Source organism: Clostridioides sp. ES-S-0006-03, from assembly GCF_020662275.1.
GTDB lineage: Bacteria > Bacillota > Clostridia > Peptostreptococcales > Peptostreptococcaceae > Clostridioides.
Map to the genome: position 1 here is coordinate 288,356 of NZ_JADGMM010000004.1, position 57,671 is coordinate 346,026.

Annotated in this window: 50 protein-coding genes and 1 riboswitch (2 of these 51 running past the window's edge); of the genes, 46 read left to right on the forward strand and 4 right to left on the reverse strand. The window is 27.8% G+C overall.

Annotation, left to right across the window (positions count from 1 at the left end; all coding sequences use genetic code 11):
• The 11 genes from IR151_RS07495 to IR151_RS07545 all read left to right on the forward strand — a co-directional run.
• Nucleotides 1-1,120 carry the 3' portion of an FtsX-like permease family protein gene (locus tag IR151_RS07495; RefSeq protein ID WP_227433898.1) on the forward strand. The gene continues 251 nt to the left of window position 1, outside the view, so only the last 1,120 of its 1,371 coding nucleotides appear in the window; the start codon falls outside the window, past its left edge; the stop codon is at nt 1,118-1,120.
• Between the two features lie 10 nt (nt 1,121-1,130).
• The gene (locus IR151_RS07500; protein WP_227433899.1) at nt 1,131-1,817 is read left to right on the forward strand and encodes an ATP-binding cassette domain-containing protein; all 687 of its coding nucleotides are present in this window, start codon (nt 1,131-1,133) and stop codon (nt 1,815-1,817) included.
• A gap of 791 nt (nt 1,818-2,608) precedes the next feature.
• Nucleotides 2,609-3,445, forward strand: coding sequence for a PRD domain-containing protein (locus IR151_RS07505; RefSeq protein ID WP_227433900.1), 837 nt, complete (start codon nt 2,609-2,611; stop codon nt 3,443-3,445).
• Nucleotides 3,446-3,879: 434 nt separating this feature from the next.
• The gene (locus tag IR151_RS07510) at nt 3,880-5,457 is read left to right on the forward strand and encodes a PTS transporter subunit EIIC (protein WP_227433901.1); all 1,578 of its coding nucleotides are present in this window, start codon (nt 3,880-3,882) and stop codon (nt 5,455-5,457) included.
• Entirely contained in the window at nt 5,450-6,631 is a 1,182-nt protein-coding gene (locus IR151_RS07515; RefSeq protein ID WP_227433902.1) for a MalY/PatB family protein, read from the forward strand. Before IR151_RS07510 ends, IR151_RS07515 begins: the two co-directional genes overlap by 8 nt.
• A 19-nt stretch (nt 6,632-6,650) precedes the next feature.
• A complete protein-coding gene (locus IR151_RS07520; RefSeq protein WP_227433903.1) occupies nt 6,651-7,250 on the forward strand; it encodes a KpsF/GutQ family sugar-phosphate isomerase in 600 nt (199 codons plus the stop codon).
• A gap of 23 nt (nt 7,251-7,273) precedes the next feature.
• A complete protein-coding gene (locus tag IR151_RS07525; protein WP_227433904.1) occupies nt 7,274-7,744 on the forward strand; it encodes a PTS glucose transporter subunit IIA in 471 nt (156 codons plus the stop codon).
• Nucleotides 7,745-8,087: 343 nt separating this feature from the next.
• Nucleotides 8,088-8,834 carry a DUF2087 domain-containing protein gene (locus IR151_RS07530; protein ID WP_227433905.1) on the forward strand — a complete coding sequence of 249 codons (747 nt, stop codon included), beginning with the start codon at nt 8,088-8,090 and terminating at the stop codon, nt 8,832-8,834.
• Nucleotides 8,835-8,901: 67 nt separating this feature from the next.
• Nucleotides 8,902-9,579: an epoxyqueuosine reductase gene (locus IR151_RS07535; protein ID WP_227433906.1), complete on the forward strand. Its 678-nt coding sequence runs from the start codon at nt 8,902-8,904 to the stop codon at nt 9,577-9,579.
• 416 nt (nt 9,580-9,995) lie between these two features.
• Nucleotides 9,996-11,570, forward strand: coding sequence for a ClC family H(+)/Cl(-) exchange transporter (locus tag IR151_RS07540; protein ID WP_227433907.1), 1,575 nt, complete (start codon nt 9,996-9,998; stop codon nt 11,568-11,570).
• A 125-nt stretch (nt 11,571-11,695) separates the two neighbouring features.
• Complete coding sequence (locus IR151_RS07545; protein ID WP_227433908.1) at nt 11,696-12,646, forward strand: DUF1848 domain-containing protein; 951 nt, start codon at nt 11,696-11,698, stop codon at nt 12,644-12,646.
• Between the two features lie 378 nt (nt 12,647-13,024).
• Here the strand turns inward: IR151_RS07545 and IR151_RS07550 are convergent, their stop codons facing one another.
• Complete coding sequence (locus tag IR151_RS07550) at nt 13,025-13,879, reverse strand: GRP family sugar transporter (protein ID WP_227433909.1); 855 nt, start codon at nt 13,877-13,879, stop codon at nt 13,025-13,027.
• Between the two features lie 165 nt (nt 13,880-14,044).
• Between IR151_RS07550 and IR151_RS07555 the strand changes: the two genes are divergently transcribed.
• The 10 genes from IR151_RS07555 to IR151_RS07600 all read left to right on the forward strand — a co-directional run bounded on the left by IR151_RS07555 (nt 14,045) and on the right by IR151_RS07600 (nt 26,173).
• A complete protein-coding gene (locus IR151_RS07555) occupies nt 14,045-16,009 on the forward strand; it encodes a BglG family transcription antiterminator (RefSeq protein ID WP_227433994.1) in 1,965 nt (654 codons plus the stop codon).
• Nucleotides 16,009-16,467 carry a PTS sugar transporter subunit IIA gene (locus tag IR151_RS07560; RefSeq protein WP_227433910.1) on the forward strand — a complete coding sequence of 153 codons (459 nt, stop codon included), beginning with the start codon at nt 16,009-16,011 and terminating at the stop codon, nt 16,465-16,467. The genes IR151_RS07555 and IR151_RS07560 overlap by 1 nt, the downstream gene beginning before the upstream one ends.
• 2 nt (nt 16,468-16,469) lie before the next feature.
• Nucleotides 16,470-16,790, forward strand: a complete 321-nt coding sequence (locus IR151_RS07565; protein WP_227433911.1) for a PTS fructose transporter subunit IIB — start codon at nt 16,470-16,472, stop codon at nt 16,788-16,790.
• 15 nt (nt 16,791-16,805) lie between these two features.
• The gene (locus IR151_RS07570) at nt 16,806-17,906 is read left to right on the forward strand and encodes a PTS fructose transporter subunit IIC (protein ID WP_227433912.1); all 1,101 of its coding nucleotides are present in this window, start codon (nt 16,806-16,808) and stop codon (nt 17,904-17,906) included.
• A 131-nt stretch (nt 17,907-18,037) separates the two neighbouring features.
• Nucleotides 18,038-20,638 (forward strand): glycoside hydrolase family 38 C-terminal domain-containing protein, encoded by a 2,601-nt coding sequence (locus IR151_RS07575; RefSeq protein ID WP_227433913.1) that lies wholly within the window; start codon nt 18,038-18,040, stop codon nt 20,636-20,638.
• 403 nt (nt 20,639-21,041) lie between these two features.
• Nucleotides 21,042-21,374: a winged helix-turn-helix transcriptional regulator gene (locus IR151_RS07580; RefSeq protein WP_227433914.1), complete on the forward strand. Its 333-nt coding sequence runs from the start codon at nt 21,042-21,044 to the stop codon at nt 21,372-21,374.
• Nucleotides 21,375-21,498: 124 nt separating this feature from the next.
• Nucleotides 21,499-22,797 (forward strand): cytochrome c biogenesis protein/redoxin, encoded by a 1,299-nt coding sequence (locus tag IR151_RS07585; RefSeq protein WP_227433915.1) that lies wholly within the window; start codon nt 21,499-21,501, stop codon nt 22,795-22,797.
• Between the two features lie 93 nt (nt 22,798-22,890).
• Nucleotides 22,891-24,273, forward strand: a complete 1,383-nt coding sequence (locus IR151_RS07590; protein WP_227433916.1) for a dihydrolipoyl dehydrogenase family protein — start codon at nt 22,891-22,893, stop codon at nt 24,271-24,273.
• Between the two features lie 235 nt (nt 24,274-24,508).
• The gene (locus IR151_RS07595; protein WP_227433917.1) at nt 24,509-25,222 is read left to right on the forward strand and encodes a DUF434 domain-containing protein; all 714 of its coding nucleotides are present in this window, start codon (nt 24,509-24,511) and stop codon (nt 25,220-25,222) included.
• A gap of 81 nt (nt 25,223-25,303) precedes the next feature.
• A complete protein-coding gene (locus IR151_RS07600; RefSeq protein ID WP_227433918.1) occupies nt 25,304-26,173 on the forward strand; it encodes a L,D-transpeptidase family protein in 870 nt (289 codons plus the stop codon).
• Between the two features lie 148 nt (nt 26,174-26,321).
• On the opposite strand, the gene IR151_RS07605 is transcribed toward IR151_RS07600, so the two are convergent.
• Both IR151_RS07605 and IR151_RS07610 read right to left on the reverse strand, forming a co-directional pair.
• Nucleotides 26,322-27,467, reverse strand: a complete 1,146-nt coding sequence (locus IR151_RS07605) for an iron-containing alcohol dehydrogenase (protein ID WP_227433919.1) — start codon at nt 27,465-27,467, stop codon at nt 26,322-26,324.
• 263 nt (nt 27,468-27,730) lie between these two features.
• Nucleotides 27,731-28,507 carry an IclR family transcriptional regulator gene (locus IR151_RS07610; RefSeq protein ID WP_227433920.1) on the reverse strand — a complete coding sequence of 259 codons (777 nt, stop codon included), beginning with the start codon at nt 28,505-28,507 and terminating at the stop codon, nt 27,731-27,733.
• Nucleotides 28,508-29,075: 568 nt separating this feature from the next.
• On the opposite strand from IR151_RS07610, the gene IR151_RS07615 reads away from it, so the two are divergent.
• The 8 genes from IR151_RS07615 (at nt 29,076) to IR151_RS07650 (ending at nt 37,611) form a co-directional block, all read left to right on the forward strand.
• Nucleotides 29,076-30,050, forward strand: coding sequence for a 2-keto-3-deoxygluconate permease (locus IR151_RS07615; protein WP_227433921.1), 975 nt, complete (start codon nt 29,076-29,078; stop codon nt 30,048-30,050).
• A 77-nt stretch (nt 30,051-30,127) separates the two neighbouring features.
• On the forward strand, nt 30,128-30,433 hold the full coding sequence (locus tag IR151_RS07620) for a UxaA family hydrolase (RefSeq protein ID WP_227433922.1): 306 nt from the start codon (nt 30,128-30,130) through the stop codon (nt 30,431-30,433).
• 152 nt (nt 30,434-30,585) lie between these two features.
• Entirely contained in the window at nt 30,586-31,746 is a 1,161-nt protein-coding gene (locus IR151_RS07625) for a UxaA family hydrolase (RefSeq protein WP_227433923.1), read from the forward strand.
• 52 nt (nt 31,747-31,798) lie between these two features.
• Nucleotides 31,799-32,701 (forward strand): fumarylacetoacetate hydrolase family protein, encoded by a 903-nt coding sequence (locus IR151_RS07630; protein ID WP_227433924.1) that lies wholly within the window; start codon nt 31,799-31,801, stop codon nt 32,699-32,701.
• An 83-nt stretch (nt 32,702-32,784) separates the two neighbouring features.
• Nucleotides 32,785-33,678 (forward strand): dihydrodipicolinate synthase family protein, encoded by an 894-nt coding sequence (locus tag IR151_RS07635; RefSeq protein ID WP_227433925.1) that lies wholly within the window; start codon nt 32,785-32,787, stop codon nt 33,676-33,678.
• 122 nt (nt 33,679-33,800) lie between these two features.
• Nucleotides 33,801-33,981: riboswitch (cobalamin riboswitch) on the forward strand.
• 202 nt (nt 33,982-34,183) lie between these two features.
• Entirely contained in the window at nt 34,184-35,314 is a 1,131-nt protein-coding gene (locus IR151_RS07640) for an ABC transporter substrate-binding protein (RefSeq protein ID WP_227433926.1), read from the forward strand.
• A gap of 72 nt (nt 35,315-35,386) precedes the next feature.
• Nucleotides 35,387-36,412: a FecCD family ABC transporter permease gene (locus IR151_RS07645; RefSeq protein ID WP_227433927.1), complete on the forward strand. Its 1,026-nt coding sequence runs from the start codon at nt 35,387-35,389 to the stop codon at nt 36,410-36,412.
• Between the two features lie 2 nt (nt 36,413-36,414).
• Nucleotides 36,415-37,611, forward strand: a complete 1,197-nt coding sequence (locus IR151_RS07650) for an ABC transporter ATP-binding protein (RefSeq protein ID WP_227433928.1) — start codon at nt 36,415-36,417, stop codon at nt 37,609-37,611.
• Between the two features lie 174 nt (nt 37,612-37,785).
• Here the strand turns inward: IR151_RS07650 and IR151_RS07655 are convergent, their stop codons facing one another.
• Nucleotides 37,786-38,511, reverse strand: a complete 726-nt coding sequence (locus tag IR151_RS07655; RefSeq protein WP_227433929.1) for a pentapeptide repeat-containing protein — start codon at nt 38,509-38,511, stop codon at nt 37,786-37,788.
• A gap of 425 nt (nt 38,512-38,936) precedes the next feature.
• Here IR151_RS07655 and nrdE point away from each other — a divergent pair, with 425 nt between their 5' ends.
• From nrdE to cas7i, 17 genes are all read left to right on the forward strand, one after another.
• Nucleotides 38,937-41,036: a class 1b ribonucleoside-diphosphate reductase subunit alpha gene (nrdE, locus tag IR151_RS07660; RefSeq protein WP_227433930.1), complete on the forward strand. Its 2,100-nt coding sequence runs from the start codon at nt 38,937-38,939 to the stop codon at nt 41,034-41,036.
• Between the two features lie 12 nt (nt 41,037-41,048).
• Nucleotides 41,049-42,020, forward strand: a complete 972-nt coding sequence (nrdF, locus tag IR151_RS07665) for a class 1b ribonucleoside-diphosphate reductase subunit beta (RefSeq protein WP_227433931.1) — start codon at nt 41,049-41,051, stop codon at nt 42,018-42,020.
• Nucleotides 42,021-42,104: 84 nt separating this feature from the next.
• A complete protein-coding gene (locus IR151_RS07670) occupies nt 42,105-42,731 on the forward strand; it encodes a GyrI-like domain-containing protein (RefSeq protein ID WP_227433932.1) in 627 nt (208 codons plus the stop codon).
• A 63-nt stretch (nt 42,732-42,794) separates the two neighbouring features.
• Complete coding sequence (locus IR151_RS07675) at nt 42,795-43,694, forward strand: helix-turn-helix transcriptional regulator (RefSeq protein ID WP_227433933.1); 900 nt, start codon at nt 42,795-42,797, stop codon at nt 43,692-43,694.
• Between the two features lie 341 nt (nt 43,695-44,035).
• Nucleotides 44,036-44,665 carry a hypothetical protein gene (locus IR151_RS07680; RefSeq protein ID WP_227433934.1) on the forward strand — a complete coding sequence of 210 codons (630 nt, stop codon included), beginning with the start codon at nt 44,036-44,038 and terminating at the stop codon, nt 44,663-44,665.
• Complete coding sequence (locus tag IR151_RS07685; RefSeq protein ID WP_227433935.1) at nt 44,666-45,448, forward strand: ABC transporter permease; 783 nt, start codon at nt 44,666-44,668, stop codon at nt 45,446-45,448.
• Complete coding sequence (locus IR151_RS07690; protein WP_227433936.1) at nt 45,441-46,310, forward strand: ABC transporter ATP-binding protein; 870 nt, start codon at nt 45,441-45,443, stop codon at nt 46,308-46,310. The genes IR151_RS07685 and IR151_RS07690 overlap by 8 nt, the downstream gene beginning before the upstream one ends.
• Nucleotides 46,311-46,341: 31 nt before the next feature.
• Nucleotides 46,342-47,301, forward strand: a complete 960-nt coding sequence (locus tag IR151_RS07695; protein ID WP_227433937.1) for an NrtA/SsuA/CpmA family ABC transporter substrate-binding protein — start codon at nt 46,342-46,344, stop codon at nt 47,299-47,301.
• A gap of 453 nt (nt 47,302-47,754) precedes the next feature.
• Complete coding sequence (locus IR151_RS07700; RefSeq protein ID WP_227433938.1) at nt 47,755-48,447, forward strand: response regulator transcription factor; 693 nt, start codon at nt 47,755-47,757, stop codon at nt 48,445-48,447.
• Nucleotides 48,448-48,456: 9 nt separating this feature from the next.
• A complete protein-coding gene (locus IR151_RS07705; protein ID WP_227433939.1) occupies nt 48,457-49,449 on the forward strand; it encodes a sensor histidine kinase in 993 nt (330 codons plus the stop codon).
• Nucleotides 49,450-49,715: 266 nt separating this feature from the next.
• Entirely contained in the window at nt 49,716-50,567 is an 852-nt protein-coding gene (locus IR151_RS07710) for an undecaprenyl-diphosphate phosphatase (RefSeq protein WP_227433940.1), read from the forward strand.
• Nucleotides 50,568-50,670: 103 nt separating this feature from the next.
• Entirely contained in the window at nt 50,671-51,417 is a 747-nt protein-coding gene (locus IR151_RS07715; RefSeq protein ID WP_227433941.1) for an ABC transporter ATP-binding protein, read from the forward strand.
• On the forward strand, nt 51,417-53,333 hold the full coding sequence (locus tag IR151_RS07720) for an ABC transporter permease (protein ID WP_227433942.1): 1,917 nt from the start codon (nt 51,417-51,419) through the stop codon (nt 53,331-53,333). Before IR151_RS07715 ends, IR151_RS07720 begins: the two co-directional genes overlap by 1 nt.
• A gap of 235 nt (nt 53,334-53,568) precedes the next feature.
• Nucleotides 53,569-54,522 carry a WYL domain-containing protein gene (locus IR151_RS07725; RefSeq protein WP_227433943.1) on the forward strand — a complete coding sequence of 318 codons (954 nt, stop codon included), beginning with the start codon at nt 53,569-53,571 and terminating at the stop codon, nt 54,520-54,522.
• A gap of 78 nt (nt 54,523-54,600) precedes the next feature.
• A complete protein-coding gene (gene cas6, locus IR151_RS07730) occupies nt 54,601-55,338 on the forward strand; it encodes a CRISPR-associated endoribonuclease Cas6 (RefSeq protein WP_227433944.1) in 738 nt (245 codons plus the stop codon).
• A 5-nt stretch (nt 55,339-55,343) separates the two neighbouring features.
• Nucleotides 55,344-57,200 carry a type I-B CRISPR-associated protein Cas8b1/Cst1 gene (gene cas8a1, locus IR151_RS07735; RefSeq protein ID WP_227433945.1) on the forward strand — a complete coding sequence of 619 codons (1,857 nt, stop codon included), beginning with the start codon at nt 55,344-55,346 and terminating at the stop codon, nt 57,198-57,200.
• 1 nt (nt 57,201) lies between these two features.
• Nucleotides 57,202-57,671, forward strand: partial view of a type I-B CRISPR-associated protein Cas7/Cst2/DevR gene (cas7i, locus tag IR151_RS07740; protein WP_227433946.1) — the 5' portion only. 445 nt of this gene lie beyond the right edge of the window; only the first 470 of its 915 coding nucleotides appear in the window; its start codon is at nt 57,202-57,204; its stop codon lies beyond the right edge, outside the window.

Genomic DNA, 57,671 nt, shown 5'->3' on the forward strand with positions numbered 1-57,671 from the left:
TGATTATTTAAATTTTGCAAAGTCAAAATATGTAAAAAAAGTATCTTTTATTGGAAATATCACAGCACACTTTGATAATAAAAAATATAATTCTAATGATGACAGACAAATCTTATATGATGATATGAGGGCTGAGAATTGCGGGATTATGGGATATACAGAAAAGAATGAAAGTCTTAAGCACTATAATCTGGAAAAGGTAAAAGGGCGATTATTTCAAAAAGATAATGAATGTATGGTAAGCGAAGAATTTATTGATATTAATAAGTTGAAAATTGGAGATACGATATCTCTATTAAGTGATTATAGTACTAATACAAAACTGAATTTAAAAATAGTAGGAACATATAATAAAAAAGATAATAAGAATGTTAACGATATAGAAATAGCTCAAGATGAAAGTATATATGATAATATATTAACTACGTATAATACTTTAGTAGAATTTGAAAAGAAGATTGAATCAGAAAATCCAATAATTTATACAAATGCTAGGTTTTTATTGATAGACTCTAATAGTAGAAAAGATTTTGAGAAAGAGGTAAGAGATAAAGGTCTAAGTGACATTTATAAAGTTACTATAGATGAGTTTGCGTACAGTAAATTAATAACTCCAATGCAACATTTGTCTAATATAGCTTTTACAGTTACGCTTGGAATATTAATATTAGGTTCGATATTATTGATGATAAATTCTATAATATCAATAAAAAAAATAAAGTATTACATTAGTGTGTTAATATTAACTGGAATGCCTAAATTTAAGATAGTTCAGAGTTTCATATGTGAAAGTATTATGATAACTTTAGTATGCCTTATACTTGGAGGAGGAATTGTAAGTATATCAGCTTCAAAACTATCAAATTATGTTTTTGAATATCAAAATCAATATAATGTAATACATAATGTTGATTTACTGAATAATAGAGAATATAAAAATATAGATATAAATAGTGATGATATCAAACAAGAAATAAAAAGTTTAAGAGATAAATTGATTCCAAATCTGATATTTAAGATAATTATTGTAGCGATAATATTGATATTATTAACTAGCATAGTGGCCATATATAGTACAATTGTATATAAACCAATACAGATAATTTATGATAGAAATTAGGTGATGTAGATTGGTAATACTAGAACTGATAGATGTTAATTACAAGTATGAGGGAAGTAATAAATATGTATTAAAAGATGTAAGTGCCAAATTTGAAACTGGAAAAATGTATGTTGTTATAGGAAAGCCTCGGGCAGGAAAGAGTACTTTGTTATCTATAATATCAGGTCTTGATGATTATACTGATGGAAGTATTATTTACAAGGGTAAGGATTTAAGAGATATAAATAAGGATATGTATAGAAATAAAGATGTAGGAGTCATATTTAAAGATTATAACTTATTAAATAATGAAACTATTTTGGAGAATATGTTTTTACCAATGAGAATTAGTGAAAATAAGAAAAAGAATAAGAGGGAAATAGCATGTAAAATTCTACAAAAGGTAGGAATTGATAGAGAAAAAGTACTGGATAGAGTAGAAAACTTATCTTATTATGATAAACAAAAAGTGTGTATTGCTAAGTCATTATCTAATAATCCTGACTTAATAGTATGTGATGATATTATAGAAAGCACGGATGATAAAAGTGAAGAAAGTCTAATAAATGTGTTTTACAATTTGGCACATAAAGATAATAAATGTGTGATAATAGCAACAAGTTCAGAGGAAGTTGCTTTATTTGCTGATGAGATATGGGGAATAAATAATGGAAAATTAATGTTTATAAAAAGTAAAGAAAAGAATATGGATTAAACTTTAAAGAAGTTGTTTCAGTTTATATTGAAATTATATGAAAAATATTTAAATTACACGAAAATGAGCTACAGTTGGGGGGAACTGTAGCTCATTCTATTTTGGGGGAGATAGGTTGAACTTATTGGTTATCCGTATCATATTTTTAGTATAGTCACTTATTTTAGATTATATACATTTTTTTATAAATTTTACATAAAATGTTAAATGTTATAATTGCTTAGATATTATTAGAAGTGATAAAGTTATAATTAGAGAAAATTAATGAAAAAATGTATTATAAATAATTGGAAAATATTATATAAGGTATTAAAATATTAATGTATTTACAGCAATTTAGGAAAAAATACGAAATCTATTCATAAATACAAAATAAAAATATAATTTAAAAAATATTTGATAAAAATTTCATATAAAGAATATTTTATATTAATCTCATTTTAGGTATATCTATTAAAAAAAAACTTATAATACAATATAATTTAAATTTCAATAAATACTTAATAAATGCGCATTTAGATACTTGAAAATACTGGAAAATATATGGTGTAATAAAAAATCTTGAATAACTTTAAAGAATTGAATATATATAATAAATATTTAAATATATTTAAATAAAAAAATACAAAAAACGACAATTATATAGTGTGCAATTAAAATATTTTGCAATTGTAGTATTATAGGGGAAAATGCAAAATATATGCGAAAGTGAAATTTTAAATATTGACATTAAATTAAATATAATATACTATGTAAGTGTGATGAAACATTTTTTTCAGAGGGGATTTATAGTGAATATAAAAAAAGTATTTAATAACAATGTAGTAGTAAGCTCCCTAGAAGATGGCACAGAAATAATTGTAACTGGTGCTGGAGTTGGATTCAAGAAAAAAGTAGGAGATTTGATAGATGAAAGTTTGATTTCTAAGAAATATTTTGTTCAAGATAATCAAAAAGACAAATACAATCAAATACTTAATAAAACCTCAATTGAATATTTTAAAATTTCAGAAGAAATTATAGAAAGAGCTAATGAAGTTTTAAATACTCAAGTAAATGATTCAATAATATTGGCTTTAACTAGTCACATAGAATTCGCTGTCCAAAGAGAAAAACAGGGTATAAAATTACCAAACCTGATACTTAATGAAACAAAACAACTTTATAGAGAAGAATTTGAATTTGGATTATGGGCAATTGATGAAATTGAAAAAAAGATAGGTATAAAGTTGCCTGAAGATGAAGCAGGGTATATTGCTATTCATATAATCAATGGATTAGAAAATTCTCAAAAAGATGAAGGTATTAATATACTAGAGTTTTCAAAACAAGTTGTTCAGATAATAGAAGAAGTACATGGATTTAAATTAGATGTAAACTCACTGAATTACTCTAGGCTTATAACTCACTTAAAGTTTTTCGTTCAAAGAATTTTAAGAAAAGAAACTTACAAAGATAGTGATGTTGAAGATATGTATAAACTAGTAAATAAAAACTATAATAAACCTAAAGTATGTACTGAAGAAATTGCAGCATTGGTATTAGACAGATTTGAATATAAAATTAGTAAAGAAGAAGAATTATATCTAATGATTCATATAAATAAAATAACAAACAGTGGTTGTTAGGATTGTAACTGATAAAGCAGGCAAAACCTAAGTCATTGAACTTAATTTTAGTTAAGTTTTTTGATTTAGGCTTTTTTATTGAATACAGACAGTGACTTTTAGGATTGTAACTGGTTAAGCAGGCAAAACCTAAATCATTGAACTTAATTATTAGATTAAGTTTTTTGATTTAGGTTTTTTTATTAAATAAACACAATGGCTTTTAGGATTGTAACTGATTGAGCAGGCAAAACCTAAATCATTGAACTTAGTTATTAGATTAAGTTTTTTGATTTAGGCTTTTTTATTAAATACAAACAGTGACTTTTAGGGTTGTAACTGGTTGAGCAGGCAAAACCTAAATCATTGAACTTAGTTATTGGATTAAGTTTTTTGATTTAGGTTTTTCTATAAATTAGATTATGTTTTTTATATAAAAATAGGAGGGTGAAAATATGAAAAAAAATAAGTTAGGTCTATGGAATTTCTTCCAAATGTTAGGAAAAACGTTTATGTTCCCAATAGCATTACTTAGTGTTTCTGGTATGATGCTAGGTCTTGGGGCTGGTTTTACAGATCCTAAGATGATTGCAATGGTTCCATTTCTAGGAAATGAATATGTTAATATGATTTTAAATTTCATGTTAACAATAGGATTATTTGCATTTAATAACTTGGGAGCATTATTTGCAATGGCAATTCCATTAGGATTATTAAAAAAAGAAAAAGAGTTTGGTGCATTTTCAGGTTTAGTAGGATTTATAGCAATGCATATAGGTACAAATTTTTATTTAACAAGAGCTGATTTATTAGTAGCAGCAGACCAAATGTCAACTAATGGTCAAGCCATGATTATGGGTATACAAACATATAACACAAGTGTTTTAGGTGGTATTATAGCAGGTTTAATTGTTTATGCAATGTATGATAAAGTTAGTAATTTGAAAATACCAGAATCACTAGGATTCTATAGTGGACCAAGATTAGTTCCAATTGTTAGTTTAATAGTTATGAGTATTGTGGGATTATTAATACCTATTGTTTGGCCACCATTTTTCAATGCGTTCCAAAGTTTAGGAAGATGGATTTCTTCAGCAGGGCCATTAGGATATTTTTCATATGCAGTAGCTGAAAGGGTTACAATACCATTTGGATTAAACCACCTTGTAACATCTGTATTCCGTTTTACACCAATAGGTGGAACTGCTGTTATTGATGGAGAAACATACTTTGGAACATTGAATATGTTTATGGCATATGTGGAGAATAATCAGATTATACCTCTTGATTTAGCTGGTAAAATGGAGCAAGGTAAATTAATGATTCAATATGGTTTAGCTGGAGCTGCATTAGCTATATATCGTACAGCAAAACCAGAAAATAGAAAAGCACTTAAAGGACTTTTAATATCAGGAGTGTTGACAGTTATTATAGGTGGAATAAGTGAACCAATAGAGTTTTTATTCTTATTTATCTCACCAGCATTATTTGCTTTCCATACATTTATGAATGGTTTAGCAAACATGGTACTTCCATACTTAGGTGTATTGATGGGATTCACAGGAGATTTAATAGCATTTATAAGTTTTGGAGTCTTGAGAGGAACAGCTACAGGATGGCCAATAGCAGTATTAGTAGCAGCTTTATACTTTGCAATATATTACTTTGTATTTAAATGGGCAATTCTTAAATTTAATATAAAAACTCCAGGACGTGAAGATAAAGAAATAAAAGTTTCTGAAGGAAATGGTTCAGATTTTAAAAATCTATCTACATACAAAGGTCAGCAAATGATAGCAGCACTAGGAGGGAAATCTAATATACTATCATTAGACAATTGTGTAACTAGATTACGTTTAAAATTAAAAGATGTATCACTAATAAATGAAGATGCAATTAAAGAAGCTGGTGGTATAGCAGTTGTTAAATTAGATGAACACACAATTCAAGTAATTATAGGTACTCAAGTGTATTCTTTAAGAAAGCAAATGGATAAGGCGATGGAAGGTCATTTGGAGGAATGTAATGATTAACTTTGATAAAAAAGTAAACCGATTGGGTACATATTGTACCCAATGGGATTATGTAGAAGATAGATTTGGAAAAAAAGGATTACTTCCTTTTACAATATCAGATATGGATTTGGAATTTCCAAATGAGATAACAGAAGTATTGAAAGAAAGATTAAATCATAGGGTATTAGGATATAGCAGATGGAAGCACGATGATTTCAAAGATTCTATCCGAAATTGGTACTCTAAGAGATTTAATTGCAGTATTGATAGCAATTGGATATACTACAGTCCAAGTGTAATGTATTCAATTAGTAAACTCATTGAAATTTTTAGTGATGAAGGAGATGGAGTATTACTAAACACTCCTGCATACAATGCTTTTTATGAAGTAATAGGAAATAACAATCGCAATATTATAAAATCTCCTCTTACAAATAAGAATGGATTTTACTCTATTGATTTTGATGATTTTGAGAAAAAATGTAAAGATTCTAAGATATTTATTTTATGCAATCCTCATAACCCAACAGGTAGGGTGTGGAGTGAATTAGAGCTTATTAAGATGGTAAGTATTTGTAAGGAAAATAATGTAAAAATAATATCAGATGATATACATATGGATATTGTATATGATAGTAAAATGACACCTGTTTTAAATGTGGCAGACAATTATTTGGAGTCTATATTTATTTGTACATCAGCATCTAAGTCTTTTAATATACCAGCATTGACTGGGTCATATGTAATTATACCTAATGAAGAGATAAGAACTAAGTTTGAAAATATAACTAGATATCGTGATTTTGTAAATTCACCAGCTATACTAGCTATTTTGGGAACAATGACTTGTTATAATGACTGTGAATATTGGCTAGATGAGTTACTGAAATACATTAAAGAGAATCTTCAATATACAATTAACTATATAGAAGATAATTTAAAGCCATTAAAATTGGTTATGCCAGAAGGTTGTTACTTTGCTTGGATTGATTTCTCGGAGCTTAAAATAAGTAGTGAAAAATTCCAAAATCTATTAATAGATATTGGTGAAGTTGCTATTATGGGAGGCAAGGTATATGGAGAAGAAAGTGAGTTTTATTTGAGGTTAAATGTGGCATGTTCAAGAGAAAAACTTGAAGATGGTTTAAATAGAATTAAAAAAACTATAGATTATATTGCAAAAAATATTTAATATAGAAGGGGAGATGATTATGAACTATTTAAAAACAATGGTTGATGTTATGACTACTGAAATGAATGCTATAAAGTGTTTAATAGATGAAGCAGGTCTTGAATATGAAAATATAGTTAATGAAATTGCAAACTGTAAAGGTAAAGTGATTTTTATGGGTGTAGGTAAATCTGCACATATAGGTAAAAAATTGGCAGCTACATTTGCAAGTACTGGTACACCAAGTTTTTTTGTACATGCAACAGAGGCAGTACATGGAGATTTAGGAATGATTGAAAGTCGAGATATTACAATTTTAATATCAAATAGTGGTAATTCTATGGAAGTTGTAAATTGTATAAAATATGTTAAGGCAATAGGTTCTAAAACAATTGCTTTTACCTCAAATAGAAATTCAGTATTGGCAAAAGAGTGCGATTATGCTTTAATATATCCTGCAAAGGATGAAGCTGACCACTTAAATTTAGCACCAACAACATCATCTACAATTACTTTGGTTTTAGGAGATTCTATTGCATGTGCATTATCTAAAAACAGTAATTTTGACTCAGCTGATTTTTATAAATATCATCCAGGAGGAAGTCTAGGTGAAAAACTAAAGGCAGCTAATAATGGTTAAAAGTAAAAAGGAGAGTATATTTTATGTTTAAAATGTTTAAGAAAAAATCAATAAAATCACCAATATCAGGAAAGGTAATAGAGTTATCTAAAATACCAGATGCTGTATTTTCTCAAAAACTTATGGGCGAAGGTGTAGCTATAGATTCTACAGGTGATATTGTTTATGCTCCATCTAATGGTAAGGTGGCAGTTTTAGCAGAAACTAAACATGCACTTGTTATAGAACTAGAAAATGGAATGGAACTTCTTATTCATGTTGGTTTAGATACTGTAAACTTAAAAGGTGAAGGATTTGAAGCATTAGTAAGTGTAGGAGACCAAGTAAAAGAGGGGACACCAATGTTAAAAATTGACCGTTCATTAATTGAATCAAATGGTATCTCACTTATTACTCCAGTTACAATAACTAATCATTCGGAGTACAATATGAATACATATAATGTAGGTAATAATGTAGAGGGTGGAAAAGATACTGTAATTGAGTTTAAATAAAAAGTATAAAATAAAAGATTACTGTCTATAAACTTATGTTGTACAATGTAAATTTAATATAAATATGTTAGATAAAAAGGGACTTACTTGATTTTAAATTGAGTAGTTCCTTTTATTTTATGTAATTAGTTTTATACTCTTCTCTTTGTATATAAGAATAGCTAATTATAAATAATAATTGTTCAAATAGAGATTTAAATATATTGTTTTGAGATACATTATAATTTAAACGTTGTATAATATATGAACTTCATAAACTTAAAATAGAAATGTTGACAATGATAATAAACTTTAGTAATATATGTTTATTGAAATAATAAACTATATACTGGAGGTGAATAATATGAAGATTGAAAATCTTTCTATTAAAGATATCAAAAAAGGTTATATATTCAATGCAGATTTAAATTGTTATAGTTGCATTATTTGTGGAAAAACGTATGAAGTAGGAGAAATATACAGAGTTGGTGACAGATTTTTTGAAGCATCAAGAGCTATTGAATTGCATACAGAATTAAAGCATGGTAACTATTTGGAACAATTGGTCAATAATGATTCAAAGTACAATACATTAACAGATAATCAAAAACAATTATTTAAATTATTTATTAGTGATTTATCAGATAAAGAAATTGCAAAAGAGCTTGGTGTATCTACTTCTACAATACGTCATCAAAAATTTATGTTTAGAGAAAAAGCAAAACAAGCTAAGCTATACTTGGCTTTATATGAATCTGTATTTGAAGATAAATCCAATAGGGATAGTATCATAATACCAATCCACGAACATGCCAAAATGGTAGATGAGAGATACGTAGTAACTGAAGAAGAAAGAAAACACATTTTAGAAACATCATTTGAAAGTATGAATCCTCTAAAATTAAAAGCTTTTTCATCAAAAGAAAAGAAAAAAGTTGTTATTTTGTCTAAAATTTTAGAACAATTTGAGCAAGGAAAGCAATATTCAGAAAAAGAAGTTAATCAAATTTTAGAGTCTATATATTATGATTTTGCAACGATTAGAAGATATTTAATTGAATATGGTTTTATGAGTAGAAATAAAGAATGTACAAAGTATTGGTTAACATAATAAAAAGCCAAAACCTATCAGTATATAAAGCTATTTCTTGCTTGATTAGCTGTGAAAGGAGTTAAAAATGAATGATGAGTTGAAATCTATTTTGTATAATGAAGGTGTAGACATTATTCGTTTTGTTGATATATCTGAATTTCAAATAAATCAAACACTAGGCTTTTCTAAGGCAATTTTATTTTGTATAGGATTATCAAAGAAGTTTATTAAAGATATATACAATAATTTACCTACAGACAGCGATGAGTTTTTGGAAAAAGAGGAAAAGGTGGAAAAACTAGCTGATTGGATTTCTGAATATCTTCAAAAAAAAGGTTATAGTGCTTATGCTCAATCAGAAAAAAATAATATAGAACACAGATACATTGAAAGAGGATATATTGACCCTAAGATGCAATCAGGTATTAGCCCTTTACCACATAAGACAATAGCGAATATTAGTGGTATTGGATTCATGGGAAAAAATAATTTATTTATCACTGAGGAATTTGGATGTGCTTTTAGCATGTGTACAGTACTTACGGATGCACCAATTTCTGTTGAAAAGCATCCTTTGATTGCTTCAAAATGTGGTGATTGCAGTGTTTGTGTAGAAAAATGCCCTGCAAAAGCTATACATGGAAATGCTTGGACTTTTCAAGGGGGAAGAGAGTCTATAATCGATATTTCTAAATGTTTTTGTGTTTTAAAATGTATGGTAAATTGCCAATGGTCATTGAAATATGCAAATCAAAAACTATAATCTAGATATGAGATAGATATTTTTATTATATTTTAGCTTTCTTAAAAAAATAAGCTTATAGGGTGCTTGATAATTGCACCCTTTTTAATATTATTAAATATAATAATTTAGACTGATGTTAATGATAGTCTGAATTAGGATTAATATTATTATATTTTTTATCAAAGTCAAGAATAAAGTAAAAATAAAATAATATGTCCTTCTTTATTTTTCTAAAAATGTATTGTATTATTGATTCAGTGGTAAATACGATGAAATTAAGTTGGATAACAATAATCATTCAGTATTTACATTACATTATAAGTGGGTTATGTGTATCAAATATAGAAGAAAAGTAACATATGATTTTGTGTGAAATGAACTAAAAAATATATTTATTCATATTACACCGAATTATGGAGTGGAGGAGAAAGATTATGAAAAAAGATACATCTCATGTAATTAAGCGGGCCGAGCGATTTCAGGTCATTTTGATTGGAGAAGGGCTTCTTGTAGGCGCTATAGCTGGTTTGATTGTACTTTTATATAGGATACTTTTGGGGCAGGCTGGTATCTGGCTTAACCAAATATTAAATTTTGCAAAAGGTTCAACTGTGAAAACAGCAGTTTGGTTTGCAGTGCTTGCACTGCTTGCGTGGATTGTATCAAGGCTAGTAAATTGGGAGCCAATGATTTCAGGTAGTGGTATTCCTCAGCTAGAAGGAGAGATGACAGGGAAAATCAAGCAAGTATGGTGGCGTGTGTTGCCAGCCAAATTTGTTGGAGGATTCTTATCGCTTATGGGTGGTCTTGCCTTGGGAAGAGAAGGACCTTCTATACAGCTTGGTGCTATGGCAGGAAAGGGTATTTCCAGAGCTCTTGATAGAGGAAAGACAGAGGAAAAGTTCTTGCTTACTTGTGGGGCAAGTGCAGGATTATCAGCAGCCTTTCATGCACCACTGGCAGGTGTCATGTTTTCACTGGAAGAAATACATAAAAACTTTTCAGTGTCTGTTTTGATTTCTGTGATGACAGCATCTCTAACAGCGGACTATATATCAGCTAATTTTCTAGGAATGGAATCAGTGTTCCAGTTTGATATTGGAAATGTGTTACCACAGAGTTATTATTGGTTGATACTGATTTTAGGTGTTGTGCTTGGCGTTATGGGGGCATTTTATAATTGGTTTACCTTATTTGTTCAGTCTTTATATAAAAAGATTCCCAAAATAGGTACATTTGGAAAAATATTGATTCCATTTTTTATGGCTGGTATTTTGGGTCTTTTGATGCCTGAGGTGCTTGGAAGTGGGCATAATCTGGTGGAAGCACTAACAAGCCATGAATATTTGTTGGGAATGGTAGTTTTGATTTTTGTCATCCGTTTTGTATTTTCGGCTGTTAGTTTTGGGTCTGGTGCGCCAGGAGGAATCTTCTTCCCGCTACTTGTTTTAGGAGCCTTTATTGGGGGAATGTTCGGAATGGTAGGTGTACAGTTTTTTGGAATGAACTTAGACTATGTCAATAATTTTATACTTCTGGCTATGGCAGGGTATTTTACTGCCATTGTACGTGCGCCTTTGACTGGAATTATATTGATTTTTGAAATGACAGGTTCTGTCAGCCAGATGCTTTCCCTATCCGTTATTTCAATTGTGGCGTATATTGTGGCTACACTTCTGAAATCTAAGCCGATTTATGAAAGTCTTCTGGAGAGATTACTTGAGAAAAATGGAGAACCTGTTCATAGAGAGAGGGGAGAGAAAATACTAGATCAGTTTTCCATTATGTTTGGTTCTCCTGTTGCTAACAAAGCAATTCAGGATATTCAATGGCCAGAAAATTGTCTTTTGGTAGCCATTCAAAGAGGAGGAGAAGAAATTATTCCAAAAGGAAAAACAATTCTTAAGGCAAGTGATATAATTGTTACCATGACAGATGAGAGAGACAGTAGTGTTGTGTATGATAAAATGGAAAAACTTTGCAAAGAAAATACATCATATATTGTCTAGGGATAATAAGCTATAAAAAAGATGTTTTCTGTGTGAATGAAAACTAGTAAATAATGTGTGTGTAGAATGTGGTCTGGACAATTCTAAGAGTGATATCAGCTATACTTTTAGATGGAGGTTAAATTATGATAGTAAGTGTAAGTAGAAGAACTGATATACCTGCTTTTTATAGTAAGTGGTTTTTTAACAGACTTAAAGAGGGTTTTGTGTATGTTGTTAATCCGATGAATCCAAAACAAGTCAGTAAGATAGAGTTAAATCCACATACTGTTGATTGCTTTATATTTTGGACAAAAGATGCAACTCCAATGATATGTGATTTGAACAAATTAAAAGACTACAAATATTATTTTCACTATACTATAACTCCATATGGTAAAGATGTAGAAACACGAATTTTAGATAAAAAGAAGATAATAGAGTCATTTAAAGAATTGTCTAAAAGCATAGGAAAAGAAAGAGTAATTTTGAGATATGACCCAATTTTTCTAAATGAAAAGTATAACTTAGATTATCATATAAAAGCATTTGAGAGATTATGTAGTCAACTTAATAGATTTACAGAAAAATGTATAATAAGTTTTATAGATTTATACAAGAAAACAAAAGTTAATACAAAGTCATTACATATAAAACCTATACAAATTAAAGAAATAGAAATATTGTCGAAGGAACTTTTTAGAATATCTAATAAGTATAATATAACACTTGAAATATGTTGTGATGAATATAATTTAAGTAAGTTTGGCATTGGAAAAAGTAAATGTATTGATGATAAGTTAATATCAAAGATTATAGGTAGTGAAGTGAAAGTCAAAAAGGATGATACACAAAGGGATATTTGTGGATGTGTTAAGAGTGTTGATATAGGGCAGTACAATACTTGTAGACATTATTGTTTATATTGTTATGCTAATTTTAATTATACACAAGTAGAAGAAAATTGTAGACTATATAATGAAGAAAATAAAGTACTTGTAGGTGCTATAAGAGAAGATGCAAAAATAACTGTTAGAGATATGAAGACTATAAAAATAGATAAAAACAATAATAATCAGATTAGTATATTTGATTAAAAGTAAATATAAAATGGTTACTATTTTAATATGTTGAAAAAATATATAAAAAAGTAAATGTAAAATAAACACTATTTTAATGTGTTAAAAAAATATAAAATTGTAATAATAGAACAAGTATAAATAGATATTTTCTATAAGATAATAATTACTATAAAATGTATGGGGTTATGACAATGCTCTAGAGAGAAGCAATTCAGTAATTGTACTGTTTAGCTTCTCTCTTTTAATATTTATTACTATTTATGGTCTTATTAAGATTCATTCATAAGTGATAAATTAGTGGCAATATAGATTCTTAATTATAGCTAAATCAGTGATAAACACAGTATTTTAGAGGATAATCAATTTTTCATTTTAATTTATATAAATAAATATCTATTTTATTGTGCTTAACATAAAAACACCAAACATTATTAATATTATTCCAAGAAAAATAGCAAGCCACTCTCTTTTATTTTTCTTTTCTTTAAAGAAGATAATTCCTCCTAAAGTAGCTACTATAACACAACTCTGAGAAATAGAAAAACTTATCGTAACTCCCAAAGTATTGGTTGTAATAAACATACCTAAATTTGCTATTGACCACAATACTCCAGTAATTAGATTAAATAAAACATTTTCCTTATGTAAAGTCTCTCTAGAAAAATACTTAACAATAATTGATGCAGTTATTAACATTCCAACAGATTGAGGCAATATAATTCTATATCCTTCAATTGAAAATATTTGATTAGCTACAACATATAATGCTAAAAACAAGGATGATAATAATGTAACTCCAATACATTTCAACATATTGCTATTAGTAGATTTTTTTGTTTGATAATTTGTGAGAAGTATACCTATTATTATACATAAGATTGATAAGGTGCCAATCAAAAACATTTTAGAACTAGTCCATTCATTAAATAAGATTACAGCTAGTAAAGTTGTAAAAGTTAATTGTGAACCATTTGAAATTGGCATTACTTTAGATACACTAGCAATTTGAATTGCTTTAAACTGCATTAACTGACCTAAACTCCAAAATATCCCAGAAATCATACTCACACAAAATGAAAAAAATGTAATCTCAGGATGCATAACCAAAGTTATTATAGTGGAAAATATAAACGCACTTATAGAGGTACCTAAAAGTTGTTCGTAGGGAGAACTTTTTTTGAGGTTTGCAGCTATGGGCATTAATCCCCACCCTATTACAGGAAGTAATGCAATAATTATTGTCAGCATTAAATTATTTCCTTTCATATTAAATTTAGACAGTTTTTAATTTATCATCTAAAATTAAAGTATTCAATACATAAAAATTACCGTATTTAATCAGGAAATATTAGTAGTTTTGTAGAAAAACATTTTCCATTAAAATAAAAACAAAGGGAAGGAGTAAGTTTGAAAATGTTAACTGATATGATTCAAAATCGTGAAATTAGAATAATAAAGTTTTTATTAAAAGAAGGTCATACAACTGTTAAAGCAATAGCAGATGATTTAGATGTTTCAGAAAAAACAGTTTCAAAATCTCTCAAAGAAGTAGAAATAGTACTTAAAAAGATAGGTCTTTCTTTAGTGAGAAAACCTAAAATAGGTGTTTATATTGAAGGAGATTTAAGAAAAATACTTCCTTACCTAGATAATAAAGGAAGTCAAATTCCTACAACAAGAGAGGAGAGAGTTATATATATATACTCAATTTTGTTAAAAAGTAATGATTATATTACTATACAACAACTTTCTGAAGAATTATATATAAGTCGAGGAACAATTGAAAGAGATTTAGCTGAGGTTGAAAAATTACTAAAAAGTGAAGGAGTTTCTATATATAAGAAACCTAGTAAAGGAATTAAATTGAATATAAGTGAAAGAGACAAAAGACAGCTTACTGCTAAGTTTATACATAAATTTTGGAGTAGAAATTGGTATATTAAGCAAGAACAAGAAAGTTTTTATCAAGCTTTTGAGAAGATACAAGCAGATGTGAATGGTATCTTTTTTGAGGATGATTTATCTATCATTATTGAGATTCTTAGAACTTTTAGTGAGGAAAGAAAATTTGAGTTTTCTGATTATGAATTTCAATCACTGGTTATTCATTTAGCTATAGCAGTAGAAAGAATTAGAAAAGGTGAATATATAGAAGAAAATTTATATACTAATAAGATAGAAAATAATCAAATGCCAAATACAAATTATCTAGCAAAGCAACTAGAAGAAAAATTTTCAATATTATTGCCAAATTCTGAAATTGGATATATAAATCTGCACTTAGTAGCTGCTGACCAGCATAGAAACACTACTGAACTAAAAAGTAATTCAAGTAAACCTTATGAAGCGAATACAAACAATATCTCAAATCTTCGAGAAATTATCAAAAATACATTGTATAAGACAGCCTATGATAAAGATTTAATTGATGGATTAACTACACATATACATTCGTCGATAAATAGATTGACATATGGTCTTAGTATCAAAAACCCATATGTAAATACAATTAAGCAAAACTTTTCTCTATCATTTGAACAAGCTTTAAACTTGAAAAAAGTAATTGAATTTATATATGATATTCGAATAAATGATGACGAATGTGCTTATATAGCACTACATTTTGAAGCTTTTAGAGAAAGAATGAAAGAACTACCACAAAGCATTAGGGTAATTCTAGTATGTAGTACAGGGTTAGGTTCTTCTAGGTTATTATCTGCAAGGTTAAAAAAATACTTCCCTATGGTAAAGATTGAAAAGATACTTTCTGTCCAAGAATTAGTATCTAGTAAAATTGATGCAGATTTAGTAATCAGTACTATTTATTTAGAATTAGAAACTATTCCAACTATAGTAGTTAGCCCTATTTTAAATGAAAATGATATAAGAACTTTAGAGAAAAACATACAAAATGTTCCAAGAACTACTTCTGGAAAATCTAAATCTTTTAAAAAGTTAATATTTGAGGAAAATATTTTGTTAAATATTGAGGCATCAGATTATGAAGATGTAATTAGATGTATAACAGATAACTTAATAAAAAGAGGTTATGCGAAAGAAGGTATAGCTGAAAGTGCAATTGAAAGAGAAAATTTATCTTACACATCTTTTCAATATATAGCTACACCTCATGCTAATCCTAGTTATATTAAAAAATCTAATATATCTGTTGCAACTTTAAAAAATCCTATTATATGGGGAAATGAAAATGTAGAAGTTGTTTTCTTTATTTCATTAGAAAATGACAAAAATTTGGAGCTTGATGAAATATATGAAGTTTTTTATGACTTCATTGACAATAAAAAAAATATAAATAACATATTAAGTGCAACTTCACCAAAAGAAGTGTACGATTTGCTAATGGAGGAGAATATATAGTGAAAATATCAGATGTATTGAAGGAAGAGCAGATTGTTTTTAATCTTGATGCAACTACCAAGGAAGAAACAATAAAAAAATTAAGTAGTATATTTGTTGAAAATGGGATTGTGGATAATGAAGAAGAATATGTTAAGTCTGTTTTAGAAAGAGAAGAACATGCAACTACAGGTATTGGGAATGGTATTGCTATTCCTCATGGGAAAAGTGATGCTGTTAAGAAATCTTCTATAATATTTGCAAAATCCAAAAATAAAATTGAATGGGAAGCCTTAGATGAAAAACCAGTAGATAGCATTTTCTTGTTGGCTATAAGTAACATTGATAAAGACAGTAACCACCTTGTCTTATTGTCTAAATTGGCAACTAAGTTAATGGATGATGACAATGTGGATGCATTAAAATTAGCTGATTCAGCACAAGAAGTAATTAAAATATTTAATGAGGGAGAAATGTAGAGATGAAAAGAAAAATTATAGCAGTAACAGCATGTGCAACAGGGGTTGCACATACATATATGGCAGCACAAGCATTAAAGAAGGCTTCAAAAAAAATGGGTCATCTTATAAAAGTTGAAACACAAGGAGCAACTGGAATTGACAATGAATTAACTGAAAAAGATGCGCAAATTGCAGAAGTAGTAATATTTGCTGTAGATACTAAAGTTAGAAATGCTGAACGTTTTGAAGGCAAAGAAATATTAGAAGTACCAGTTAATGCACCTATAAAAGATGCAGAAAAGGTAATCAATGATGCACTAAAGTTAATTGACACTAAATAAATGGAGGGAAATATAATGTTAAAAAAGATAGTCTCTGAGTTAAAAAAGCATGTTTTAACAGGAATCTCATATATGATTCCATTAGTAATTGCAGGTGCTATGATAATGGCAATATCTCGTGTAGGGGGTTCTTTATATAATATACCAGATATATGGGACGTTAAATATGCAGAAAGTGCTAGTAGTATTGTTAGATTATTACATGATTTAGATGGTTTTGGAGGCACTGCTTTAGGATTAATGTTTCCTGTAATTGCAGCCTTTATAGGATTTTCTATAGCTGATAAATTAGCTATAGTACCAGGACTTGTTGGAGGTATGATTGCTAAGGATATCGGAGCAGGTTTTTTAGGAGCTTTAGCAGTTGGTTTAATCGCAGGATATACATGTTTATTTATTAAAAATAATGTTAAATTACCAAAGTCAGCAGCTTCAATAGTACCAATATTTATAGTACCAGTATTTGGAACGTTAATAACTGTTATATTAATTAATTATGTCATAGGCATTCCTTTTGCAACATTAAATACTGGCTTAGAAAATTGGTTAAATGGATTATCAGGTACAAATCAGATATTGATGGCAGCTATTATTGGAGCAATGATGGCAGTTGACCTAGGTGGGCCAGTTAATAAAGCAGCTTTGACAACATCACTTGCATTATTAACAAGTGGGATTTACGCACCTAATACAGCAGCAATGGTAGGAATTGTTATACCACCACTAGGCTTAGGTCTTGCTACTATATTAGCAAAACAAAAATATAATAAGCAGCTGCGTGAAGCTGGTAAATCATCTCTTATAATGGGGTTGATTGGAGTTAGTGAAGGAGCAATTCCTTTTGCAGTAGAATCTCCGTTAAAAGTAATACCATCATGTGTAATTGGTACAGCAATTGCCTCAGCTATGGCAGTTGGATTAGGTTCAGTGAATGCAACTCCAATTAGTGGATTTTATGGATGGTTTACAGTAGAAAACTGGCCAATGTATGTATTATCAATTGCAGTAGGAACAGTAATTGTAGCAGGTTTAGTTATAATATTACGTGGAAATCCAGTTATCGAAGATGATGAATTTGAAGATGATGAATTTGATGAAGCAGAATGGGAATCTTAAAATTCAATAAAAATTTAAGAAAAGTAATAATTTAGGTTTAATATAAATTTTATAGTTAGTATAAGTTTTGAGTATTGTTGAGTCTTGATTACAGCCTAAAAATATTAAAATGAAGAAATAGAGGAGCATAAATGATAAAAGCACATATTGTTAATCATACACACTGGGACAGAGAGTGGTATTTTACTTCTGGAGATGCATTAGTACTTAGTGAGCAATTATTTACAGATATAATTGATGAGTTAGAGCGTAATCCAGATGTAAGTTTTGTACTTGATGGACAACTTTCTATTTTGGATGATTATACACAAGTACATAAAGAAAAAATAGAAATTATTAAAAAATTAATAGAAGAAAAAAGATTATATATCGGACCATGGTTTACACAAACAGATGCATTCTTCGCTAGAGGGGAATCTATTCTAAGAAATTTAATGATTGGAATATTTGAAAGTAAAAAGTATGGTGAGTACATGAAAATCGGGTATTTACCAGATACCTTTGGTTTTAATGCACAGATGCCTATTTTATTAAGACATGTAGGGATTGATAATATTTTCTTTTGGAGGGGTATCCACTTAGGAAAGCAAGTTCAATCACCGTATTTTAAATGGAAAAGTTTAAATGGAGAAAAGTATATATATGCTGTAAATATGCCACATGGATATGGAACTGGTATGCTTTTAGAACCTTCACCAAAGTATGTCAATGGACGATTAGACCCCGCTATTGATTTTATTAAATCATATAGTGATGTAGAAGAGGTATTAATACCTTCAGGAAATGACCAATTAAATATAATAGGTGATTTTAAAAATAAAGTTGAAGAGATTAATAATATTGGAAAGTATTCTTATATAACAAGTTCATATCAAGACTTTTTGAAATATGTAAAATCCATAGAATCATTAGAAAGCTACAGAGGTGAATTTAGAGAACCAGTGCTTGCAAGAATACATAAATCAATTGGTTCTAGTAGAATGGATATAAAATTAGCATGTGATAAACTTGAAAATAAATTAATTAAGAGAATAGAGCCATTACTAGTAATTGCTAAAAAGAGTGGAATAGAAATAAGCAATCAATTATTAATAAACACATGGAAAAAGCTTTTAGAAGGGCAAGCTCATGACAGTTTGGCTGGTTGTGTAACTGATACTGTAACAGATGATATTCTTCACCGTATAAGAGAAGCTAATGAAATCTGTGATAGCATTGAAAATACTATTGTAAAGAAAATTTCAGAAGGGCTTAAGTTATCTCAAAATGATGTATTAGTGTTTAATTCAGAAGCTAAAAGATTTAATGGATATAAAGAAATACAAGTAGTGAGTAATAGTAAAAATATTTGTTTTAAAGAAAATTTAGATGCTACTATAATTGAAGAAACTTACATACAACCAAGAGAAAATGTATTGGAAGAGACACCTGCTGGTAATATATTTATTGAAGAACCAGGTTATTATATACTAAAAGTAAGAATAAATATACAACTTCCTGCACTTGGTTATAAAGTTATTAGTTTTGAAACAAGTAATAAAGAGATGTTGTCACTTAGTGAGTCTAATAATACCTTTATATCTAACGATAAATACAAGGTAATATATAAAGATGGAAGCTTGGATTTACAACTTAAAGATGGAACTTATATATCAAACTTTTTAACTTTAAAAGATAGCGGAAATGCAGGAGATACTTATGATTTCTCACCATTACAAGATGATGACGAGATAGAACTTTTGTTTAATAGTGTTTCGACAAAAAGAACTTTAGGATATGAAAAGATAGTAGTTGAAGGTACAACTTTACTACCACTTACATTGGAAGATAGAAAAGATAAAAATCTCAATGGAAAATTAAATGTAAGAGCTAGCATTATTTTATCAAAAGATAATCCATTGATAGAGGTAAAACTTCATGTCAACAATACAATATGTAATCATAGATTACGTGTTCATGTAAAAACGGATATAAATGATAATAAAAATATAGCATCATTACCATTTGGATATATAACAAGAGAAAATGGGGTTTTAAGTAATTGGGAAAATACTTATAGTGAAATGCCTATAGATTTGGAACCTTTGGAAAGTAATATTACACTTACTAATGATAAGAGAAGTTGTACTGTCTTTACTAGAGGAATAAAGGAGTATCAACATGTCAATGATGAAATAGCGTTGACTTTACTTGCTACTACAGATGAATTAGGAAAACCTGATTTATTATATAGACCAGGACGTGCTTCTGGAGATACCACTAAAAAGGGACATATCAGAATTAAAACTGAAAAGGCACAAATACTTAGAGAAGTAGAGTTTTCATTTGCAATATATATGAGTTCTAAATCTTTTGATGAATCAGAAGTTGCAAGTTTAACTCATAACTATTTGCAAGAATCTATAAATTATCAATTACAGGATTATAACTTCTTTTTATATCGTATAGATAATAAGATTCAAAGGTCAATTGTTGAAAAATCTGTGAACAGAGAGTTAGAGATAATATCTTTACCAGAAAATTATCTTGTATCAGCATGTTATCTTTCTTACTATGATAAAGAGAAGTTTGTAATAAGGTTAGAAAATCCAACAAGTGAGAAGTTGATATTAGATGAGCAAATATTTAAAGATAGAAACGGGAAAGTTATAAATGCAATAGAAGAATTAGAGGAACAACAAATATATGAAATAGCACCTTTTGAAGTTATTTCAATATTATTAGATTTATAAGTGTAAAAGTAAGTTTATCATTTAATAATCTGGCAGATAAATATCTGTCAGATTTTTTAATTTGTATAATTTTGGGTAGATATCAAGGTATGGGTTTGATGTTGTATATAGAAATTATTAAAACAGGATAAAGAACTTAGATAAAGAATTATTATATAAGAGCTAAATTTATTTAATATAGTTAACTTTAATTTTATGTAGTTATAAATATGTAGTTACAAAAAAGTACCCAATTGTGATGCATTTATAAAACTGATATAGTAATTATATGAAACCTCAGAAATATTTTAAAACTAAAATATATATTAACAACCTTAAACTAGTAAATCTCAACACATTTGTAACATTTATAAATTAAATAAAAGCATGTCTTAATAATTAATAAAAAGAAAGAGGAGATAAAATGTATAATATAGATGATATGATATATGACTGTCCAGTAGAGGCATTATCAAGCATATTAGGTAAAAAATGGGTAGCTATAATAATATGGGAGTTACAAAAAGATAAAAAAAGATTTGGAGAATTACAAAGAGCCATTCCAGAATGTAGTAAGAAAATGTTGACTCAACAATTAGATTTTTTAATTGAGCAAGGAATTATAATCAACAATAAAAAATCAATTAATAATATTGTAGAATCAACATATTTTTTAAGTGAGTCAGGGGTACTATTACTTCCTGTTATGGAAAAGATGATTATGTGGAGCAATAATAATTTAAATTGCGATAAGTAAGCTTTTAAATTACTTTTGAATTTACAGTGACTTAATTAGGCTATCGTGAGAATAAAAGTAAAAGCAATAAAAGGACATAATTTTTTATTGTAATAATGTAAATAGAATGAGGAGGAGCTTTAATTTGCAAAATATAAATTTATTTGTGGTATTTATAGAAGGGATATTATCGTTTTTTTCGCCATGTATATTACCAATACTACCTATTTATCTAAGTATACTGTCAAATAGTAGTGTGGAAAATTTAAAAGAAGGAAAAACTAATTTTATAAAAAGTTCTCTATTTAAAAATACTATCTTATTTACTCTAGGAATTTCAACAACCTTTTTTATATTAGGTTCATCAGTAAGAGTATTGAGTATGTTTTTTAATGAGAATAAAGACTTAATAATGTTTATAGGTGGGATTATAATTATTATCATGGGATTGTTTTATATGGGAATAATTAAGTCTTCAATACTAAATAGAGAAAAAAGATTAAATGTAAAGTTTAAAGAAATGAGAGCAATAACAGCATATTTACTTGGATTTACATTTAGTTTTGGGTGGACACCTTGTATTGGGCCAATATTAGCATCTGTATTAGTAATGGTTTCTAGTTCAACTAATCATTTGAATGCAAATCTTTTAATAGTAGTATATACCATTGGATTTATTTTGCCATTTATAATTACAGCTATGTTCTATAGTAAGTTGTTTAAGACTATAGATAAAATAAAATCTAATATGGAAATTATTAAAAAGATAGGTGGAGCTATACTTATAATATCAGGAATATTAATGATGATAAATGGGTTTGAAAGTGTGAGCAAGCATTTTAATGTTCCACAAAAAAATAAAGTTGAAAATAATCAAAGTGTGAATCAAGAAGATAATAAACAAGGAAATTCTAATGGCAATACACAAGAAGAGTCTGGTAACAGGGATAATAAAAAAGAATCTAATAATGAAAATAGTGATAACGGCTCTAATGATGAAGAGAGAATAAAATCTATTGATTTTACTTTAACTGACCAATATGGTAAAACACATAAATTAAGTGATTATGAAGGTAAGGTTGTGTTTTTAAATTTCTGGGCTACATGGTGTCCTCCATGTAAAGAGGAAATGCCTCATATAGAGCAGTTGTACAAGGATTATAAGAAAAATAATGAAGATGTAGTAATTTTAGGTGTAGCATCACCTAATTTAGGTAGAGAAGGTTCAAGAGAACATGTAATTAACTTTTTAAAAGATGAAGGCTATACTTTTCCCGTTGCACTTGATGAAGATGGAGAATTAGCATATCAATATGGAATTAATGCTTTTCCAACTACATTTATAATTGATAAAGAAGGATATGTAACACAGTACATTCCAGGAGCAATGAATAAAGAGACTATGATGTCTTTCATTGAAAATCAAAAAAATAAAAAGTATTAATATAGAAGGTTACAAAAAAGTACCTAATTGTACCACCTAGAAAATCTTGTTATAGTAAGAGTATAAATAACAAAGGAAAGGGTTGAAATTTATATGAAAAAAACATTTGATGCAATAATAATAGGATTTGGAAAAGGTGGAAAGACATTAGCAGGAGATTTAGCTAATAGAGGATTAAAGGTAGCTTTAGTAGAAAAGTCAAATAAAATGTATGGAGGAACATGTATAAATGTAGCATGTATCCCAACTAAAAGCTTAGAAAATTCAGCAAACAATGTAAAGAATATAAACTCTTGGAATGATGCACAAATCGAATATGCAAAAGCTATAGAAAAAAAAGAAACTTTGGTTACAAAGCTTAGAGAAGCTAACTATAATAAATTAAATTCAAATGATAATGTAACTATATTTACAGGAATGGCGACTTTTATTGATGAAAATACAGTAGAAGTAAAAACTGAAAATGAAGTTTATGAATTAGTATCAGAGAAGATATTTATCAATACTGGCTCAAAATCATTTATACCTAATATAAAAGGTATTGAAAACAATAAGATAGTATATAATAGTGAATCTCTTATGAATTTAAGAACCTTACCTAAAAAAATGACAATTATAGGTGCTGGGTTTATAGGTTTAGAATTTGCAGGCATCTATAGTTCCTTTGGAACAGAAGTTACAATATTAAATTCAAATAATGGGATTTTACCAAATGAAGATATTGAAGATTCAGAAGAAATAATAAAATTACTTGAAAAGAGAAATGTAAAAATTATAAATAATGCAAAGGTAAAAGAGATTAAGGAAGTTTCTAATTTAGCTACAGTAGAATATGATATAAATAGTGAATTAAAGGAAATAACAAGTGATATAATACTTGTTGCTACAGGTAGAAAAGCAAATACTGAAGGTTTAGGACTTGAAAATGCAGGCATAGAGTTAAATGAAAGAGGATTTATTAAAGTATCAGATAACCTTAAGACTAATAAAAAACACATATGGGCTATAGGAGATATAAATGGAGGTCCTCAATTTACTTATATATCACTAGATGACTATCGTATAATAATCAATCAATTATTTGGAAATAAGACTAGAACGACTAGTAATAGAAAAAATATACCAAATGCTATATTCATAAGTCCAGCATTTTCAAGAGTTGGTCTTAATGTTAAACAAGCAAAGGAAAAAGGATATGATGTATTAGTAGCAAAGATGCCAGTTGAGGCAATTCCAAGAGCTAAACAAATTGGAAAGACAGATGGATTTATAAAAATCGTAATAGATAAAAATTCCAATAGGATACTTGGTGCTAGCATGATATGTGAAGATTCTAGTGAGATTATACATTTAATTCAGTTAGCCATAGATTTAGAAGTAGAATATACATATTTAAGAGACCGTGTTTATGCACATCCAACTATGACAGAGGCTCTTAATGATGTTTTATCTCCTAATATGATAAAGGAAGTATAGAATAAGTGTAATATATAAATAAAGTCTAAAATTATCATTATAAATAAATTTTAAAGAAAGGATACTATGAGAAGTTACTAATAGTATCCTTTCTTTACATTATAAAGTATAAATATAGTAAAAAAGTAATTATTTTGTATTTAAGAGAGTATTAAAAGGTATAATCTAAATATTGAATAATATAAATGGATAAGATAATATTAGCAAACTTCATATTAAGGCGGTGAAATATTCTATGAATAAAATATCTAAAAGAGGCTTTGATGAGAGTGATAAACGATGGTTTTCAAGTAAAGAACTTGTAAGACTTGTAAAGGCTCAAGAAGAAATAGAATGGTTAATAAATAGAGATTATAAAATAGACCCAGTTGTAACTTTTGTGGGAGATAGATATCAGTTTTCAATAAGACAAAGAGATGCACTAAAGAGAGCAGTATGTACTGATGAAAAAAATAAAATAAGACAATCAAAGATACTTTCCTTAGATAAAATAAATGAAGGAATTATATACATAGATGGTTTTAATTTGATAATAGCTCTAGAAGTAGCATTATCTGGAGGAACTCTAGTCATAGGTAGAGATGGAAATATAAGAGATTTAGCAGGTCTTAGAGGAACATATAAAATTATAGATAAAACAGAAGAAGCTTTAAATCTAATAGGAAAGTTTTTTAATAAATATAAGGCTACAAAAATTAAATTTTACTTAGATGCACCAGTTTCTAATTCTGGAAATCTAAGATATAAGATATTAGAACATGCCAGGGTATGGAAAATTGAAACAGAAGTAGAGCTAGTAAAAAATGCAGATGTTATATTAGAAAAACTTGATAGAGTAGTTAGCAGTGATGCTGTTATAGTTGATAAATGTATAAGTTATTTTAATGTAGCTAGAAGTATAATTGAAGAATATATTAAAGATTGTAATATTGTAAATTTAAATGGATAATAACCTTTAATTATACAGAGTAAGTTTAAAAATAGAAGAACGAATATATATCGAATTTCATAAAGTATTGTAAAAAGACATATGAGAGGATGGGTATGTGTGAAGCTATTTAAAATAAACATTAAAAAATACAGAGCACCTATATATAAATATGCTTTAGTAAATGTAAATTTGAGGTCTGCGAAATCTACAAGTTCAAGTATTATAACTGTAATACCTAAAGGTTCTAAATTAGAGGTTCTAGATGAAGAAGATGATTGGATTAAAGTAATCTACAATTTTCAAGAAGGGTATGTATACAGAGATTTAATATCAGTAAGCGAATATGCTTGGAGTAATTTAAATTTAAGAGAAGATAAGTCTACAACTTCTACTATAATTACAGTAATTCCTGAAAAGTCTAGAGTCGAAGTTCTACAGGTAGAAGGGGACTGGAGTAAAGTTATATATGATGATAAAACAGGTTATGTTTTTAATTATTTCTTGTCAAGTGATGGAAATAAACCTAATGAATTAGATTATAAGTATTTTTACACTGATATGACTAAATTTGTTAATGAAAATAACATTAAAAGTACTAGTGACTATCTAATTACCACAGACCTTAAAAATAAATACACTTATATTTTTAAGAAAGATAATGGAGGTTGGGGTCAATTATATAAATGGGAATGTACTATAGGTAAACCTGAAACTCCAACTATAACAGGTATTTTTTATATAAGTGGGAGAAAACCTTCTTTTGGAACAGATGAGTATTCAGTTAAGTACGCTACTAGAATTAAAGGTGGGTATTATTATCATTCTGTGTTATATAATTCAACAGGAAGTTATATAATAGATGCTAGGCTTGGTGAAGCTCTTAGCCATGGATGTATAAGACTAAGTACAGAAAATGCTAAGTGGATATATGACAATATACCAGACACAACAACAGTTATAATTCATTAAAAATACTATTTATTAATTTTAAAGAGTTTGAAATTAAATTAAAAATATGGATTTAGTTTAGATAATAAGAGAGTGTCTATAATCAAATAAAAATATTTTGAGACACTCCCTTATAAATATACATAATTAATTTATAAGTGTGATTATATTAAGAGATTTTCTTAAATAATTCTATAATTTTGTCTTTATCAAAGAAAACAGGATTGGCTCCAGCACAAGCATCTTTCATAGAATTTTCAGCAAGCAACTCAAAATTAGGATTATCAACACCAACATCTTTTAAAGATTTTGGAATTCCTACCTCTTCTGAAAGAGCTTTTATTTTATCTATTACAAAATCAACACATTCCTTATCTGATTTGCCATGTATATTCATTCCAATGATCTCAGCTATTGGACGGAATTTAGAAGGTGCAGATTTAGCATTTTCTTCTTCAACTATTGGTAGCAACATAGCATTACATACTCCATGAGGTAAATCATATAAACCTCCTAATTGATGAGCCATAGCATGTACATTTCCAAGACCTGCATTACTAAAAGCAATTCCATTTAGAAAACAAGCATAACACATTTGTTCTCTAGCATCTATATCATTACCATCTTTAACAGCTCTAGGAAGATATTCAAATATCTGCTTTATAGAATATAGCGCAGTTGAATCTGTAACATCATAAGCTCCATTAGCCACTACAGCTTCTATAGCATGAGTCAGTGCATCCATACCAGTAGCTGCTGTCAAATTAGCTGGCTTACTAATCATTAATTCTGGGTCATTAACTGTCATTGTAGCTAGTGCATTTGTATCAACCATTATCATTTTTACATGCCTATCTTCATCCGTTATAACATAATTTATTGTAACTTCAGCTGATGTACCAGCAGTAGTAGTTATAGCAACTATAGGAAGACATTTTTTAGAAGTTTTATTTACACCTTCATAATCTCTAATGTCACCGCCATTGGTAGCTAATATAGAAATAGCTTTACCACAATCTTGTGGAGAACCACCACCTATAGTTATAACGAAGTCGCAATTTTCTGATTTTAGTATTTCAAGTCCATTATTGACATTAGTCACAGTTGGGTTTGGTTTAACTTCATCATAAATAGCAAAGTTCACACCTATTTGAGACAACATATCTGTTACTTTTTTTACAGTACCATTTGAAGTTAGAAATTTATCGCTAACGATAAATGCTTTTTTAGTGCCTAAGGATTTAATTGAGTCTTTAGATTCAATAAGACACCCTTTTCCAAGTAAGTTTATTGGTGGTACATAATAGATACTCATAGTTAAAATCTCCTTTTTTGAATTAATTTTTATGTACAATATACATACCTACAATAGTCTTATACTAATTCACATATTAGATATTGGTTTTTGAGGTTAAAATATATATCGTGAGTTTTTATATAAGAACTAAGTTCGTAATTACGATTATGATTAGAATTTAACATAGTATTTTTATCATGTCAATAAAAATATTAAAAATAAAAAAGAGCATAAAAAAACAAAGTTGCTGTAATTAAGTCAGCAACTTTGTTTTTATCAATCTAATTTATTATAATATCTTCATTACGTTCTTCCATCATAGATTGAATATTTTTTTGTGCATTTAGAAGTAATTTTTTTATCAGTTCTATTTTTTCTTCACTAGACCTAAAAAGTGGAAGTGTTACGCTAACAGCGGCCCTTATACATCCGTTTTTTCTTATTGGTACAGCAAGGCATTTTAGGTATTCCATTGATTCTTCACATTCTGAAGCTATTTGAGTTTCACGAACTTCAAGAAGCTGGTCATATAAAATATCAAAGTCAGTAATTGATTTTTTTGTAAATCCTTTTAATCCGTCTGGATATAAATTTATTAGTTTTTCCTTATCAAAATCACATAAAAGTGCTTTACCAAGACCTGTACAATTAGCAGGTATCTTTTTACCAACATAAGAAATAAGTCTAATTGGCTCTGGAGAGTCAACTTTTCCAATATAAAGAACTTCGTTATTGTCGAGTATACCAAGTTGACAAGTTTCAGAACAAGAATTAACTATATTAGTCATTTCATCAATTATGTAGTTAAAAATAGTTCTTTTCTCAAAAAACGAAGACCCCAATGTGTAAGAACGTATACCTATGGAATATTTAGATGTATTTTTATCAATAGTAATGTATTTTCTAGCATTAAGTGTATGAACTATAGGAAAGATACTACTTTTTGGAGCATTGATAGCATCTGCTATTTCTGTAAGAGTATATCCATTCTCAGATTCAGCTAATGCTTCTAAAATATCTAATATCCTAGCTGTTGGGCGATGATTATCTGAAGTCATAAATTTCCCCCTATCTTTGTTAATTTAAAGTGTTAGAATATGTTGATTTTAGCATACTGTGTGATAATTTACAATGTAGAAATAAAATATATGACAGTATGTGCAAATAAGCTTTAATTATAAATATTTATAGATGATTTTTTTGATGAAAATTCATACTAAAAACTTGAAATAATTTCCAAAATATACCTGAGAAAGTGAACTGTATTTAGCTATATAATTTAAGATAAGACAATAATAATCGTATTTTATATAAAAATATCGAAATATTGTGAATTTAGATTATATAAATTGGGATATATAGATGTGAAATGAGAAAAATTACTTTTTATATTTTGCATATAATGAAGATAATTGCTAACTATTGCTATATTATCAGATAATTTGAAAAAATTTTGACAAAAATTTATTTTTTTTATTGACTCATAATTGGGAAAATGCTATCATTAATTCAAAGATTCGTAAATAAAAACTTAGTTCTTAAATACGAACCGAAACGGCCGTTAAAATTAAAGCTAAAAAATTTAATACAAGTAATTAAATATCATGTTTTAGGAGGAGTAACTTTATGATAATGGATTTTATTAAAAAAATTCCTGCAGGTATGATGATAGTTCCAATGTTTATAGCAGCTTTCATTAATACATTTTGCCCAGATATTGTACAAATAGGTTCATTTACAACAGCAGTATTCTCAAGTGTTGGCTCTGCAACTATAATAGGGGTTCAACTAGTATGTCTTGGAACTCAGCTTCAATTTAAAGAAATGCCAAAAGTATTAAAAAGAGGAGGAATACTTCTTGGTTCTAAATTTGCTATAGGTGCTTTAATAGGCATACTTATAGGAAAATTATTTGGAATGGATGGAGTATTAGGTCTTACAACTTTGGCAGTTATAAGTGCAGTTACAAATAGTAATGGTAGTATATATCTTTCATTAATGACTTCATATGGAGATGAAACAGATTGTGCAACTATGAGTTTACTTACTTTGAATGATGGTCCATTTTTTACATTGATAGCTCTTGGGACTTCAGGACTTGCAAATGTTCCATTAATGTCATTATTAGCTGCAATCGTACCAATACTTGTTGGTATGATAATAGGTAATTTTGACAAAAAGATGAAAGAATTTTTAGAACCAGGATGTAATTTATTAGTACCCTTTGTAGGTTTTGCACTTGGAAGTAGCATAAATCTTGCAAGTATATTAAAAGGAGGACTATCTGGAGTATTACTTGGATTAATATCTGTGTTTGTAGGAGGTGTATTTATAGTATTCTGTGATAGATTTATAGGTAAACGTCCAGGGTATGCAGGATGGGCTGTAGCTACAACTGCAGGGAATGCAATTGCTGTTCCTGCTGCTGTTGCATTAGTTGATCCAACATGGCAACCATATGTTGCAACAGCTACAACTCAAGTAGCAGCTGCAGTAGTTGTTACTGCAATATTAGTTCCTCTTATAACTAGCTGGTGGGCGAAGAAATATGGATGTCCTAAATTCCCAAAACAAAAAGATGATGGGACAATAGTAGCCTGATGAATACAGATATATAATTGCTAAGATGATTTTGTATATTAATAAAACTATATTATTTATAAAGGAGAATAAAGATAATGATAAATGCAGTGATAATTGATGAAAAAGATAATGTTGCAGTGGCTATTGAGGCAATATCTAAGAATAGTGAAATTAATTTTAAATTAAAAGATAAAACGATAAAGACAATAACAGCTTTAGATGATATAACTATTTATCATAAATTGGCTATAAAGGATATGGCTGAGGGAGATAAAGTTACTAAATATGGAGAACACATAGGAGAAGCTAATCAAGAAATAAAAATTGGTCAACATGTACATATTCACAATGTTAAAAGTGTTAGAGAAGATTTAGATAAACAAATTGTATCGAACATATAAAGTAACATTTATAATTCAATAAAAGTCATATTTAGTATTAAATGATTAAATAAGTAGGATTATAGTTATCTAATTAGCAATAAGAATAAAATTTATAGTACAAGAAAATCAAATAAAGTATGATAAATAGACTATTTTAGGAGGAAATCAATATGAAATTTTATGGATATAAAAGACCAGATGGAAGAGTTGGCATAAGAAATCACATATTAATATTACCTACAAGTGTGTGTGCATCAGATACAACGAGAATTATAGCCTCACAAGTTCAAGGAGCTGTTACTTTTAATAATCAAAATGGCTGTTCTCAAGTAAGTTCAGACCAACAATTAACTATGGATGTTATGGCTGGATATGCAGCAAATCCTAATGTATATGGTGTGATAGTTGTGTCTTTAGGTTGTGAAAATTGTCAAAATGACTTGGTAGTTGATGCAATAAAAGAGAGAACAAATAAACCAATAAAGACTCTTGTAATACAAGAAGAACATGGAACTTTAAAAACTATAGAAAAAGCTGTTCGTTATGCTAGAGAAATGGCACAAGAAGCTTCTATACTTAGAAAAGAAGAATTCCCAATATCTGAACTTATATTAGGGACTGAATGTGGTGGGTCTGACCCAACAAGTGGGCTAGCTGCTAATCCGCTAATAGGAGAATTAAGTGATAGACTTGTTGATTTAGGGTCTACTTCAATTTTAAGTGAAACTACTGAATTTATAGGAGCAGAACATATATTAGCTAGAAGAGCAGTAAATGAAGAAGTAAAAGAAAAAATACTACATATAGTACATAGATATGAAAATTCATTAAAATTAGTTGGAGAAGAAGTTAGAGAAGGAAATCCATCTCCTGGAAATATAGCCGGTGGACTTACAAGTTTGGAAGAAAAATCACTAGGCTGTATACACAAAGGTGGGCACAGAGTAATAAGTGAAGTATATGATTATGCAAAGCAAATTGATAAGAAGGGTCTTGTAATAATGGATACACCAGGAAATGATGCCTCATCTGTTGCGGGTATGGTTGCAGGAGGAGCTCAAGTAGTAGTATTTAGTACAGGGAGAGGGACTCCATCAGGAAATCCAATAGCTCCAGTAATAAAAATAACTGGAAATAAAATAACTTTTGCAAATATGGAAGATAATATGGATTTTGATGCTAGCCCAGTTATATATGGACCACAGACAATGGAAGAATTGACAGATGATTTATTAAATCTAGTTGTAGATGTAGCAAATGGTAAGCAATCAAAAGCAGAATCACTTGGATATACTGAAATGGCAATAGCTAGAGTATGTAATTATGTATAAAATATAAGACTTAAAAAAGTATGCACTTAGAATTTTACTAAAGGGTGATAGTATGAAGTTTGTTAGTTTTAGTAGTATAGAAGATACATCTAAAAAGGTAGGAATTCTCTCAAAGGATGAATTGTTTGTTATTGATGTCAATTCCATAAGTCTTAGTAAATTTTTTATAGATGTAAATGATTTAATTCAAGGTATATCTCAGGATGATATTATTAAGTTAAAAAATATTATAAGTGAAGAATCATTTAATGACTATAATGTTTTTAAAAAAGAGGAGTGCACTATACATGTTCCTATAGAAAAGCCAATACACGATATTTTATGTGTAGGAGTAAACTATAAAGAACATCTTGAAGAAACTCAAACTCATTTTGATAGTAGCTTTGAAGAACCTGAGAAAACAGTCTATTTTACAAAACGTGTGACAAAGGCGATAGGTCCAGAAGATGAGATAGATGCTCACTTTGATATAAATAATCAGTTGGATTATGAGGTTGAACTTGGAGTAGTAATAGGTAAAACAGGTGTTAATATAGAAAAAGAAGATGTAGAAGATTATATCTTTGGTTACACTGTGATAAATGATATTTCTGCTAGAAAGTTGCAAAAAGAACATGTTCAATGGTTTAGGGGAAAGGGATTAGATACATTTACATCTTTAGGGCCATGTATCTTACATAAAAGTGCAGTTTCTTTTCCAGTAAAACTTAATGTATATAGTAGAGTAAATGATGAAGAAAGACAAAATTCTAATACAGAGTTATTCATATCAGATATCTCAGATATAATTTCAGAACTTTCAAAAGGGATGACTTTAGAGGCAGGGGATATTATAGCAACTGGAACACCCTCTGGAGTAGGGATGGGCTTTTCTCCTCCTCTATATATGAATAGTGGAGATGTAATTGAATGTGAGATTGAAAGTATTGGAATATTGAAAAATTATGTTAAGTAAATGTTTTATTATATATAATCTTAAAACATAGGCTATAAGCATATTAAATGAACATATCAAAATAAATTTTAGGAGTTTAAATTATGAAAGCAGAATTTTTGACACCAGTTGTTACAATATTTGATGAAGACGGAAATTTAGATAGAGAAGGAAACAAAAAAGTATATGATTACCTTATAGATGGGGGAGTAGATGGTCTAGTTATAATGGGAAGTACTGGAGAGTTCTTTAATATGTCTATGGATATGCAAAAAGAACTTATAGATTTAGTGGTTAATCATGTCGATAAGAGGGTTAAAGTGTTTATAGGTACAAGTCGTATGTGTGCAGATGAGTCTATAGAACTTTCAAACTATGCACATAATAGTGGAGCAGATGGAGTTATGATAATAAGTCCTTATTATTTCTCGCTTGATGATGATAGTATTGAACTGTTTTATAGCAAGATAGCTGAGAACACAGATGCTGAAATATACCTATATAATTATCCAGATAGAACTGGTTATGATTTAAGTCCAGAACTTACATTAAAGCTTGCAAGAAAACATAAAAACATAGTTGGATATAAAGATACAGTAACTTTAATGGGACATACTAGAGATTTAATAAATACTATGAAAACAGAGTTACCAAACTTTAAGATATACAGTGGATATGATGAAAATTTTATACACAACTTAATGTCTGGAGGAGCAGGATGTATAGGAGGATTATCAAATCTAATTCCAGAAGTATGTTCCAAATGGGCTGAAGCTTATAATAATAAGGATATGGATAAAGTTATTGAAATTCAAAAATATATTAATAAAGCAATGGATTTTTATTTAATAACAAATCCATTTATACCAGCAATGAAGAAAGCTATGAATATTAGAGGATTAGAAATAAGTGACTATGTAACTGCTCCATTTATAAAACCAGATGAAAATCAAGTATGTAAAATTAAAACTTTGATGGATGAATTAAATATAAACTAAGAAGATAAAGAGGGTTTTAGATTGATTTTTATAGTCATTTTAAGCCCTCTTTTTGAGTGGATATATTAAATCAACCTTGCAAAGTAATTAACAATAAACTACAATTATCTTAATGAAAAATTAAATGTAAATAATACTAGGGTACTATTTTAGTTTAATAGGGAAAGTGATGTAAATTCACTACAGCCCCCGCTACTGTATACGGATACAAAATCAAATCCACTGAGATTCATAGTAATTTTGGGAAGGTTGATGGAGGACAGGCCGTGAGTCAGGAGACCTGCCCAGTATTACATAAATACAATTTAGGGTGGAGATTGTAGTTTATAATAAAATGAGATATCAATTCATTTTTTATAAAATTGATATAGAAGCTTCTCCTTGCTAATTTAGGAGAGGTTTTTTATTTTGCTAAAAAGCTATATTTATAAAATTAATTTTAGTAAAATATTTTTTTAAAATATGTGTAGCCACTCATAAAAAATAAAATAATGGAGTGAAAGTGATGAAATTCAAGTCAAATGTTTTAAAGCAGTTTTTTTTAGTTGTAATGGTAATTTTTTTGGCAGGAGGTATTGTAGGTTGTAGCAAAAAAGACAAAACTAATGAACAAGTTAGTAATGGGAAAAAATTAGAATTAAAATATGCAAGTGGATTTAGTGTTGAGAATTTAGAAGATGGAATTAAAAAGGTTGTTGATGGAGATAATAGAGAACTAATTTTGATTCCTAAAAAGATAAAAATACCTGAAAAATACAAGAATGCAAATATAGTTAGAACACCTGTGGATAATGTATTGATAGCATCTACAACACAAGCTTGTTCTTTAAGGACAATAGGTGAGTTAGATAGTATAAAAGCAGTAACAACAGAAGAACAATATTGGACTATCAAAGAAATTAAAAATTTAATGAAGGATGGGAAGATACATTATGTTGGTTCAAATTTAGCACCAGATTATGAAAAAATAGTAGACTTAAATCCTGACTTGACTATAGTGAGTAGTGGTTTATCAGAAGCGGATACAAAATTTATAGATAAATTAGAAGAATTGGGACTTAACTATGTTGTAGATAATGAATATAAGGAACAAAATCCATTTGGAAGAATGGAGTGGACAAGCTTGATAGCTGCATTTTATGATAAAGAGGATATAGCTACTAGTGAATTAGATAAAACAGTACAAAAAATAGAAGAGGTTAGTAAAAAAATAAAAAACAAAAGTAAACCTAAAGTTGTATGGGCATCTGTATATGAAGGGAATGCTTATATAGCACCTAAAAAATCATATGTAGATAATATGATAAACATGGCAGGTGGAATAAATGCTTGTGCTTCAATCGATTCAAATGAAGGGCGAGTAAGTATTGAGCAATTACATGAAGTGGCAAAAGATGCAGATATATTTGTATATTCATCAAGTTCAGATTATGCACCAAACTTAGAGTCTATAAAATCTAGTGCACCAGTGTTATCTGATTTAGATGTTGTCAAAAATGGAAATTTATGGGTGTTTGCTCCGGATTATTATCAATCAGTGGATAAGACAGATGAATTAATAGTGGATTTAGTTGAAATATTTCATCCAGGTACTACAGGTGAAAAGATTAAGCATTATATAAATTATGATAAATAATAAATAAGATTAAATTAACAAGAAAACTTTATAAATTTGAGTTAATCTAGTTTTATTAAGAGGAGTATATAGATGGACTTTACCAATAAAAACAGAATTAAAAAGACTACTATATTTATAACCTTAATTGTAGGTATAATACTTACTTTTTTGATATGTGTAGCATTTGGTTCTGTAAAAATCGAATTTAAAGAAATAATAGATGTTGTATTAAGAGGAATGGATAGTACAGAACACTATAAAATAATTTATAATATAAGGATTCCTAGAGTCCTTGCAACTATGGTGGGAGGTGCATGTTTAGCAGTATCTGGTATTTTACTACAGATATTTTTTAAAAACCCAATAGTTGAACCATATATATTAGGGGTGTCTTCAGGAGCGACTTTATCAGTAGCACTTATGATTTTAGGAGGATATACATTAGGATTTGAAAGTATAAATTCAATGAGTATATTTATAGCAGCATTTGTAGGAGCTTTAATTGTAATGTCTATAGTTATTCTATTTGCCAGCAAAGTAAAAAATATAACAACACTTTTGGTGATAGGAATTATGACTGGCTATGTATGTAGTGGAATTACAAATATATTACAATCATTTGCAAATAATGAAAAATTGAAGGAATTTACTATGTGGTCTATGGGTAGTTTTTCCGGATTTACATGGGAAAAAGTAGAAATACTTATGATAGTTGGGATATTAGGTCTTTTGATGACTATATTCATAATAAAACCTCTAAATGCTTTTTTACTAGGAGAAGAATATGCAAAGAGTATTGGTGTAAATATAAAATTTTTTAGATTTTTGGTAGTATTTATATCTAGTATACTAGCGGCAATAGTATCAGCATTTGCAGGTCCTATAGGATTTATTGGTCTTGCAGTACCACAAATCTCAAAATTGATATTTAAAACATCAGACAATAGAGTATTGATACCAGTAGTAATTCTTTTAGGAAGTATAGTTACAGCTCTTTGTGATTTAGTATCCAGAGTAATTTTGTCACCAATAGAATTACCAATAAGTGCAATAACTTCATTATTAGGTGCTCCAATTGTAATAATGTTATTGATGAAAAGGAAGGATAGGGCTTAGACATGTTGAAAACTAACAATTTAAGTGTTGGATATGATAAAAAAGTGGTTGTAAGTGATATAAACATAGAGGTGAAAAAAGGAGAAATATTATGTCTTTTGGGAAGCAATGGAGCTGGGAAAACTACTATATTAAGGTCTCTATCTAAACTTATAACACCGATAAAAGGTGAAATATATTTAAACGATATGGATATAAGGCATATATCCAGAAAGACATTGTCTAAAATGATGGCTTTAGTACTTACAAATAGATTATTAGGAGATTTAATGACTGTACAAGATGTAGTTAATATGGGGAGATATCCTTATACAGGATTTTTTGGAAATCTCTCTAAAAAAGATTTAATGATGGTGGATGATTCATTAAAATCTGTAAATGCTCTTCATTTAAAAAAAAGATATTTTGATGAACTTAGTGATGGTGAAAAACAAAAAGTCTTGGTTGCAAGAGCATTAGTTCAAGAGCCAGAAATAATCATATTAGATGAACCTACAACCCATTTAGATATAAAGCATAGATTGGAACTTATGAACATACTAAAAAAATTAAGTAAGGAAAAATCAATATCAGTAATACTTTCATTACATGAAATAGATATAGCACTAAAAAGTTGTGATAAGGTTGCTCTTGTAAAAAATAACAAAGTCATAGCTTATGGTCAGCCAGAAGATATGGTAGACGAAAATATGATAAATTCACTCTATGAATTAGAGGATAAAAATTTTAATAGTTTATTAGGTGCAGTAGAAATTAGCAATAAATCAAAAAATGAAGTTTTTATAATTGGTGGAGGCGGTAAAGCAACACCAATCTACAGAGCTTTTACTAAAAGAGGCATAGGTATATATTCTGGCATAATACATGAAAATGATATTGATTATGAAATTGGTAGGACTATGGGCATAAAGTTGTTTACAGAAAAGCCATTTGAGTCAATAAGTGATGAAAGTTTCGATTTGGCTATTAGAAATTTAAATAATTCTAAGATTATAATAGACACAGGATTTAGCGTAGGAGAAACTAATAAAAGAAATATAGATATTATAAAAGAGGCTTTAAAAATAAATAAAAAAGTTTATTCATTTAGAAATAAAAGTGAGAGTAATAAGTATTATAAGAGTCTGAGTAATAATATAGAATATGTAGATAAAGTTTCTAAAATGGTGGATAGTATTGATATAAATAATTTACTGTAAATTGTAACTTATGGCATATTTAGAAATGATAAAATATATAAAAGAGTATCATAAGGAGATTTTTAAAGTGCATTTTTTAAATCTCTAGATACTCTTTTTTAGAAAATATTTATTTAGTAATACATTTTTTTACTGTGTATTTTCAATTACACACTTAAATAAAAAAATAATACTTTATAGATAACCAATAGCTTCTTCTCTAGTTAAAAAAAAGTGAATTCCTGTAGTTGATTCTTTCCATCTATTTTCATGAAAATTTTCAGCTACCACCATTTCTCCTACTCTATATATAAAATTTTCATCAGCATATGCACGAGCAGTTTTAAAAGATTCTTTGCCATCTATACTTGTAATTGACAGTACTTTTGCTTTGTCACATCTACAAGCATTTGATGTAGCAGATACTCTTTTTGCGTCACTTGGTATTAATAATTGTACCATTCTAAAATTAAAACATTTTTTATAACCTATAAATGCTCCTGTTTCAGGACAGTATAATTTAAAAAAACGAGTACTTTCATCTGATATTACTCCATCCAATGTAGCATATTCTAAATTAGAATTTTCTAGATTAGTACCTCTAATATCTGAGTTAGATAAATTACAAAATCTAAAATTTGCACCGCTTAAGTCTGTATTTTTTAATATAGAATTTTTTAATGAACAATCTGAAAAATAAGAATTCTTAAAGCTAGAGTTTTCTAAATCTGCATTTTCTAAATTTAAATTGATAAGGTCAGACCAGGAAAAGTCAATATTACCTAAACAATATCCTCTTAAATCCATATTTTCTAATTTTACTTCTTTTAAATCAGCTCTTTCTCCATCGTTATTATTTTTAAGCCATAAATAATGTTTCTCAAGTGTTTTTTCTAATTCTTGTTTAGAAATAGTTTTCATTAAAATCACCTTCACAAATTTATTTTTATATATTTAGTAGCAAAATAGTCATATATTTAATTATATAACAATGAATAAAAAACTTCTAAATAATATATAAAATATTAAATATATTATTGAAGATTTATTATCTCTAGTAACATATAAACACTGGGTAAACATTTTTATGGTTTTATTTAAAGAATAAAATAATATCAGTGATACAATAATAAAAGTTTAGATATAAAAAAATTTGTGTATATACTATATGTAGTATATAATAGATAAAGCACTAACTATATGTAGTGCTTTTGTTTTTGAAAAATACTTATTATGCCCTATAATTATAGGTTGTTTTTGGAATTTACGCTGATAAATATTAAAAGAAATAATAAGTAAATTAAATGAAATTATAGCACAAGATTATGTTAAAAGGACGGTAAATAATGAATTGGATAGAGCTTAACAATCAAGTGATAATTAAAAATGAACAAGGGAAATATCAACTGGAAAAGGATAAGGAAGCCCTAAGTAGTTACATAGAAGAATTTATAAATCCAAAGTTAAAGAAATTTAATAATCTAGAAGAAAGATTGAAGTATCTAATGGATGAAGGTTATTATTTAGAAGAAGTAATACATAAATATAGCATGGATTTTATTAAAAAGATATACAAACTTATCGAGGAACATAAATTTAAGTTTCAATCATATATGAGTGCAAATAAATTTTATCAAAATTATGCATTAAAAAGTAATGATGGAAAAGAGATATTAGAAACATATAATGAAAAAGTATTAATTGTAGCTTTAACATTAGGAAATGGTGATGAGAGTCTAGCTTTAAACTTGGCAGACAAAATAGTAAAACAAGAATTTCAACCAGCTACACCTACATTTTTAAATGCTGGAAGAAAGAGAGCAGGAGAAATGGTATCATGTTTTTTACTATCTGTAGAAGATAGCACAGAAGGTATTTCATATGCGATATCTTCATCAAATCATTTATCAAAAATAGGTGGAGGAGTTGCGTTAAACTTATCTAAGCTTAGAGCATCAGGTGAATCTATTAAAGATATAGAAGGTGCAGCTGGAGGTGTTGTTGGAGTAGCTAAAATGTTGGAACAATCATTCAGCTATTTTAATCAGATGGGAGCTAGACAAGGTTCTGGTGCAGTTTATCTCACAGTATTTCATCCTGATTTTGAATTATTGATGGATACTAAAAAGATAAATGCTGATGAAAAAATAAGACTTGCTACATTATCGCTGGGAGCTATTATACCTGATAAATTTATGGAGTTAGCAGAAAAAAATGAAGTAGCTTATGCATTGTATCCTCATACTGTGTATAAAAAGTATGGAGTTTACCTTGATGAGATAGAAATGAGTGAGTGGTATGATAGATTAGTTAATGATGAAGATATAAGAAAAAAAGAAATAAATCCTAGACAAATGTTGACTAAAATAGCACAAATGCAACAAGAAAGTGGATATCCATATGTAGTGTATATAGATACAGCCAATAGGGAACATACATTGAAAGAGGTTGGTATGGTAAAAATGTCTAACTTGTGTTGTGAAATCTTCCAGTATCAAACATCTTCAGAAATAGAAGGCTATGGTGGAGAAAATAAATGGGGTCAAGATATAAGTTGTAATCTTGGTTCTTTAAATATAGCAAATGTTATGGACAATAAAACTATAGAAAGCACAGTTGAGACATCAATAAGAGCATTGACATTTGTAGCGGACAAAACAAACATAAAGCCAGTACCAACTGTAAATAATAGTAATAGCAAATCTCATTCTATAGGATTGGGAGCTATGAATTTGCATGGATACTTAGTAAGAGAAAATATTTTATATACTTCAGAGGATGCTGTAGAGTTTTCTGATGTATTTTTTGCAATGATTAGATATTATTCAATTAAAGCATCTATGAAAATAGCTATAGAAAAAAATCAAACTTTTGAAGGGTTTGAAAAATCAGAATATGCTAAGGGAAGAAAAAGCAAGGTATTATCAAAATACTATGAACAATCTTATCTACCTAAGCTAGAAAAGGTAAAAGCATTATTTGAAGGTATTTATATACCAACAAAAGAAGATTGGACAAAATTATTGGATGAGGTCAAAGAAAAAGGTATATATAATGCATATTTAATGGCAGTAGCCCCAACTCAAAGCATTAGTTATGTCCAAAATGCAACATCAAGTATAATGCCAATTACTGAGCCAGTAGAAGTAAGAACATATGGAGATTCAACTACAATATATCCAATGCCATTTTTAACTAATGAAAATATGTTGTATTATCAATCAGCATATAGAATGGATATGAGGAAAGTTATAGATTTAGTATCAACAGTTCAACAACATGTTGACCAAGGAATATCAACAACATTGTTTGTTACAGATGAAAAGACAACTAGAGATATAGCTAGACATTACATATATGCATATAAAAAAGGTCTTAAAAGTTTATATTACACAAGAACAAAGATGACAAGAGATACTCATGAGTGTCTAGTATGTTCAGTATAGGGAGAGAAATATATGACATTTAAATTACATAAAACACATGATGCAGTTAATTGGAATAAAGAAGAAGATGGATTCACACAGGCTTTTTGGGAACAAAATGTAAAACAATTTTGGCTTCCTGAAGAAATATCTGTCTCTAAAGATATTAAGGTATGGAATGAATTAGATGATAATGAAAAAGACTTATATAAAAAAGTGTTAGGTGGACTGACATTATTGGATACAAAGCAAGGGAATAATGGAATTCCATCAATGATGGGTTTAACAGATAATCTTCAAAGAAAAGCAGTTTTATCTTTTATGGGTACTATGGAAGAAATACATGCAAAAAGTTATTCTTCCATATTTATGACTTTGCTTTCTAACTCCGAGATAGATGATTTATTTGAATGGATAGAAACAGAGCCAACATTACAACGAAAGGCTGATTTAGTTCTAGCTCAATATGAAAATACTACAAACCAAAAGAATTTATATTTATCAATGGTTACAAGTGTGTTTTTGGAGAGTTTCTTGTTTTATTCAGGATTCTTTTATCCATTGTATCTGTCTGGTCAAGGAAAAATGGTGGCTAGTGGAGAAATAATATCACTTATTCTTAGAGATGAATCTTTACATGGTAAATACATAGGGCTTCTTGCACAAGAGATATACAATTCATTTAATAATACTGATAAGAAAAAATTAGAAGATAAGATGTATTCTATACTTGCTAGTCTTATGGAAAATGAGATAGAGTATACAAATGTAATATATAAAGATAGTGGACTTGAAGAAGAGGTTGTAGATTTTTTGAAATACAATGCAAATAGAGCTTTAGAAAATTTAGGATTTGAAAGACTTTATAATGTAAATGCTATCAATCCAATTGTGTTAAATGGACTTAGTACTGAAACTAAAACACATGATTTCTTTTCAACTAAAGGTAATGGATATCAAAAAGGGGTCTATGAAGAGTTAGAAGATGAAGATTTTATAATATAATTTATTTTATAAAATGTGACACGCTGATGTCACCTTTAGCATGATAATATCAATGTATAAAATGTATATACGGAGGTATTTTTTATGAAATATGAATGGAGAAAAAAAGATAAAGAGTTATATTTACCTAAGAAGAATCCTGTGATAGTTGAAGTACCAGAGCAGAAATTTATCATGTTAAAAGGCAGTGGAGACCCAAATACTAAAGAATTTACTGAAGCAATAGGAGTACTTTACTCTTTGGCATATGCAATAAAAACTATGACCAAAAAGGGAATTGTACCAGAAGGGTATTTTGATTATACTGTTTTTCCTTTAGAAGGTATATGGGATAAGGGAGAAAAAAGCAAATGCTCAGATATACTTATTAAAGAAGATTTGATTTATACTATAATGATACGTCAGCCAGATTTTGTTACACAAGACCTGTTAAATAAAGCTATTGATATATTAAAAAAGAAGAAACCACATAATCTTCTTGAAAAAGTTAGATTTGGGTCTATTAATGAAGGTCTATGTGTTCAAATGCTTCATATAGGCTCATATGATGATGAACCAGAAAGCTTTGACATTATGAGAGAATTTTGTAAAAAAAATAAGCTTCTAAGAAAATCTTATATACATCGTGAAATTTATATAAGTGATGCTAGAAAAGTATCTCCTGAGTCATTGAAAACTGTTTTGCGTTTTGAAGTAGAGAGGGAAATGTAAGCATTATATTATGATATTAGATTGCTTTATTTTTATACTATAATAAAGTAATGAGGTGATTATATGAAAAGTAATAGATTATTTGAAATTATTTATATCCTGTTAGATAAGAAAAGAGTAACTGCAACGGAGTTAGCTGAACACTTTGAAGTATCTAGGCGAACTATTTGTAGAGATATTGAAATATTGTCATCTTCTGGTATTCCAATTTATACTGATAAAGGTAGAAATGGTGGTATAGGTATTTTAGATAATTTTACTTTTGATAAATCTATTTTATCTGAGCAAGAGCAGAAAGAAATTCTAGCATCACTAGAGGGTTTAAATATGCTTAAATATCCAGATATGAATTCTACATTAGCAAAACTTAGAGCCTTGTTTTGTAAATCAGATTTAAATTGGATAACTGTTGATTTTTCTCATTGGTGTAGTAATAATGTAGAAAAAGATAAATTTATAAAGATAAAATCAGCTATATTAGATTGTAATATTATAACTTTTGAGTATATAAGTACTTATGGAAAGATAACTAAACGTTGTGTAGAGCCACTTATGCTTTGGTTTAAAGAAAAGTCATGGTATATTAAAGCTTATTGTCGTCAAAAAAATGATTATAGAATTTTTAAGGTCGTAAGGATGAAGAATATCTGTATTTGTGAGCAGACATTTATACGAAGCATACCAATTGAAGTGGGAGAGATAAAAGAAGATAAGAATAAAAATATTATTTTAAAATTGAAAATTTCTAAAGATATAGCATATAGAGTTTATGATGAATTTGATATTGATAATATATTATACGATAACGATGGAAATTTTATTGTAAATGTACAGTATCCTCAAAATGATTGGATTTATGGATATGTGCTCTCTTTTGGAAATCACATTGAAGTATTAGAACCCATAGATGTTAGAGATAAGATTTTACAGATTGTTGATGATATTAAAATAAAATATTTATAATTATTGTAAAAAGTGAAGTATTAATTAGACTTCACTTTTTTAGTTTACTGGTAAAACCCAGTTTGATTTTTGTATAATATGTATATTTTTACATGTGTAACATTGACATCAAATTATCGAAACTAATTATATATTTGTCATTATAAGTAGATTAATAGTAAAATGTATATCTTATTGTTAAAATAAATTGAATGTATTATTTTAATATTGTAAGTAAAAAAGTGAAAAATTGTAAATAAACATTATTTTTTAAAGAAAAAATTAATATATTGACAAAAATAAAGTACTCATTTAAACTAATAGTTGAGAATAATATTCAATATTAAATAATAGGAGGAGCTATGAATAAATATCTTCTAATAAATCCAGTAGCAGAAAAAATGTATGAGGAAAAGTTTAATACTATTAAAGAAACTTTGATAAAAAAAGGGTACATAATGGTTGAATGTGAGGCACAATTAGAATATGTAAAGAATCAGTACAAAGAATATGCAAAAAAGACTGAAAACACGATATTAGATTGTAGATGTCCAGAAAGCATAAATCTTTTAAAAAGAAATAATTTGATAGATGGTTTTGAAGTTCCTATGATAGAACCAATATTAGTAAGGACTTGTAGAGTTTTATACGAAAAATATATTAAGAGTAAAGAGGATATGTTAATAGTAACCTGTCCATGTATACAATTAAGAGATTTTGCTAGTGAAAAATTTAAGGATAAAGATAATGCTCTATTTTATACATGGAAGGAATTTGCTGAAAAAGAAGGTATAAAATCACTTGGAAAAATAGATGAATCTCCAATTCCATTAGGGTATTTTAAGGATTCTTTTGAAAAAGTTCTTGAAGTGTCAAGCGAAGATGAAATATTAAGTAAAATACAAGAAATTAAAAATGGCTCTGAGGATAAGTATGATATAGTAGAAATGTTTTATTGTAAAGATGGATGTAATAATGGAGATGGTTTGTAAATGGGCAATAAAATTAATGATAAACTTTTAAGGTTAATAAAAAGTGTTTTGATATTTTTTATAATTCTTGTATTGTGGAAAATTACAAATTATCTTGGTATTTGGAGTGAATATATATTACCACCACCTGAAAAAGTGTATAGTACATTTTTAAATATGATAAATGATGGTTCAATATTTGTTAATGTATATGCAAGTATGAAAAGAGTTTTGATAGGGTTTGTAATAAGTACAATTATAGGTGTTCCTTTAGGTATATTCTTTGGAATTTATGGTAAAGTTTATGAGTACCTTAAATCATTAATAAATTTTTTGAGAAATACACCACCACTTGCTTTAATACCAATGCTTATATTGTGGTTTGGTATAGGTGAAGAATCAAAAATAATAATTATAATTTTGGCATCTTTTTTCCCAATCTTTACAAGTACATTGAAGGGGATTAGAAATTGTGATTCAAAGTTAATTGAAGTAGGTAGAGTATTTGAATTGTCAAAGCTTCAGATAATATTTAGAATAATTATTCCTAATGCAATTCTCGATATTGCTGTTGGTCTAAAGTTAGCACTTGGATATAGTTTTAGAGCAATTATAGGAGCTGAGCTTGTAGCTGCTTCGTCTGGTCTTGGATACTTAATATCTGATGGAAAAGAAATGTCTAGGACAGATGTTGTTATTGTAGGAATAATTGTAATTGGACTTCTAGGAATAATTACAGACTATATATTTTCAATTATTGTAAAAAAGGTAAGTAAGGGAAAGATGGTGGAAGCATATGAGTAATACAGTATGTAATTCTGGGTATATAATCAGAAATCTATCTAAAAGTTATAAAGTTGATAATGAAGAACATGTAGTGCTTAGTGATATTTCTTTAGATATAGACAGAAGTCATATAACTGTAATTTTAGGTGAAAGTGGATGTGGGAAGACTACTTTACTTAGGGCAATTGCATCACTTGAAGATATAAATAGTGGTGATATTAGGTTTGTAAAAGATAATAAAGAGTATAAACCTAATGTTGGTTTTGTATTTCAAGAAAGTAGATTGATGCCTTGGCTAAATGTGAGCGAAAACATAGCTTTTCACAATCAACAAAAAAGTAATCTTTTAAATAAAATATTCAATAAATTAAATCCCTCAAAAAGTACCATTAATAAAGATAGGCGTGATAATAATATTTATTTAAATGAGAAGAACAAAGTAAGTGAATCAAATAAGCAAGACAGTATTGATATAGAAAAATATCTTAAAATGATGAACTTACAGAAGTTTAAAAATTCTTATCCAAATGAGCTTTCAGGAGGTATGGCACAGAGAGTAAGTATAGCTAGAGCACTTTCTTTTAATCCAGATATGTTGTTTATGGACGAGCCTTTTTCAGCACTAGATTATTTTACAAGGATTGATATGCAAAATGAAGTTGTAAGAATACATAAGTCAACCAATAAAGGTGTAATATTTGTAACTCATGATATTGATGAAGCATTAAAGATAGGCAAGAAAATAGTTGTTTTTACAAATGAAAGAAAAATAGAAGAATTTAATATAGAGGATGATTATAATAGAGATTTAACTTCAAATTACTATATTAAATTAAAAAAAGATATTTTAATGACAATGAAATCAAATAAAGGCATTTAAAGAAATTAATAATATTTTAAGGAGTAAAAATATGAAATTAAAAAAACTATTGATAGGTATAACAATATTGACACTTGCGACAGCATCTTTAGCTGGATGTGCAAAAAAGAATGATAGTGAAAATCTTTCAGAAATAAATTTAACTTATGTAAAATCACCACTAAATGTACCTTCTATAATTCAAAAACAGGATGATTTATTTGGGAAAGAATTTAAAAAGGATAATATAAAAGTTAATTTTCATGAAATTACTACAGGACCAGAGCAAACACAGGCTTTAGCTGCTGGAGAAATAGACTTTTTACATGCATTAGGTGGTACATCAGCTTTGATAGCTGCATCTAATGGAGTGGAATTAAAGATACTAAACACTTATAGTAGGTCACCAAAAGGATTTATGATTTTAACAAATAATGATTCAATAAAATCAGCAGCAGATTTAGAAGGTAAGAAAGTAGCAGGACCAAAAGGGACTATATTACATCAAGTATTAATTGCAGCACTTGATAAAGAAGGATTAAGTATGGATGATGTAGAGTTTGTTAACATGGGTATTCCAGAAGCATCAGCAGCTCTTTCTGATGGTAGTGTTGATGCTGCATTGATTGCTGGACCAGCAGCTCTTAAAGCCATGAAGTCTGGAAGTAAACTTGTAGCAAATGGTGAAGGTTTAGTAGATGGCATAATAGTAACTGCTGTTAGTACGGATTTTGCTGAAAAACATCCAGAGGTAGTTGAAAGATTTATGAAAGTTGAAAAAGAAACTTTAGAATATGTAGATAATAACTTTGATGAAGCTATGGAAAAGGTAGCAAAAGAAGTTGGTTTAAGCGTTGAAGAAACTAAAGAATTATATGCTTGGTATGATTTTAGTTTAGATATAACAGACAAAGATATATCTTCTCTTGAGGAGACACAAGATTTCTTAATAAAAAATGGATTACAAGAGAAAAAAGTAAACATAAAAGAATTAATATATAATGCTAAGTAGTAGTGATAATAGTGTTAAAAGTTTAAGTTACCTTATTTAAGGTAACTTTTTCTATTCTATTGATAAAAATATATGCTAATGGTATGTTTATATAGCGAAGAGATATGTTTTAATTTTAAATTATTAGAGTGTTTTTAAAGATATAATATATTTATTTACAGATAGAAGAAGATATTTTTATAGTATTTTATATAAGGTATTTTATAATACAATTATATTAATAAAGTTAACAATAATATTTTATTATATATAGATACAAAGATATCATGCTTAATATAGATAGTATACAGGTATAAATATTACCAATAATTGTTAATAAATATTAATATACTGTATTTTGAAATTTAATAAATTGATAGATATCTGAGTAGGTATCTATACTATACATAAAGCCATATGTGAAAGTTATATGAATATATGGTAAATAAGAAAACTAAAATATGGAGGAATTATATGAGTCATAAAATATATATTGTAGAAGATGATATATCAATAAGTACATTACTTAAAGATTATATAGAGAAATATGGATTTGAAGTAATGGTTGAAGAAAACTTTGATAATATAATTACTACATTTGCAAATTTCAAGCCAGACTTAGTGCTTTTAGATGTAAATTTACCAAAATTTGATGGATTCTATTGGTGTAGATGTATTAGACAACAGTCAAACATTCCTATAATTTTTGTATCAGCTAGAGATAGTAATTTAGACCAGATTAGAGCTTTAGAAAGTGGAGCAGATGACTATATAACAAAGCCTTTTTATTATGATGTAGTAATGGCAAAGATAAAAAGTCAGATAAGAAGGGTATATGGTGAATATTCGCCTAAAATAGATGAGAGAATATTAGAACTAGATGGACTAAAATTTTATCCAGAAAGATTAGAGATAGAGTTAGAGGATAAGACTTTGGTTATCACCAAAAAAGAAGGAATATTACTTGAGTGTCTTATAAAAAAATACCCTAAAGTAGTAAGTAGAGATTATCTATTAGAAAAGATATGGGATGATATTGAGTTTGTAGAGGAAAATACTCTAAATGTAAATGTTAGCAGAATAAGAAAAAGATTTGAGGAGTTAGGTATAAATGATGCTGTTCAAACTGTACGAGGAGTAGGATATAAATTAAATAAAAATTGGTAAGGAGAAAATATGAAATTATTATTTAAAGATTGTAAAGGCTATATTTTTATATATTATTTAGGAATATCTATGACAATTATTTATTGTAGTCTTATGAAATTTATTAATGTAGAAGAAGCTTTGTATATCTTATTGTTTAGTACTTTTATATTATTATGTTTTTTGGTATATAAATATTATAAAAACAGAGAAGTATATACTATATTTACAAAAGGTATAAACTCCTTAGATGAATCCTTTTTATATTTAGGGAACTCTTTTTTCGGAGAAAACATATCAGTTATTTTAAAACAACAACATAGATTATATCAATCAATGATTCAAGAACATAAAAAAATACATAGTGAACACTTAACTTTTATCAACCAATGGATTCATCAAATGAAAACTCCAATATCAGTTATAAGTCTTCAACTTCAGGAATATGAAGGTGAAGAAGTTACTGAAAATATAAAAAAAGAGATAGATAGACTTAATAAAGGCTTAAACATGGCCATGTATTTCGCAAGAGTGGATGAATTTCAGAAAGATTTTGTGGTTGAAAAAGCTAATTTGAATGATATCATAGTAGATACTATAAATGAGGAAAAGAGATTATTCATAAAGAATGGTATAATTCCTAAAATACATATAGATAAATCTATTTATATTTATACAGATATAAAATGGATGAAATTTATAATAAATCAGTTAATTACAAATGGAGTTAAATATTCCAAAGATTACAGTAAAGATTTAATTATAAAATCTGAAGAAAATAATAAGTCTATAATTTTAAGTATAATAGACAAAGGGGTTGGAATTGTATCTAAAGATATAAAAAGAGTATTTGACCCATTTTTTACAGGAGAAAATGGACGTAAATTTGGAGAATCCACAGGTATGGGACTCTATTTAGTAAAAAAAGTATGTGACAACTTAGGTCATATGGTCAATATAAAATCAGAAGTTGGGAAAGGAACTGAAGTTTCAATAATATTCAGTAAAGATAATATAAACTAATAAGAGGCTATTTTAAGATGGATTAATATTGTATTTATAATTTAAATATCTTGTTAAAATTAATATGTCCATATATTTTAATGAGATTTATAATTATACAATCTAATTTTAAAATAGTTTATTTTTTGCAAACATTACATAGATGTAATGTTTGTGTAATGTTTGTAGATAGTGAAACTTTCTAATGTCAATTAAAATTAGTATAAGAAATGACATAAGAAAAGAAATTTTAAGAAGATTATATAGTAGGGAAAGGGTGTTTATCAATGAGTTTGGATATCATTTTTATATTAAAATCAATCATAATAGCTATAGTGGAGGGACTTACAGAATTTATTCCAGTATCATCTACAGGTCATATGATTTTGGTGGGAAGTTTGATAGATTTTAAAGGTCAATTTGCTGAAATGTTTGAAGTTGTAATACAACTTGGAGCTATCCTAGCAGTAGTAGTACTTTATTGGAAAAAAATAAAGAATAGTGTTATAGAGTTTTTTAAATTTATATTTACTGGAGGAAAGGAAGGAAAAATTGGATTTAAGTTTGGAATAAATGTTATTGTAGGTTGCATACCATTTGGAATTGTGGGAGTTATATTTTATGATAACATAAAAGCATTGTTTAATTTACAATCTGTAATTGTAGGGTTTATAGTTGGAGGAATTTTATTATTAGTTGTAGAAACTCTATTCAGAAAAAAGAAGCACTCAACAGATAATATAGATAAAATTACTCCAGTACAAGCTTTGAAGATTGGTGTATTACAAGTTTTATCTGCGTGGCCGGGAATGTCAAGAAGTGCATCCACTATTATGGGTGGATGGATAGCAGGGCTTAATTCTCCTACAGCAGCGGAATTTTCTTTTTTCTTAGCTATACCAGCAATGGTAGCTTCTTCAGGACTAGATTTATTTGAATTTGATTATTCAATAATGACACCAACTTTATGGATTGCTTTAATTGTTGGGTTTATAGTAGCTTTTCTTGTGTCTATAGTAGTTATGGAAAAGTTCGTAAATTTTTTAAAGAAAAAACCAATGAGAGTATTTGCTGTATATAGAATAGTGGCAGGTATAGTACTTGCTGTATTAGCTTTTACTAACATAATTAGTATATAAACTAAAATAAATTCAGTCTTTATATAAAATTTCTTTAATTAATATGAGTAGTATTTAATATATACTGCATGTCATTTTATAACTTATAAAGGAGCTATAAATAATGAAAACTTTAATTGTGAGTAATTTGAGCAAGGTATATGGTAAAAAAATGATTTTTAATGCATTAAACAATATAAGTTTTAGTATAGATGATGGAGAATTTGTAGGAATTATGGGACCATCTGGAAGTGGAAAGACCACTCTTTTAAATATGATTTCTACTATAGATAAGCCAACTACAGGAAAAATAGAATTAAAAGGTAAAAATCCATTATCACTAAAAGGTGAAGAACTTGCATTATTTAGACGAAGAGAGTTGGGGTTTGTATTTCAAGATTTTAATCTATTGGATACTTTAACTATTGGCGAAAATATAGTATTGCCATTGACATTGGATAAGGTAAGTGTAAAAGAGCAAGATGAAAAGCTAAATGAAGTATCTAAAATTTTAGGTATAGAAGACTTATTAAATAAAAGAACTTTTGAAGTGTCTGGCGGTCAAGCTCAGAGAACTGCTATTGCTAGGGCCTTAATCAATAAACCATCAATACTTTTGGCAGATGAGCCAACAGGTAATTTAGATTCAAAGTCATCAAAGACTGTAATGGAACTATTTCAAAAGATAAATAAAGACAATAAAGTCACTACTATGATGGTAACTCATGACCCATTAGCAGCAAGCTATTGTAATCGTATTTTATTTATAAAGGATGGAGCTATATACAATGAAATATATAAGGAAAATAGTAGAGAACAATTTTATCAAGAAGTAATGGATGTGCTTACATTATTGGGAGGAGATAATTAATGAACATAAAACAATTTGCCATTAATAATATTTCAAGAAATATTAAAGCATATCTAGGATATTTAACAAGTATTGTTATATCCTCGTCACTACTTTTTTCTTTTATTATGTTTACAGGTCATCCAGATTTAGATATATCTCAATTTCCTGACTATTTAAAAGAAGGGCTTAAGATGAGTAAAATAATTGCATATTTGTTTTTATTCTTCTTTGTATTTTATTCAGTGAGTGTTTTTCTTAAAAGTAGATATAAAGAGTTTGGAATACTCTATATTACAGGTATATCAAAACGACAAGTAATGAAATTGGTTCTTATAGAAAATATAGTAATAAATATAGTATCTTCTGTAATTGGAATAATAGTAGGTTTAATTTTTTCAAAGGTATTTTTAGTAGTTATGTCTACCTTTTTAGAATTATCACCTCTAAACTTTTATATACCATTAAATGCAATGTTTTCCACTTTAATTTATTTTATGGTTTTAGCTATATTAACATCTATATTTACTTCTTTTATAATTAAAGAAAATCAAGTATTGAGGTTACTTAAAGGTACAAAAACTCCAAAACCAGAGCCTAAAACATCACTAATACTTGCTATATTAAGTATTTGTCTGTTTGTAATAGCATATTATAGTGCTGTTACATCAACTGACCAGTATACAACTTATTTACGATTAGTTCCAGTTACATCTCTTACTATAGTAGCAACTTATTTATTCTTTTCTCAATTTAGTGTGTACTTTATAAAAAAATTGAAGATGAAGAAAAGTTTTTATAGAAGAAATACAAATATGCTTTGGATTTCAAATTTAATTTATAAGGTAAAGGATAATGCTAGGATATTCTTTTTGATAACTATAACTTCTGCAGTGGCATTCACTGCTATAGGTACAGTTTACTCATTTTGGAAAGATGTAAAACGTCAAATTAATTTAATATACCCTAACACAATATATTATTCAACAATGACTCTGCATAATGACACTAATAAACCTGATAGTAAAGAGAAAGATAAGGAAAGAATGAGTTTTATAGAAAGTAAGTTAAAAAAAGAAGGTATAGATTATGAAAGAGTTAATGGTGAGTTTAAAACTGTATTTCCTAAGAAAAGTGATTTTAATGTAAGAATAATTAAAGAATCCAAGTACTTAGAAATTACGAAGAGTATAGGGGTTAAGCCTATAAATTTTGAAGATAATGAATGTATATCATTATTTTCATCAGGACTACCTGGTGATAAAAAGGGAAAAGAAAATGTCATTATAGGGAATATAAGCTTAAGAGTGGCAAAACAGGTAGATGAATGTGTTATGCCAGCATATTATAAAAATATGTATGTGGTAAAGGATAATTTTTATGATAGTATAAAATCAAAATTTATAGTAGATAGATTCTCAGCATTTGAGGTAAAAGGTTCAAGTGAAACTATAGATGTATGTAAACAATTCGAAGATAAATTTGATAATGAGTCTGGAATGCAACCATATTTGTTTTTCTCCAAAGAATTAATGATAGAAACTGGTAAACTAACATATTCTACATTTATGTTTTTAGCAATATTTATAGGTTTAATTTTCTTTGTTACTACAAGCAGTTTCTTATATAATAAGTTTTATATGGATTGTCAAGTTGACAAGAAAAAGTATGAACAGTTAAATAAATTGGGGATGACATATAAGGAGATTAAGAGAGCTTCAACCATTGAGATTGGGATTGTGTTTTTGTTACCTTATGTAGTAGCTGTTATACATTCGATATTTGCACTTACTGCACTGAAAAATTCATTTGATATAGAGGTTGCGTCATCTGCGATTTTAGTAATGGGAAGCTTGTTTATAGTTCAAATAGTGTATTTCTTACTTGTAAGAAATAGTTATTTAAAAGAGATAAGATTAAATTTAGTCAATTTTTAATGGATATAATTAACTAATAACAAAAAGGTTTAAAATTAATTAATATTACTGAAATTATAAATGTTTATTTTTTCAGTAATATTTTTTATTGTATTAATTATTAAGATTCTATACGAATATGACATAATAAATGTCAAAATTATGAAAATATTCTACTTATATAAAGTATAAAGAGGTTATATGCACATATCTGTAGAAATAAATAATATAAAATATTAATTAATGTTATTAGGGGGTGTTATTTATTAGTAAATTAGCTAATGCATTGAGAATGATGATATTAATTCAAAGTAGAGGTAAAATGAAATGTAAAGAGTTAGCAGAAGAGTTGGAAGTAAGTGAAAGGCAAATAAAAAGTTACAAAGAATATTTGGAACAAGCAGGCATATTTGTAAACTCAACACCTGGAATTTATGGTGGTTATGAAATAGATAAATGTAATAGCCTTTCATACATTAGATTATTAGATAATGAAGTTTCAATTCTAGATATGATAAATTCACAACTAAAGTATAATAATGATATTTATAAAAATGAATTTAATAATATTGTAGACAAAATAAAAGCAGTATTAAATACAGGGGAAAAAAGCGATACATATATGGATTATTTCACAATACAAGCAAAATGTAATTGTGATTATGGATTTGAAAAAAAGAAATGCAATGAAATAACTAGAGCATATACAACAAAACGTAAAATTAAGATAAAATATTATTCTTTGAATTCTGGAAATAGTGAAAGAGTTGTACATCCATATGGTTTGTTTAACTATAAATCAGATACTTATATGGTAGCTTTTTGTGAAAAAAGACTTAAGTTTATAGATTTTAAATTATGTAGAATTAAAGATTATATTGTTTTAGACGAAAAATATATTGTAGATAGAAATTTCAATTGGAACGAATATAGTAAGAATAGTATAGGTATTTACAAAGGAGAAGAAATTAATATAGCTATAAAAATTAAGCAACCATTTGCAACAATTATAAGGGAAAAGGTATGGGTTAATAATCAACAAATTAGTGATGTTGATGAAGAATCTATATTGTTTAAAGCTAAAATGAGAGGTTATGAGGAAATAAAAAGCTGGATTTTAAGTATGGGAGCTTATGTTGAAGTCATAGAACCTGAGAGACTGAAGAATGATATCTTATCTGAAATTGAAAAATTGAGAAAACTTTACTAATTTTTTTAATTAGTTTTATATTAAGACAGGTATAGTTCACGGTCTAGTGTTAATATAGTAGTTGAGAGAGGTGATATTATGAAAATGAAAATTGAATTTAGTACAGATTGTATACCAATATCTTATAATTCACTCTTCATGAGTATTATAAAAGAGGCAATAAGGAAGTCTAGTGAATATTATTATAAAGACATGTACTATTATAACGAAAAGCATAATAAAAAAACTAAAAATTTCACATTTTCAGTTTATATAAAAAAATATAGTATTGAAGGTGAGCATTTTATTATCAAAGATAAAGTAATATTGAATGTAAGTACTCCAGATTTAGAACTAGGTTTCCATATATATAATGGATTAATAACTTCTAAAAAATGTTTATATAAAGACTATGAACTTACAAGGATTAGAATAGATTTATCAAGAGAAAAGAAGATAACAGAAGATATGGTATTATTCAATGCTCTATCTCCAATCTGCATAAAATCTAAAGAAGGAAAATTTTTGGATATAAGTGATGATAGATATATAGAAGAGTTAAACTATATAACTAATGAAGTTGTCAAAAACTATAGGGGAGAAGGATTAAAAAGAAAGTTAGAGTTTGAAAATATAGCTCTTAAAAAGGTAGTAGTTAAAGAGAGTTTAAGAGAGTTTAAAAAAATAACAGGTAAGGAATATCAATATGTTAATGGCTACAAAGGTAAGTTTATATTGAAAGGTGATATTGACGATTTAAATCTTATCTACAGTTTAGGAGTGGGATTTAGGCGAGCTCAAGGATTTGGGGATGTAGATATTTTAGAATGGAGGTGATATAAATGAAGCTAAGAGTTTATAGGGGTGACTGGTTCTTTAATATGGGAATAGTTGGATTTCTAAATATACTAAAAAAATCAGGTACTGAAAAACAAATATTTATTAAGGAAGATTATATCGAATTTGATAGTTCGTTTCTTGAAAACTTTCATGAGTATTATTTTAATTACTTCATGGATGAATATGATGTATCAAAAAGGATTAGGAAGAGTGTCGATTACAGTATAAATTTTATTAAATCTAAGCCTGATAAAATCAAAGATGGAATTAAGAAAATTAAAGATAATATAAAGCAACAAAATGATAAGGTTAAAAAATTTGATGAAGATAACTCTAACTTGATAAAAGAAAAGCTAGATATTATGTCTAAGATAAAAAGTTATGATGAATTTGATTTATTAAAAACTTTAATTGATGAGATTATGGATATATTTAAAATGAAATCAATAAATGATAGACTTACAGCTAATCTTTATAAATATGTAGTTCAAGATAATTATTTTGGACAAGTTAGTTTTTTTAATGTTGCTAAGGCTAAGTTAGATTTATATGGATTAAAAAAGGTAATGTTTAATGATTATTTAAGACAAATTATATATTTTGGGGAGTTAGAGGATTTATTAGAAGAGAATAACTATGATAAGTTAAAAAACTATTTGAATGATAGATTAGATAGTATAGCTAAAGATGTAAGTGAAAAAAAAGTTAGTAAGTCTAGTATAAATACTATAGAAAAAATTATGAAGGAAATAAATAAAAACTTTATAAAGAAAAATAAAAGTATAGAAGATATAAAACAGTATATGGATAGTTTAGAAGTATGTGAAATGTGTGGTTCCTACAAAGGCATATTAGATGAGTATTCAGAAAGTAATTTTGCTCCACTTGGAGTAAGTACCAATAATTCTAGAAATATGTTTTGGAATCAGGAGTATACATCATCAATATGTGATGTTTGTAAACTTATATTGTTTTGTACTCCAGCAGGGTCTACTTATACAAGAAAAAATTATTTATCCAATGAAGATAATGAGTTTTATTTATTTGTTAACATGGATACTTCAATAAATGAGCTTTTTGAGAGAAATAATGAGTTAAAATTACAGAAAAGTGAGATATCGGATTCCAAAGATGAAAACTTTTTTAATAAATTTATAAAAAGTATAGTAGAAGAAAATAAATTAAAAAGTGAATGGCAACTTAGGAATATTCTTTTTGTAGAATTTAAAGCAAGTATAGATGCTAAAAAGTGTAAAATAAATTACTTTAATATTCCTACATATTTAGTAAAAATATTTACAAGTGGGAAGGCAAGTAAAAAAATACAAGGCATATATGATTATAAGCTTAAATCAAATGTATTAGATTTACTTTTAAAAAATAGGGACTTGAAGCATTTAATTAATAATATTTTAAGAGAAAAAGTTAAAAATGATATGGAAGGTAGTAATAAATCAAATATATCAGGAACAGATTGCTTTAGACTAGTTGAATTAAGAACAATAGTAAATAACTATAAGAGGGGAGTGTATAAAATGGATTATAAAAAGTTAAAAAAAGTTTATGAATCAGGTTGTGAAATACATGATTACTATATTGATAAAAATGCTAAAAATAAAATAGAAGGAATAACATACAAGCTTTTAAATTTGATTAAGGTTGGTAATAAGAATGATTTTTTTCAAACAGTTTTAAGAATTTTTTCACCAAGTGAAAAAACTCCACCAGAAGAATTTTTACAGATGCTTAGTGAAGATGATTTAGATTTTGAAGCTATAGGATACGCATTTATAATGGGATTAATGTCAGAAAAATGTGATAGAAAAAATATAAAAGTAGATAATAAGGAGGAAAAATAATATGAAAAGAGGATTAACTTTTACTGTAATAACGCAAGCTCAAAGCTTAAACTATGGTGAAGGAATAACCAATATATCTGAATTAAAAAAACTAAGTAGAGGAGATGGAAATATCTATACATTTGCATCTCGTCAATGTCTAAGATATGATATAGTCAGATTAGCAGCAGAGTTATTTAATTGGAATTTACAGGTTGTAGATAAAGGAAAAGGTACAGTTCAGTTTAAAGATAATATAAGTATAAAAGAATCAGAAGAAATGGACCTATTTGGATATATGAAAACAAATAAAAAAGATGAAAAAGATAAAAAAGGAGGTTCAGTGACTAGAGAAGCTACTATAAGATTGAGTAATGCAATTTCTCTTGAGCCATATAGAAGCGATATGGACTTTTTAAATAATAAAGGGTTGGCAGATAGAATAGGAGAACACCCTAATCTTGCCAACATAGAACAACATTTGAGTTATTA

Bases quoted from the DNA above. Each gene is read 5' to 3' on its own strand.
- IR151_RS07530 (WP_227433905.1), top strand. From the start codon at position 8,088: ATGAAGATTGAAAATCTTTCTATTAAAGATATCAAAAAAGGTTATATA.
- IR151_RS07565 (WP_227433911.1), top strand. From the start codon at position 16,470: ATGAAAAGAAAAATTATAGCAGTAACAGCATGTGCAACAGGGGTTGCA.
- IR151_RS07630 (WP_227433924.1), top strand. From the start codon at position 31,799: ATGAAGTTTGTTAGTTTTAGTAGTATAGAAGATACATCTAAAAAGGTA.
- IR151_RS07510 (WP_227433901.1), top strand. From the start codon at position 3,880: ATGAAAAAAAATAAGTTAGGTCTATGGAATTTCTTCCAAATGTTAGGA.
- IR151_RS07640 (WP_227433926.1), top strand. From the start codon at position 34,184: ATGAAATTCAAGTCAAATGTTTTAAAGCAGTTTTTTTTAGTTGTAATG.
- IR151_RS07600 (WP_227433918.1), top strand. From the start codon at position 25,304: ATGAGAGGATGGGTATGTGTGAAGCTATTTAAAATAAACATTAAAAAA.
- IR151_RS07620 (WP_227433922.1), top strand. From the start codon at position 30,128: ATGATAAATGCAGTGATAATTGATGAAAAAGATAATGTTGCAGTGGCT.
- IR151_RS07540 (WP_227433907.1), top strand. From the start codon at position 9,996: ATGAAAAAAGATACATCTCATGTAATTAAGCGGGCCGAGCGATTTCAG.
- IR151_RS07605 (WP_227433919.1), bottom strand. From the start codon at position 27,467: ATGAGTATCTATTATGTACCACCAATAAACTTACTTGGAAAAGGGTGT.
- IR151_RS07705 (WP_227433939.1), top strand. From the start codon at position 48,457: ATGAAATTATTATTTAAAGATTGTAAAGGCTATATTTTTATATATTAT.
- IR151_RS07520 (WP_227433903.1), top strand. From the start codon at position 6,651: ATGAACTATTTAAAAACAATGGTTGATGTTATGACTACTGAAATGAAT.
- IR151_RS07570 (WP_227433912.1), top strand. From the start codon at position 16,806: ATGTTAAAAAAGATAGTCTCTGAGTTAAAAAAGCATGTTTTAACAGGA.
- IR151_RS07685 (WP_227433935.1), top strand. From the start codon at position 44,666: ATGGGCAATAAAATTAATGATAAACTTTTAAGGTTAATAAAAAGTGTT.
- IR151_RS07680 (WP_227433934.1), top strand. From the start codon at position 44,036: ATGAATAAATATCTTCTAATAAATCCAGTAGCAGAAAAAATGTATGAG.
- nrdE (WP_227433930.1), top strand. From the start codon at position 38,937: ATGAATTGGATAGAGCTTAACAATCAAGTGATAATTAAAAATGAACAA.
- IR151_RS07615 (WP_227433921.1), top strand. From the start codon at position 29,076: ATGATAATGGATTTTATTAAAAAAATTCCTGCAGGTATGATGATAGTT.
- IR151_RS07655 (WP_227433929.1), bottom strand. From the start codon at position 38,511: ATGAAAACTATTTCTAAACAAGAATTAGAAAAAACACTTGAGAAACAT.
- IR151_RS07515 (WP_227433902.1), top strand. From the start codon at position 5,450: ATGATTAACTTTGATAAAAAAGTAAACCGATTGGGTACATATTGTACC.
- IR151_RS07545 (WP_227433908.1), top strand. From the start codon at position 11,696: ATGATAGTAAGTGTAAGTAGAAGAACTGATATACCTGCTTTTTATAGT.
- IR151_RS07575 (WP_227433913.1), top strand. From the start codon at position 18,038: ATGATAAAAGCACATATTGTTAATCATACACACTGGGACAGAGAGTGG.
- IR151_RS07525 (WP_227433904.1), top strand. From the start codon at position 7,274: ATGTTTAAAATGTTTAAGAAAAAATCAATAAAATCACCAATATCAGGA.
- IR151_RS07595 (WP_227433917.1), top strand. From the start codon at position 24,509: ATGAATAAAATATCTAAAAGAGGCTTTGATGAGAGTGATAAACGATGG.
- nrdF (WP_227433931.1), top strand. From the start codon at position 41,049: ATGACATTTAAATTACATAAAACACATGATGCAGTTAATTGGAATAAA.
- IR151_RS07535 (WP_227433906.1), top strand. From the start codon at position 8,902: ATGAATGATGAGTTGAAATCTATTTTGTATAATGAAGGTGTAGACATT.
- IR151_RS07675 (WP_227433933.1), top strand. From the start codon at position 42,795: ATGAAAAGTAATAGATTATTTGAAATTATTTATATCCTGTTAGATAAG.
- cas6 (WP_227433944.1), top strand. From the start codon at position 54,601: ATGAAAATGAAAATTGAATTTAGTACAGATTGTATACCAATATCTTAT.
- IR151_RS07670 (WP_227433932.1), top strand. From the start codon at position 42,105: ATGAAATATGAATGGAGAAAAAAAGATAAAGAGTTATATTTACCTAAG.
- IR151_RS07720 (WP_227433942.1), top strand. From the start codon at position 51,417: ATGAACATAAAACAATTTGCCATTAATAATATTTCAAGAAATATTAAA.
- IR151_RS07635 (WP_227433925.1), top strand. From the start codon at position 32,785: ATGAAAGCAGAATTTTTGACACCAGTTGTTACAATATTTGATGAAGAC.
- IR151_RS07580 (WP_227433914.1), top strand. From the start codon at position 21,042: ATGTATAATATAGATGATATGATATATGACTGTCCAGTAGAGGCATTA.
- IR151_RS07715 (WP_227433941.1), top strand. From the start codon at position 50,671: ATGAAAACTTTAATTGTGAGTAATTTGAGCAAGGTATATGGTAAAAAA.
- IR151_RS07690 (WP_227433936.1), top strand. From the start codon at position 45,441: ATGAGTAATACAGTATGTAATTCTGGGTATATAATCAGAAATCTATCT.
- IR151_RS07710 (WP_227433940.1), top strand. From the start codon at position 49,716: ATGAGTTTGGATATCATTTTTATATTAAAATCAATCATAATAGCTATA.
- IR151_RS07700 (WP_227433938.1), top strand. From the start codon at position 47,755: ATGAGTCATAAAATATATATTGTAGAAGATGATATATCAATAAGTACA.
- IR151_RS07555 (WP_227433994.1), top strand. From the start codon at position 14,045: ATGTTAACTGATATGATTCAAAATCGTGAAATTAGAATAATAAAGTTT.
- IR151_RS07590 (WP_227433916.1), top strand. From the start codon at position 22,891: ATGAAAAAAACATTTGATGCAATAATAATAGGATTTGGAAAAGGTGGA.
- IR151_RS07650 (WP_227433928.1), top strand. From the start codon at position 36,415: ATGTTGAAAACTAACAATTTAAGTGTTGGATATGATAAAAAAGTGGTT.
- cas8a1 (WP_227433945.1), top strand. From the start codon at position 55,344: ATGAAGCTAAGAGTTTATAGGGGTGACTGGTTCTTTAATATGGGAATA.
- IR151_RS07610 (WP_227433920.1), bottom strand. From the start codon at position 28,507: ATGACTTCAGATAATCATCGCCCAACAGCTAGGATATTAGATATTTTA.
- IR151_RS07695 (WP_227433937.1), top strand. From the start codon at position 46,342: ATGAAATTAAAAAAACTATTGATAGGTATAACAATATTGACACTTGCG.
- IR151_RS07550 (WP_227433909.1), bottom strand. From the start codon at position 13,879: ATGCTGACAATAATTATTGCATTACTTCCTGTAATAGGGTGGGGATTA.
- IR151_RS07625 (WP_227433923.1), top strand. From the start codon at position 30,586: ATGAAATTTTATGGATATAAAAGACCAGATGGAAGAGTTGGCATAAGA.
- IR151_RS07645 (WP_227433927.1), top strand. From the start codon at position 35,387: ATGGACTTTACCAATAAAAACAGAATTAAAAAGACTACTATATTTATA.